At 69.7% G+C, this 55,030-nt stretch carries 55 protein-coding genes (2 of these 55 cut by a window edge); 27 read left to right on the forward strand and 28 right to left on the reverse strand.

Going from position 1 to position 55,030, the window contains the following annotated elements:
- A protein-coding gene (locus K8556_RS00610; RefSeq protein WP_223738074.1) for a hypothetical protein crosses the window boundary here: on the reverse strand, window positions 1-1,087 show its 5' portion. 689 nt of this gene lie to the left of the window's left edge; only the first 1,087 of its 1,776 coding nucleotides appear in the window; the start codon lies at window positions 1,085-1,087; the stop codon falls past the left edge of the window.
- Window positions 1,088-1,349: 262 nt separating this feature from the next.
- The gene (locus tag K8556_RS00615) at window positions 1,350-1,583 is read right to left on the reverse strand and encodes a hypothetical protein (protein WP_223738075.1); all 234 of its coding nucleotides are present in this window, start codon (window positions 1,581-1,583) and stop codon (window positions 1,350-1,352) included.
- 76 nt (window positions 1,584-1,659) lie between these two features.
- Between K8556_RS00615 and K8556_RS00620 the strand changes: the two genes are divergently transcribed.
- Window positions 1,660-2,532, forward strand: coding sequence for an alpha/beta fold hydrolase (locus K8556_RS00620; protein WP_223738076.1), 873 nt, complete (start codon window positions 1,660-1,662; stop codon window positions 2,530-2,532).
- A 52-nt stretch (window positions 2,533-2,584) separates the two neighbouring features.
- On the opposite strand, the gene K8556_RS00625 is transcribed toward K8556_RS00620, so the two are convergent.
- Together K8556_RS00625 and K8556_RS00630 are read right to left on the reverse strand one after the other, a co-directional pair.
- On the reverse strand, window positions 2,585-3,862 hold the full coding sequence (locus K8556_RS00625) for an APC family permease (RefSeq protein ID WP_223738077.1): 1,278 nt from the start codon (window positions 3,860-3,862) through the stop codon (window positions 2,585-2,587).
- Between the two features lie 134 nt (window positions 3,863-3,996).
- Window positions 3,997-5,223: a hypothetical protein gene (locus tag K8556_RS00630; protein WP_223738078.1), complete on the reverse strand. Its 1,227-nt coding sequence runs from the start codon at window positions 5,221-5,223 to the stop codon at window positions 3,997-3,999.
- A gap of 220 nt (window positions 5,224-5,443) precedes the next feature.
- Between K8556_RS00630 and K8556_RS00635 the strand changes: the two genes are divergently transcribed.
- Window positions 5,444-5,905 carry a hypothetical protein gene (locus tag K8556_RS00635; protein WP_223738079.1) on the forward strand — a complete coding sequence of 154 codons (462 nt, stop codon included), beginning with the start codon at window positions 5,444-5,446 and terminating at the stop codon, window positions 5,903-5,905.
- A gap of 91 nt (window positions 5,906-5,996) precedes the next feature.
- Here K8556_RS00635 and K8556_RS00640 read toward each other — a convergent pair whose 3' ends face one another.
- Entirely contained in the window at window positions 5,997-6,467 is a 471-nt protein-coding gene (locus tag K8556_RS00640; protein WP_223738080.1) for a glutathione binding-like protein, read from the reverse strand.
- Here K8556_RS00640 and K8556_RS00645 point away from each other — a divergent pair.
- Entirely contained in the window at window positions 6,436-7,284 is an 849-nt protein-coding gene (locus K8556_RS00645) for a LysR family transcriptional regulator (RefSeq protein WP_223738081.1), read from the forward strand. The two genes, K8556_RS00640 and K8556_RS00645, sit on opposite strands and share 32 nt — an antisense overlap.
- Window positions 7,285-7,311: 27 nt before the next feature.
- Here K8556_RS00645 and K8556_RS00650 read toward each other — a convergent pair whose 3' ends face one another.
- Window positions 7,312-8,565 (reverse strand): HAMP domain-containing sensor histidine kinase, encoded by a 1,254-nt coding sequence (locus K8556_RS00650; RefSeq protein WP_223738082.1) that lies wholly within the window; start codon window positions 8,563-8,565, stop codon window positions 7,312-7,314.
- Window positions 8,555-9,223: a response regulator transcription factor gene (locus K8556_RS00655; RefSeq protein ID WP_223738083.1), complete on the reverse strand. Its 669-nt coding sequence runs from the start codon at window positions 9,221-9,223 to the stop codon at window positions 8,555-8,557. Before K8556_RS00655 ends, K8556_RS00650 begins: the two co-directional genes overlap by 11 nt.
- A gap of 115 nt (window positions 9,224-9,338) precedes the next feature.
- Here K8556_RS00655 and K8556_RS00660 point away from each other — a divergent pair, with 115 nt between their 5' ends.
- Both K8556_RS00660 and K8556_RS00665 read left to right on the forward strand, forming a co-directional pair.
- Complete coding sequence (locus K8556_RS00660) at window positions 9,339-10,121, forward strand: alpha/beta hydrolase (protein ID WP_223738084.1); 783 nt, start codon at window positions 9,339-9,341, stop codon at window positions 10,119-10,121.
- A 43-nt stretch (window positions 10,122-10,164) separates the two neighbouring features.
- A complete protein-coding gene (locus K8556_RS00665; RefSeq protein ID WP_223738085.1) occupies window positions 10,165-10,710 on the forward strand; it encodes an AAA family ATPase in 546 nt (181 codons plus the stop codon).
- 6 nt (window positions 10,711-10,716) lie between these two features.
- Here K8556_RS00665 and K8556_RS39650 read toward each other — a convergent pair whose 3' ends face one another.
- Window positions 10,717-12,477, reverse strand: a complete 1,761-nt coding sequence (locus K8556_RS39650; protein WP_223738086.1) for an RCC1 domain-containing protein — start codon at window positions 12,475-12,477, stop codon at window positions 10,717-10,719.
- Between the two features lie 68 nt (window positions 12,478-12,545).
- Here K8556_RS39650 and K8556_RS00675 point away from each other — a divergent pair, with 68 nt between their 5' ends.
- Entirely contained in the window at window positions 12,546-13,076 is a 531-nt protein-coding gene (locus K8556_RS00675; RefSeq protein WP_223738087.1) for a hypothetical protein, read from the forward strand.
- Window positions 13,077-13,088: 12 nt separating this feature from the next.
- Here K8556_RS00675 and K8556_RS00680 read toward each other — a convergent pair whose 3' ends face one another.
- Window positions 13,089-13,790 carry a hypothetical protein gene (locus tag K8556_RS00680; protein ID WP_223738088.1) on the reverse strand — a complete coding sequence of 234 codons (702 nt, stop codon included), beginning with the start codon at window positions 13,788-13,790 and terminating at the stop codon, window positions 13,089-13,091.
- 174 nt (window positions 13,791-13,964) lie between these two features.
- Here K8556_RS00680 and K8556_RS00685 point away from each other — a divergent pair, with 174 nt between their 5' ends.
- Together K8556_RS00685 and K8556_RS00690 are read left to right on the forward strand one after the other, a co-directional pair.
- Window positions 13,965-15,056, forward strand: coding sequence for a saccharopine dehydrogenase family protein (locus tag K8556_RS00685; RefSeq protein ID WP_223738089.1), 1,092 nt, complete (start codon window positions 13,965-13,967; stop codon window positions 15,054-15,056).
- A gap of 68 nt (window positions 15,057-15,124) precedes the next feature.
- A complete protein-coding gene (locus K8556_RS00690) occupies window positions 15,125-15,718 on the forward strand; it encodes a TetR/AcrR family transcriptional regulator (RefSeq protein ID WP_223738090.1) in 594 nt (197 codons plus the stop codon).
- Here K8556_RS00690 and K8556_RS00695 read toward each other — a convergent pair.
- The 4 genes from K8556_RS00695 to K8556_RS00710 all read right to left on the reverse strand — a co-directional run bounded on the left by K8556_RS00695 (window position 15,710) and on the right by K8556_RS00710 (window position 19,106).
- The gene (locus tag K8556_RS00695) at window positions 15,710-16,486 is read right to left on the reverse strand and encodes an SDR family NAD(P)-dependent oxidoreductase (RefSeq protein ID WP_223738091.1); all 777 of its coding nucleotides are present in this window, start codon (window positions 16,484-16,486) and stop codon (window positions 15,710-15,712) included. The two genes, K8556_RS00690 and K8556_RS00695, sit on opposite strands and share 9 nt — an antisense overlap.
- The gene (locus tag K8556_RS00700) at window positions 16,486-17,157 is read right to left on the reverse strand and encodes an SDR family oxidoreductase (RefSeq protein ID WP_223738092.1); all 672 of its coding nucleotides are present in this window, start codon (window positions 17,155-17,157) and stop codon (window positions 16,486-16,488) included. The genes K8556_RS00695 and K8556_RS00700 overlap by 1 nt, the downstream gene beginning before the upstream one ends.
- Window positions 17,158-17,267: 110 nt before the next feature.
- Complete coding sequence (locus tag K8556_RS00705; RefSeq protein WP_223738093.1) at window positions 17,268-18,518, reverse strand: c-type cytochrome; 1,251 nt, start codon at window positions 18,516-18,518, stop codon at window positions 17,268-17,270.
- Between the two features lie 9 nt (window positions 18,519-18,527).
- A complete protein-coding gene (locus tag K8556_RS00710) occupies window positions 18,528-19,106 on the reverse strand; it encodes a hypothetical protein (RefSeq protein ID WP_223738094.1) in 579 nt (192 codons plus the stop codon).
- 279 nt (window positions 19,107-19,385) lie between these two features.
- Here K8556_RS00710 and K8556_RS00715 point away from each other — a divergent pair, with 279 nt between their 5' ends.
- Window positions 19,386-20,972 carry an alpha/beta-hydrolase family protein gene (locus tag K8556_RS00715; protein WP_223738095.1) on the forward strand — a complete coding sequence of 529 codons (1,587 nt, stop codon included), beginning with the start codon at window positions 19,386-19,388 and terminating at the stop codon, window positions 20,970-20,972.
- Between the two features lie 9 nt (window positions 20,973-20,981).
- Here K8556_RS00715 and K8556_RS00720 read toward each other — a convergent pair whose 3' ends face one another.
- Complete coding sequence (locus K8556_RS00720) at window positions 20,982-22,481, reverse strand: hypothetical protein (RefSeq protein ID WP_223738096.1); 1,500 nt, start codon at window positions 22,479-22,481, stop codon at window positions 20,982-20,984.
- 326 nt (window positions 22,482-22,807) lie between these two features.
- Between K8556_RS00720 and K8556_RS00725 the strand changes: the two genes are divergently transcribed.
- Both K8556_RS00725 and K8556_RS00730 read left to right on the forward strand, forming a co-directional pair.
- Window positions 22,808-24,886: a sodium-translocating pyrophosphatase gene (locus K8556_RS00725; RefSeq protein ID WP_223738097.1), complete on the forward strand. Its 2,079-nt coding sequence runs from the start codon at window positions 22,808-22,810 to the stop codon at window positions 24,884-24,886.
- 162 nt (window positions 24,887-25,048) lie between these two features.
- Window positions 25,049-25,249, forward strand: a complete 201-nt coding sequence (locus K8556_RS00730) for a hypothetical protein (RefSeq protein WP_223738098.1) — start codon at window positions 25,049-25,051, stop codon at window positions 25,247-25,249.
- Between the two features lie 55 nt (window positions 25,250-25,304).
- Here the strand turns inward: K8556_RS00730 and K8556_RS00735 are convergent, their stop codons facing one another.
- Together K8556_RS00735 and K8556_RS00740 are read right to left on the reverse strand one after the other, a co-directional pair.
- Window positions 25,305-26,834, reverse strand: coding sequence for a M28 family metallopeptidase (locus K8556_RS00735; RefSeq protein ID WP_223738099.1), 1,530 nt, complete (start codon window positions 26,832-26,834; stop codon window positions 25,305-25,307).
- Window positions 26,835-26,871: 37 nt separating this feature from the next.
- Window positions 26,872-27,888 carry an alcohol dehydrogenase gene (locus K8556_RS00740; RefSeq protein ID WP_223738100.1) on the reverse strand — a complete coding sequence of 339 codons (1,017 nt, stop codon included), beginning with the start codon at window positions 27,886-27,888 and terminating at the stop codon, window positions 26,872-26,874.
- 185 nt (window positions 27,889-28,073) lie between these two features.
- Between K8556_RS00740 and K8556_RS00745 the strand changes: the two genes are divergently transcribed.
- Complete coding sequence (locus tag K8556_RS00745; RefSeq protein ID WP_223738101.1) at window positions 28,074-28,955, forward strand: NAD(P)-dependent oxidoreductase; 882 nt, start codon at window positions 28,074-28,076, stop codon at window positions 28,953-28,955.
- 6 nt (window positions 28,956-28,961) lie between these two features.
- Here K8556_RS00745 and K8556_RS00750 read toward each other — a convergent pair whose 3' ends face one another.
- From K8556_RS00750 to K8556_RS00760, 3 genes are all read right to left on the reverse strand, one after another.
- On the reverse strand, window positions 28,962-29,834 hold the full coding sequence (locus K8556_RS00750; protein ID WP_223738102.1) for a flagellar motor protein MotB: 873 nt from the start codon (window positions 29,832-29,834) through the stop codon (window positions 28,962-28,964).
- A gap of 145 nt (window positions 29,835-29,979) precedes the next feature.
- Window positions 29,980-31,161, reverse strand: coding sequence for a right-handed parallel beta-helix repeat-containing protein (locus K8556_RS00755; protein ID WP_223738103.1), 1,182 nt, complete (start codon window positions 31,159-31,161; stop codon window positions 29,980-29,982).
- A gap of 81 nt (window positions 31,162-31,242) precedes the next feature.
- Window positions 31,243-32,286, reverse strand: coding sequence for an NAD(P)-dependent alcohol dehydrogenase (locus K8556_RS00760; protein WP_223738104.1), 1,044 nt, complete (start codon window positions 32,284-32,286; stop codon window positions 31,243-31,245).
- Window positions 32,287-32,433: 147 nt separating this feature from the next.
- Here K8556_RS00760 and K8556_RS00765 point away from each other — a divergent pair, with 147 nt between their 5' ends.
- Both K8556_RS00765 and K8556_RS00770 read left to right on the forward strand, forming a co-directional pair.
- A complete protein-coding gene (locus K8556_RS00765; protein WP_223738105.1) occupies window positions 32,434-33,339 on the forward strand; it encodes a LysR family transcriptional regulator in 906 nt (301 codons plus the stop codon).
- A gap of 185 nt (window positions 33,340-33,524) precedes the next feature.
- Window positions 33,525-33,812: a hypothetical protein gene (locus K8556_RS00770; protein ID WP_223738106.1), complete on the forward strand. Its 288-nt coding sequence runs from the start codon at window positions 33,525-33,527 to the stop codon at window positions 33,810-33,812.
- A 51-nt stretch (window positions 33,813-33,863) separates the two neighbouring features.
- Here K8556_RS00770 and K8556_RS00775 read toward each other — a convergent pair whose 3' ends face one another.
- The 5 genes from K8556_RS00775 to K8556_RS00795 form a co-directional block, all read right to left on the reverse strand.
- On the reverse strand, window positions 33,864-34,553 hold the full coding sequence (locus K8556_RS00775) for a tyrosine-protein phosphatase (protein WP_223738107.1): 690 nt from the start codon (window positions 34,551-34,553) through the stop codon (window positions 33,864-33,866).
- A 77-nt stretch (window positions 34,554-34,630) separates the two neighbouring features.
- The gene (locus K8556_RS00780; protein ID WP_223738108.1) at window positions 34,631-36,043 is read right to left on the reverse strand and encodes a kelch repeat-containing protein; all 1,413 of its coding nucleotides are present in this window, start codon (window positions 36,041-36,043) and stop codon (window positions 34,631-34,633) included.
- Window positions 36,044-36,180: 137 nt separating this feature from the next.
- Window positions 36,181-36,801: a DUF1877 family protein gene (locus K8556_RS00785; RefSeq protein ID WP_223738109.1), complete on the reverse strand. Its 621-nt coding sequence runs from the start codon at window positions 36,799-36,801 to the stop codon at window positions 36,181-36,183.
- A 58-nt stretch (window positions 36,802-36,859) separates the two neighbouring features.
- Window positions 36,860-37,282, reverse strand: coding sequence for a DUF4326 domain-containing protein (locus tag K8556_RS00790; protein WP_223738110.1), 423 nt, complete (start codon window positions 37,280-37,282; stop codon window positions 36,860-36,862).
- 74 nt (window positions 37,283-37,356) lie between these two features.
- Window positions 37,357-37,743: a hypothetical protein gene (locus tag K8556_RS00795; protein WP_223738111.1), complete on the reverse strand. Its 387-nt coding sequence runs from the start codon at window positions 37,741-37,743 to the stop codon at window positions 37,357-37,359.
- A 219-nt stretch (window positions 37,744-37,962) separates the two neighbouring features.
- Here K8556_RS00795 and K8556_RS00800 point away from each other — a divergent pair, with 219 nt between their 5' ends.
- The 4 genes from K8556_RS00800 (at window position 37,963) to K8556_RS00815 (ending at window position 41,852) form a co-directional block, all read left to right on the forward strand.
- Complete coding sequence (locus K8556_RS00800; protein ID WP_223738112.1) at window positions 37,963-39,228, forward strand: CCA tRNA nucleotidyltransferase; 1,266 nt, start codon at window positions 37,963-37,965, stop codon at window positions 39,226-39,228.
- A 96-nt stretch (window positions 39,229-39,324) separates the two neighbouring features.
- Window positions 39,325-40,371 (forward strand): tRNA 2-thiouridine(34) synthase MnmA, encoded by a 1,047-nt coding sequence (gene mnmA / locus K8556_RS00805; protein WP_223738113.1) that lies wholly within the window; start codon window positions 39,325-39,327, stop codon window positions 40,369-40,371.
- A gap of 162 nt (window positions 40,372-40,533) precedes the next feature.
- Complete coding sequence (locus K8556_RS00810; RefSeq protein WP_223738114.1) at window positions 40,534-41,460, forward strand: SPOR domain-containing protein; 927 nt, start codon at window positions 40,534-40,536, stop codon at window positions 41,458-41,460.
- Between the two features lie 5 nt (window positions 41,461-41,465).
- On the forward strand, window positions 41,466-41,852 hold the full coding sequence (locus K8556_RS00815) for a cupin domain-containing protein (protein ID WP_223738386.1): 387 nt from the start codon (window positions 41,466-41,468) through the stop codon (window positions 41,850-41,852).
- 57 nt (window positions 41,853-41,909) lie between these two features.
- On the opposite strand, the gene K8556_RS00820 is transcribed toward K8556_RS00815, so the two are convergent.
- Window positions 41,910-42,509 carry a hypothetical protein gene (locus K8556_RS00820; RefSeq protein WP_223738115.1) on the reverse strand — a complete coding sequence of 200 codons (600 nt, stop codon included), beginning with the start codon at window positions 42,507-42,509 and terminating at the stop codon, window positions 41,910-41,912.
- Between the two features lie 93 nt (window positions 42,510-42,602).
- Between K8556_RS00820 and K8556_RS00825 the strand changes: the two genes are divergently transcribed.
- From K8556_RS00825 to K8556_RS00865, 9 genes are all read left to right on the forward strand, one after another.
- On the forward strand, window positions 42,603-42,785 hold the full coding sequence (locus tag K8556_RS00825; protein WP_014397342.1) for a ribbon-helix-helix domain-containing protein: 183 nt from the start codon (window positions 42,603-42,605) through the stop codon (window positions 42,783-42,785).
- 44 nt (window positions 42,786-42,829) lie between these two features.
- A complete protein-coding gene (locus tag K8556_RS00830; protein WP_223738387.1) occupies window positions 42,830-43,789 on the forward strand; it encodes a UDP-glucuronic acid decarboxylase family protein in 960 nt (319 codons plus the stop codon).
- Between the two features lie 71 nt (window positions 43,790-43,860).
- Window positions 43,861-44,805, forward strand: a complete 945-nt coding sequence (locus K8556_RS00835; protein ID WP_223738116.1) for an NAD-dependent epimerase/dehydratase family protein — start codon at window positions 43,861-43,863, stop codon at window positions 44,803-44,805.
- A gap of 163 nt (window positions 44,806-44,968) precedes the next feature.
- Window positions 44,969-46,780, forward strand: a complete 1,812-nt coding sequence (lepA, locus tag K8556_RS00840; RefSeq protein ID WP_223738117.1) for a translation elongation factor 4 — start codon at window positions 44,969-44,971, stop codon at window positions 46,778-46,780.
- A gap of 5 nt (window positions 46,781-46,785) precedes the next feature.
- A complete protein-coding gene (lepB, locus tag K8556_RS00845) occupies window positions 46,786-48,033 on the forward strand; it encodes a signal peptidase I (protein ID WP_223738118.1) in 1,248 nt (415 codons plus the stop codon).
- Between the two features lie 76 nt (window positions 48,034-48,109).
- Complete coding sequence (locus K8556_RS00850; protein ID WP_223738119.1) at window positions 48,110-49,003, forward strand: aspartate carbamoyltransferase catalytic subunit; 894 nt, start codon at window positions 48,110-48,112, stop codon at window positions 49,001-49,003.
- Complete coding sequence (locus tag K8556_RS00855) at window positions 49,000-50,304, forward strand: dihydroorotase (RefSeq protein ID WP_223738120.1); 1,305 nt, start codon at window positions 49,000-49,002, stop codon at window positions 50,302-50,304. Before K8556_RS00850 ends, K8556_RS00855 begins: the two co-directional genes overlap by 4 nt.
- Entirely contained in the window at window positions 50,304-51,431 is a 1,128-nt protein-coding gene (gene carA, locus K8556_RS00860) for a glutamine-hydrolyzing carbamoyl-phosphate synthase small subunit (protein ID WP_223738121.1), read from the forward strand. The genes K8556_RS00855 and carA overlap by 1 nt, the downstream gene beginning before the upstream one ends.
- Before the next feature lie 20 nt (window positions 51,432-51,451).
- On the forward strand, window positions 51,452-52,117 hold the full coding sequence (locus K8556_RS00865) for a hypothetical protein (protein WP_223738122.1): 666 nt from the start codon (window positions 51,452-51,454) through the stop codon (window positions 52,115-52,117).
- Window positions 52,118-52,156: 39 nt separating this feature from the next.
- Here K8556_RS00865 and pyk read toward each other — a convergent pair whose 3' ends face one another.
- From pyk to K8556_RS00880, 3 genes are all read right to left on the reverse strand, one after another.
- Window positions 52,157-53,557 carry a pyruvate kinase gene (gene pyk / locus K8556_RS00870; protein WP_223738123.1) on the reverse strand — a complete coding sequence of 467 codons (1,401 nt, stop codon included), beginning with the start codon at window positions 53,555-53,557 and terminating at the stop codon, window positions 52,157-52,159.
- Between the two features lie 202 nt (window positions 53,558-53,759).
- Window positions 53,760-54,554, reverse strand: coding sequence for a bifunctional nuclease family protein (locus tag K8556_RS00875; protein WP_223738124.1), 795 nt, complete (start codon window positions 54,552-54,554; stop codon window positions 53,760-53,762).
- 128 nt (window positions 54,555-54,682) lie between these two features.
- Window positions 54,683-55,030 carry the 3' portion of a hypothetical protein gene (locus K8556_RS00880; RefSeq protein WP_223738125.1) on the reverse strand. It continues 9 nt past the right edge of the window, so 348 of the gene's 357 nt are visible here — the last part of the coding sequence; the start codon falls outside the window, past its right edge — the gene reads right to left on this strand; its stop codon occupies window positions 54,683-54,685.

Consider the following 55,030-nt stretch of genomic DNA (forward strand, 5'->3'; position numbering starts at 1 on the left):
GGTTGACGAGCGGCCTTGTGGTGATTCCGTTGGATTTGACGCGACCGGCGAGTTGTTGACGTATATCCCGCAGTGCCTTGTCGATTGTTTGTCGCGCCGACTGGGTTGTTCCAGGCGCGAGCTGAAGAGCTCGCAGTGCCTGATATGAAAGATATGTCTTCCCGTTGATGGATACGGGCTTGAGGGTAAGGAGTTGGTCGGCGAGTTGCCAGTAGGCCTTTTTTGTGTAGTTCGCGGGATCTTCCAGTGCGGCCCGGAATGACTTGACGTCGTTCGCGTTGACGGTGACGTACCCGTTTCGCATCATCAGGGCTTTCCCTTCCGCAGCGGGAAGGTCTGGGTACAGCGATTCGCGTGCCAGGTTGTACTTGTTGGTTTTGAGCCCCAGCATTTCCGCCAGGCCCTTCAGGTAGGTCGCATGGGGGTCGCCGCGAGCCCCTGAGCTGGGGACGCTGGTTTTCACCGAGTTCAGTCCGCCGAACGGATCTTTGAGATCGAAGACGGGATGATTCGTCCGGATGATGTTGAGGTCCAACGGAGGGAATAAGTCCTTATTCTTGGCGGAAAGTTCTCCCAGGGAACCGCGCCATCCGTTTGGGTTTTTTGGATTCGCTGCGACGAGGGCAGGAGCATGTCGCTCGAATGCCGGGACGTGGAGTAGGCTGTTGTAATAACCAGCCATGACTGCCTGAGGAACGGTTGGTACGGAGTGGTGACTCAACTGCTTTTGGAGTTGCTCTCCAGTGAGGGCGTTTCGAGCTTTGTTGAGTTGATGGGCGGGCACCTCTTTGACGATGACTACATCGCCATACGGCACCAACTCGTAGTGTACCTTCGATGGGTGAGCAGTGGATGGCTCGACCGTTTCTTGCGAAACGTAACCATGGAGTGTCCTCCCCTGGAGTTTCGCGGTGACGGCCAGCCATCCATCTTGTTGTCCGGTGATCTGGACGAGCGTGCCTCGCGGAAGGTCCGCGATAATCCCTTGATATGGATGCGCGCGATCCTTGTGCGGCTTTGAGCGGAGCGCCACACTCCAGCGGCGGATGATTCCATTCCTGAATCCAGCCACGAAGACCTCCCGCATTCTCTGCGTCTACCTCGCCGCCAGGGGGACCCGTCGGGTCAATCCCTCAACGATCAAGGAGGCGCGTCGTAAACGAAAGGACCGGGAGGGTGGGACAGGACAACGAGTCCCTGGGTGTGGTGTCTGGATGGCCAGGGGCGGAGATAACCCGGCGACGGGGATTGGATATTTGCGGAAGGAGTATTCCTGGTGCCCCCTTTGGGGGCACACGCTTGGACGAGCTGGGCCGATGTGTAAGACGTTCGACGCCGGCCGCTTCTGATCAGTAGCCGGTGCCGCCGCAGTGGTTGTTCATTCCGTCCTCGGTGCCGTACGGGATGCCGTCCTCGCAGATCTGACGGCTGGGCGCGTAGACGTCCTGCCAGATCATGCCTCCAGGGGAGGTGACCAGGGTGAAGGCGGAGCCGGCGAAGTTCGACGTCCAGAAGCCCATGACGTCGGGGCTGCCCTGCACGGCATCGAGCAGCTCGGAGATGTTCTTGCGCGTGTAACGCATGCGGGACTCCTTGAGAGGCGGCGAGGTTGGGAACCCTGATACTAGCGGAAGCCGCCAAGTCGGAGAGACTGGGCGCATGGAACACTTCGTCCAGGTCGCTGACGGCGTCTCCCTCTGGGTCGAGTCACGAGGCCCAGAGACGGCTCCCGCCGTTCTGCTCATCATGGGGTCCACTGCATCGGGGCTGGTCTGGCCGGATGAACTCGTGGACCTGCTCGCCCGGCGCTACCGGGTCATCCGGTATGACCATCGAGACACCGGGGCGTCCACCTGGGACTTCGACCGGATCCCCTACTCGGCGACCCGGATGGCCGAGGATGCCCTGGCCATCCTCGATGCGCTCGGCATCGCTCGCGCGCACGTCGTGGGCCTGTCGCTGGGTGGCTTGCTGGCGCAGTGGCTTCTGGTCACGCATCCCGCGCGGCTTCTCAGCGCGACGATCATCGGGGCTCCCGCGCTCGACGGTGCCCCTGCGCGCGCCGACCTCCCCTCACGCGCGCCCATCGACCCTGGGCTGTTCGAGTTCTGGAGCCACATGTTCGACCCGCGCGGCCTCGATGAGCAGGTGGAGTGGCGCGTCGAAAACTGGCGCAGACTCAACGGTCGCGTGATCCCCTTTGATGCCGACGAGTTCCGCGCACTCGAGCGACGCATCATCGCGCATGCGGGCCGTCACGATACTTCGACGGCCCATGCCCGAGTCGACCCTTCCGGATTGGCTCGAGGAGCGGAGCTGGCGCAGGTCACCGTGCCCACGCTCGTCATCGCCGCCCCGGAGGACCCCACCCATCCCGCGTCCAATGCGCGGTTCCTCGCGGAGACCCTGCCACGCTCAACCCTGGTGACCGTCGACGGAATGGGGCACGCGCTCCCTCGTGCGATCGTGCCACCTCTTGCGGCGGCACTCCTGCAACAGTTCGACACGGTGACTCCTGCAGCCGGAGTTTGAACCGTGCAGTCCAGGGCTCGAAAGCCGAATCACCGCTGGGCGACATCCCTCGCTAGCCGAGCGCCGCCTTCCGGTCCGGCTTGCGCTGGAACCTGTGGAGCACGAAGCCCACCGCGAGCGCGATGGCCCCGGCGATGAGGTTCTTCCGCTCCGCGCTCATCGCGAAGACGACACACAATGCGGCGGCGGCGAGGGGAATCACGGGCCCGCCAGGGATGCGGAACGCGTTCGCGGGCGCCTGGAGCTTGCGGCGCAGCACGGGCACCGCCAGGGCCGTGCCGAAGTACGTGGCGAGCCGGGCCACCACGGAGAGCGTGGCGAGCACCTCGAACGAGCCGGAGAACGCCAGGGGCAGCGCGATGGCCGTCTGCGTGAGGATGGCGACCGTCGGCGTGCGGTAGCGTGGATGCAACGTGGCGAGCGCGGCGGGGCCAAAGCCATCCTGTGCCAGCGCGTACAGGTAGCGCGGCCCGGCGAGCACGGTGTTGCTGTTGGTCCCCAGGATGGACAGCACCCCGCCCACCGTCATGAGGAGCCCACCCCAGCCCCCGAGGAACCGCGCGGCGGCGTTGGCGAGCGGCGTCTGCGCGTCCGCGACCCCGGGCAGCGTGCCCAGCGCCACCCACTGCACCGCCGTGTAGATGAGCGTGACGACGCCTATCTGCACGATGAGCGCGAAGGGCACGTCGCGGCGAGGGTTCTTGAACTCACCCGCCGGAGCCGCCGTGTTCTCGAAGCCGGCATAGGCGAACAGGAGCAGCAGCACCGCGGACCCCAGGTTGCCTCCGTCCCTGGGCGCCACCGATGTCGCCAGCGGCACGGACACGAAGAAGAGGCCCACGGTGATGAACACCAGCAGTGGCACCGTCTTGGTGACGGCGAGGAACACCGCGGTGCGGGCGCCGCCCTTCACGCCCACGACGTTGATGGCGGTGAGCGCGAGCAGGGGCACGGCGATGGCCAACCCCTGGCCGATGCCCGAGTTCGCCGCGGGCCACAGGAAGCCCAGCGCGCGGGAGAAGCCGACGGACAACGAGGCCACGGACGAGACGCGCGCCAGCCACGTCATCCAGCCGACCTGGAACCCCACCCGTTCACCAAAGGCTTCACGCGTGTAGAGATAGGCGCTGCCGGGCGTGTCGAAGTAGCTGGCCGCCTCCGCGAAGCAGAGTACGAGCAGCAGCACCGCCAGCCCCGCGAGCACGACGGCGCCAGTGCTGGCCGAGCCCAGGTTCGCGGCGGCCGCCGCGGGCAGCAGGTAGACCCCGCTGCCGATGACGTCGTTGATGGAGAACCCGACGATTTCCCAGCGCGATACCGCGCGCCGCATGCCTGGCTCATGAAGAGGCGAAGGGGTTCCGGTGGTCATGGATGGACGGGGAGGGGAACCCACTGGAGCACAGATGCCGCGAATCCGCGAATTCGTGAGAAGTCGCGGTCCGTTCATTCCGCCCGGGCCTTCGCTCAGTGGCGCAGCAGCCAGGTCGCCAGCGGCTGCCAGGCCAGCGCCGGCGCGTCGGTGCCGTACAGCAGGTCTCCGTGGCCGAAGTCCTCCGCGACGCGCTCCGGTCCGAACCGCCGGACGACGAGCGTCGTGACGTCGGTGGATGACACGCGCGTCGTTGAATACAGCCCGGAGTCACCGAACGCGCCCGCCGCGCCCAGGTAGAACAGCGGGACGCGGATGTTCGCGAGCTCGGGGCGCGGGGTGGTGCCACACCAGATGGCATCCAGCTCCGCCGTCTCGCGCAGCGACTGGTGCGGCGGCGCGCTGGCGAACCAGGCGCTCACGCTCTCCTCGGACGACTCCCGCAGCCCCACGGCACCACCCTGCTCATTCAGGACTGGCGCGCTCAGGTGATACAGGGGCGTGTACGGCGCGAACCAGTACGTCATGCCCGCCAGCGTGTTCATCGTCTCGCGGTTGGTATAGGGCGGGAAGATGGGCGACGTCGCTTCCGGCGCGCTCCGGGCCAGCGAGCCCACGTCGATGAAGAAGCGGTTCTCGGAGTCGGTCACCCCCTGGGCCAGGGCCTCGCGCCCGGCTGCCGCGTTCGCGCACGCGAAGTCCCGCAGGTCCGAGTGTTCGGGCGCGAGGTCGTAGTAGGCATCCAGCACGGCGATCGCCGAGAGGTGCTGGCCCCTGGCGGCCGCATAGGCATACGTGAGCTGGCCGCCATGAGAGAAGCCAGCGAGCACGATCCGGCTCAGGCTGTGGTCGGTGATGGCGCGCTGGACACGCGCGAAGGCGAGCGCGTCCTCGATGTCCCCGAGCTCCTGGTCCACGCCCATGTCCCCCAGGTCCGAGATGTCGCCGTCGGCCTTGGGGAGCGTCCAGCGCCGGTCGACGCCCCAGGTGTCGACGCCTCGCGACGCCAGGTAGGGCGCGAGCCCCGGCGCCGACGACGCGGGTGTGCCGAGCGTGGGCACGAAGTTCGTGACGAAGTTGGCGAAGTCACCGTGGAGCAGCATCACCGCGTGTGACGTCGGGCGCGGCTGCCACGGGGTGAGTTCGCGCACGACGCGGTGGATCCGCACCACGGCGTTTGGCTTGGAGCCCACGCGAAGGTCGAATTGATAGTGATAGACGTCGGCCGTGACGTGCTCACGCTTCATCGCCACGGGCGGCGGAGCAGCGACAGCGGAGGTGCATGCGACCAGGACGGCCAGCGCGAGACCAGGACGAACCATTGCGGACCCTCGATATGACTTCGACGCGGTGAACGAAGCGCAGGGGTTGGGATGCGACGCCCTGTCTCCTCAAGAGTCCCCGTCCCCGTTTTTGATGCACGCCAGGTCCGCTCCATGGTTGGGCGACACACAGTGTCTTCGCAGGTTCTCGTGAGCGGAGATGACTCTGTGTAAATAGCCGCCCTTCACCCCCGGATGAGACATGGAGCAAGACATGCGGATGAGCGCAGTGGTCGCGTTGTGCACGTTCATGGTGGTCGGCTGTGGCGTCGGAGCGGAGGGAACGCTCGAGGATGCGCCGCCGCAGGAGGCCGTCAGCGGTGAGGCCCTGGCGCCCGGCCAGGTCGAGACGATGCGGATCCCCCCGGATGAGGACGACCCGCTCTGCGGCCCCGAGGACGAGTACTACTACGAGACCACCAGCTACTCGTCGCAGCAGAGCTACCTGTGGCAGTGCCAGGGCTACGCCTACCCGGGAGGCCCGTTCGTCCGCTGCAACACGTACAAGGTCTGCCAGGTGGAGGACGTGTACATGAACTACGGGCTCTGCGTGGGCGACGTCCTCTACGGATACCGGCGCCTCAAGTCGTCCACCGTGACGACCAACTGCTACAACATCAGCCTCAACGCCGCGACGGGCATGTCCTGCCCGAACCCGCTCTACGGCGGCTACTGCTACTGAGCTTCCGCGACGTCCGGCTCGCGCCCGCCAGCAGGGTTCAGGCGGCGCGCGAGGCCGGGGCGCATCGTCAATCGCAGTGGAGCCTCCCGGCTCACGCGGTCAGCCGTTGCAGGGCCTCCGCGAGGCGGAGGTGCCCCTGGAATGCTCCGTTGCCCTGAGGCGCCTCGCCCTTTTCAATGGCATGGGCGAAGCGCACGCCGGGGTCCTCCTCCATTCGTTCGAAGAGGCCCTCGAGCTTCGGGTAGTCGCGGCGGTCCAGGACGTCGTGGTACCGGGTCCACCGGGCGATGCCGATGAAGTAGGCGTCCGCCAGCGTGCGGTGGTCGCCCAGAAGCCACGGCGTGTCGCGCATCAGCGCTTCGAGGTTCGCGTGCGCGGAGACCACCTTTCGGGCCCCAAGCTTGCGCAGTGCCTGCTTTTCGGCCTCCGGCAGTTCGGCGTGCTCGAGCGTGTACCAGAGCGGCGAGAAGGTGCCGAAGAAGGTGCTGTTCAGGAACGCGAGCATCTGGTTCAGCCGGTCGAAGTCCTCCGTGCCCTGGGCGAACGACAGCCCGGTGCCCACGCCGCGCGCGCCCAAATCCACGGTAAGCAAGCGCGTGGCCGAGTTGGAGGACGCGTTGGGCGCCCGGCTGATTCAGCGCACGTCGCGCAGCTTCACGCTGACGGACGTGGGGCGGGACTTCCTCGACCATGCCCGCGCCGCCGTGACGGAGGCGGAGGCCGCGGAGAACGTGGTGCGCCACCGGCAGGCGGAGCCCCGTGGCGTGGTGCGAATCACCACGTCGGTCCCCACGGCGCAGTTCCGGCTCGCGGACCGGCTGCCACTGCTGGCCCTGGCGCATCCCAAGGTGCGCGTCGAGCTTCACGCGACGGACCGCTTCGTGGACCTGGTGCAGGAGGGATTCGACATCGCCGTGCGCAGTCACTTCTCGCCCTTGCCCGCCTCGGGCCTGGTGCAGCGCCGGCTCGCGGTGGAGTCCATCATCCTGGTGGCATCGCCCGGCTACCTGGCCAGCCACGGGAGGATTCGCAGGCCCGAGGATTTGAGCGAACACGACGGCCTCCTGACCCGCGCCAAGGCCACTTCATGGCGGCTGCGTGGGCGGGCGGGGGAGTCGGTCACCGTGATGCCTCGGGCACGGATGACCGCCGATGAGTCGCTGGTGCTCCTCAAGGCTGCCACGGCCGGGCTGGGCATCGTCTGTCTGCCGGAGACGTTCACCCGCGTGGACGTGGAGTCCGGCCGGCTGGTGCATGTGCTTCCGACGTGGACCGCGGGAACGGTGACGACGACGATTCTGACGCCACACCGCAGGGGCCAACTGCCCGCCGTGCGCGCCGTCATCGACTTCTTGATGGAGGGCGCCAGCGAGGCGTGAGCGTCCCCGCCCCGGGCGGCTGCGCTGCTACCCGTTCTCCGGAGTCCTGACGACTGAGCCGACCTGCTTCCTCACCGGCGTGTCGCCCTCCGCGCCCCAGCTCAGCCGCGCGCGGGTGCCTCGCGGCTCCAGGGGTTCGATGGACAGCGCCCATCCGAAACGTCGGGCCAACCGGTCCACCAGCGATAAGCCGATGCCGTGGCTCTCGCTCCCGGGCTCGGCGCGGCCAAAGCCAGCTCCCGTGTCGGTCAGGGTCCACGACTGGGGCTCGAGGGTGATCACGATGCGCCCTTCATCCGTGTAGGCGAGCGCGTTCTTGAGGAGGTTTCCCATCATCACCCTTGCGACGGACGCGGGGACGGGCGCGTGGACTTCCTCCGCGGAATCGATGACGAGCGCGATGCCGTCATCGCGCCGCAGGTGCCCGTACAACGCGAGCAGCTCTCGTGAGACGCGGTGCAGGTCGCAGCGCTCCTCGGAGCGGCGCTCACGGGCCAGCCAGAGGATTCCCTCCGTCAGCAGGCCCATCTGGCTCACGGCCCTGCGCAGGCGGTCGAAGGTCTCCGCGTCTCCCGGCGGGTCGAGTTCGAGGATCTCCACCGCGCCCTGGGCCACGGCCAGGGGCGTGCGCAGCTCGTGACTCGCGTCGCGGTTGAACCGCTGCTCACGCTCCAACTGCTCCTGGATGCGCACGTCGCGGGCGAGCAGCGCGTCGCGCAGTGCCCGGACCTCGTCCACGCCGCCGTCATCCTCGGGCGGCGGGGCCCCTTCGGCCCGGAGCCACTCCACCATCCGCTCCAGCGGCCGACCGAGCCGTCGAGCCACGAGAAGGGCGAGGAGCGCGGCGGCCAGCATCGCCAGCAGCGCGCTGGTGAGAGTCAGCCCCGCGGTCCGCTTCAGGTGCGCCGTCGTGCTCGTCAGGTGCGTCACGTCGAACGCGAAGTACCGGCGGTCTCCTCCAGCCCCGGGCCGCACCGCGACGTGGAAGTGTCCGTGCTCAGCGGCGGGCACCTCGTACTCGCCAGGCGGGGCGTTCGGACGCAGGCGCTCCGCGAGCCAGGAGGGGAGCGCGGCGTGGCCGTCATACAGCGTGATTCCAGGCACGTGACCTGACCCGGCCCGGTCCGCCTCCGCCGCCACGATGCGGCTGAAGATGACGTCCTCCAGGTCGTAGCTGAAGAGCGTGAAGAACCCTCCCATCAGCAGCAGCGCGAACGCGGCGGACAACCCCATGGCGCGCTGGAGCACGGCGCGCACCGACCTGCTGGACCTAGCGCGCATCCAGGCGGTACCCCTCGTTGCGCAGGGTGGTGATGGCCTCATCGAGCCCCAGCCCGGCGAGCGCCTTGCGCAGGGCATACACGTGGGTGCGCAGCGCGCTGGACCCGGGGGCGTCGTCCCCCCAGAGCCGCTCCGCCAGCGTGTCCGCGGGGACGGCTTCGGGAGCGGCCTCCATCAACCACCGCAGGCGCAGTGACTCCGTGCGGTTGAGGCGGACGGAGCGCCCACCCCAGCGCGTCTGCCCGCTCTCCGGCTCCAGCGTGAGCCCGCCCCACGTCAGCTTCCGCCCGCTCGGAGGGACGGGCCGGCGCGCCAGCGCTTCCAGCCGCCAGCGCAGCTCCCGGAGTGAGAACGGCTTGACGAGGTAGTCGTCCGCGCCCGCCTGGAAGCCTGCTTCCTTGTCCTCGAGCGTGTCCCTGGCGGTCAGCATCAGGATGGGCACGAGCCTGGGCGCGACCTGCCGGTAGCGCTCGCACACCTCCAGGCCGCTCATGCCGGGCAGCATCACGTCCAGCACGATGACGTCGTACGGCTGGCCCAGCGCGAGCGCGAGCCCCTCGGGCCCGGTGCCCGCGAAGTCCAACAGGAAGTCCGGCTCCAGGAACCGCGCGATGTTGGCCTGGAGGTCGCGGTTGTCCTCGATGACGAGTACGCGCATGGGAGTGTCCCGGATGCTACCCGCGGTCACGTCAAACGAATGTCAGCGAGTGGGTGACGCCCGGCTGACCGCCAGCCCCCCACGCTCCACGGCCTCTCCAACGAGGAGTCCCGTGATGACGCGTTCGCTGTTCCTGGGTCTGATGCTCCTGGCCACCTCCGTGGCCCACGCCGCGAGTCCCCCGGTCCCCATGGAGGTCCGCGCGGAGGATGGGGAGCGGATTCCCGCATGGGTCCTGGAGCCGGAAGGGGAGCGGGCCCATCCGCCCGTGGCCCTCCTGCTGCACGGCCTCACCCGGAGCAAGGACGACTGGCTGTCGGAGGCGGAGCCGACCTTCGGGGGCGCCCTGATGGAGCACCTGCGGAGCGCCGGCTTTCGGGTCTACCTCATGGACGCGAGACGGCACGGCGCGCGAGCGACCCCCGACGCGCGGCCTGGAGCCCTCGCGAAGCGAGCGCACGCGGGGGACGCCGGTCCGTATCAGGCGATGATTGTCGACACCGTGCGTGATGCCCAGGCGCTCCTCAAGACAGTGCTCGCCAACGGCAAGAAGCCGCCGAGCGTGCTCGTCGCCGGCTACAGCATGGGCGCCCAGGTGGGCCTCCTGCTGGCCTCGCGCGAGCCTCGGATCACCCACCTGGTGACGATGGTGCCGCCCCATGTCGACCCCGTGCTGGGCGACGCCGCACCGGTGAACCGGGTGGGGCAGGTTCATCAGGCCTGGCTGCTGCTGACCGCGAACCGCGATCCCTTCTCCACCGAGGAGGACACCCAGAAGCTGTTCAAGGCCTCGCCCTCCAAGCACAAGACGCGCCGGGCCTTCGACAGCGGGCACGCGCTGCCACGCGAGTACCTGGACGAGGTCCGCCGCTGGTTGGAGGCGCAGCGTCTGCCATAGGTTCATGGGGGCAGGTCAACAGAGAGCAGGGAGTCCGGCACGCATGCGCATCGCAATGAGTGGCACGCACCGCGTGGGCAAGTCGACGCTCATCGAAGACCTGGGGGAGCGGCTCTCGGGATATCGGCTCGTCGACGAGCCGTACCACCTGCTCGAAGAAGAGGGGTACGAGTTCGCGTCTCCCCCGTCCCTGGAGGACTTCGTCGCGCAGCTTCGTCGCTCCCTGGAGCTGCTCGAAGAAGAGGACACGCGAAACGTCCTGTTTGATCGCTGCCCCCTCGACTTTCTCGGGTACCTCCTGACGCACGAGGACTCCGATGCGTTCGACGCCGAGGAGTGGCTGGCCCGGATCCGCTCCACGCTCCAGACCCTGGACTTCGTCGTCTTCGTCCCCATCGAGGAGCGCGATCGCATCCGCGTCCCCGCACACGAGGATTCCCAACTGCGCAGGGCGGTGGACGAGAAGCTCGCGTGGATCCTGCTCGACGATCCATTCGAGCTGGGAGTGGAGGTCCTCTCCGTCCACGGGTCTGGCGCGGCGCGGGTTTCCCAGGTCCTCGAACGCCTAGGGTCCATGGCGGGGCGTTGAAGCGTTTCAACCCGGGCAGGGCAGCAGGACGCGAATGGGGCGCGCGCTGGAGTGCCTGCGCTTCGTGCCGAGCTGTCCTTCGGTGCCGCGTCCCCAGCACCAGGCTGAGCCTTCGGTGGTGATGGCGCAGGTGAAGGCGTCTCCGGCGGCCAGCGCGACGGCCTGACCTGGGAGGCCCGATACGCTAACGGGGGAGGAGAGCGCGCGAAGTTCGGAACCGCCGCTCTGGCCCTCCGTGTTCTCGCCCCAGCAGACGACCTCCCCCTGGGTGCGCGCGCAGGTGTGGCGGAAGCCAAACACCACCTCCTCGACAGGGGGGGCCAGCTCCTTGATCTCCACCGGCGTCCTCGCGAGCGCCGGGGAAGGCGCATCCATGAGCAGGTCTCCGAAGCACCAGAGCGAGCCATCCTTCTTCCAGGCGCAGGTCTTCTGGTAGCCCGCCGCCACGCGCACCACCTCGCTCATCCCGGGGATGGGGGTGGGCCCGGTTCGGGTGTGGACCTCGCCCAATCCCAGTGCGCCGTATTCGCTGCGTCCCCAGCACCACAAGGAACCGTCGCGCAGGGCCGCGCACGCGTGGCTCATCCCCGCGGCGACGGAGACCCCCTCTCGCGGGAGCGCGGAGACCCGGACCGGTCCCGCGTGGGGTGTGTCATCTCCCGTGCCGAGCTGCCCGCTCTCATTGGCGCCCCAGCACCACAGCGCACCATCCCGCCGGAGCGCACAGGTGAAGCCGCCGCCCCTGGCCACCTGGACGACCCCTGGCGCGGACTCCTCCCAACGGTTCGCGAAGAGCCCCTCGGAGCTGGGTGGAGGGGGCCCGAGCAGGCTCCAGCACGCCAGGGCGCCATCGGTCAGCCTGGCGCACTGGGCTCCCTCCAGTCCCGTGGCGCCCTCCAGGCGCTGGACGCGCACGGGATGTCCGCCCGGCGCTCCGTAGGATGTTTCGGAGGCGTCGAGGTTGCCTCCCGCGCAGTACACCGCTCCGGTGCGGGTGCTCACGCACGCGATGCCGTGTTCCATGCCCAGCTCGACGGCACTCCCAGCCAGCAGCGGCAGCGGTGACGGCCGACGTGTGTCCTGGCCGTCCTCCCCGGCGCCGTGACCTCCAGGCGGGTTGACGCCCCAGCACCAGGGCGTGCCGTCGCGAAGGAGCGCACAGGCCGCATTGCCTCCCGCGGCGATCCGGGCCACGCAGCGCCCCTCCCGCACGGGCTCCTTCGTGGCGGGCAGCCCCAGGCGGTGCTTCAGGTGGCCGCTCCGCATGCGAGGAACGCCAGCGCTGTCCACGAGCTCCACCCACAGCTCCACCTGTCGAGGCGTCTCCAGGAGCGTCCACAGCTCCGCGTCCCTGGAGCGCTCCGTCGGCATGCCGACGACATGCTTCAAGGAGAACCGCTCCCGGAGCGTCTCACCCGGCGCGAGGTTCACCGGCCCATGGGGATGGAGATCGGCGACATCGATCAGGCCAGCGATGGGATGGCTGTAGACGCGCCCGTTGGCGGTGCGCACATGAAGCAGGGTGAAGGCCGTCCAGCGCACGGTGCCGCAGGCCTCGACGGGGAGCTGCTGGGGCGCGGAGGTCGTGTTGTGTGCCAGGACCTCGAGCTCCACCTCGGTGGGCAGCGGCCCGCTGCTCGGGACGAGGGTCAGGCCGAGCCGCACTCCCCGCACAGGTTTCCCCCACGACACCTCCTCCGCCAGGGCGGAGCTGGCGAACAACAGGAGCAGGGTTCCCAGCAGGCAGCTCGCGCTTGATCTCGGCACTGAAAAAACCTCTCGACGGTTCGCGCGTATGAACGGACGTGGGAGCCCCAGGATCTAGAGGATCGTTCATGACACGCAGGTGGATTCCGGCGGGTATCGCCACGATGGCCGTGCTCCTCCAGGGGATGGGCCTGTCGGGCTGCTGCCCGGGGCCACGCCAGTTCAGCGCGGGGCTTCAGTCCTTCGCGAAGGCGCGGGTGGCCAACCGCATCCTCGCGGTCCTCCGCCTGGATCGGACGTTGATTGCCTTTCCTCCAGCGGAGGATCAGGGGACGCGGGACGCCAGTGGGAGCGTGTCGGTCATCGAGACATCGCTGGAGCTGGATTTCCCGTCCGAGCCGGAGCGTCAGGAAGGGCTGCGCGTGGCCGGGCTCCAGATCCGGAATGGCGAGGGGTGGGTGGTGAGCCGGCAGTCGGCCGGTCAGGAACAGGTCGTGCGGACACAGACCCTGCGCTCCCGGCTCGAGCTCAAGGACCGGGAGGGCCAGCCGCTGCCGCCGGGGGAATACACGGTGGAAGCCCTGCTCTTCAGCGAGACGGACGGAGAGCCCACCGTGGTCCAGGCCCGGTTCCGGCTCGCCCCTTGCGCCTTCCTCTGAAGTCAGGGGCCGCTAGATGGAGCCAGCCCGCAGCACCGTGCTCACGTACGAGAGCGCCAGCCCCTGCCGGTCACCGACCCGCCTCCCAAGAAGGCTCACCACCGTCGCGGAGGTGGTCCAGCGGCTGAGCAGCGTGTACTCCTGGGTGTCCCAGTACGCGTCCTCGGCATCCGTGGCGGCCTGATCGTTCAACAGGGCCGGGGATGGGGCATCGTGCGGCCGCTGCTCCTGGACCGCCTGGACGGCTTCCGCGACGAAGGCGAGGCTGGCGAGCACGCTCAACACGGCCCGCTGATGGGCGGCCTCCTTCGCCGAGTCCCGGGCTTCAGACGGTTCGCCGTACTTCGCCTGGAGCATGCTCGCGACGCCGTGGTGGGCCTCGCGAAGATCTCCAGCGGCTCCGAGGGAGAGGGTCACCGTCGCGAGCTTCTCCTGGGCGAAGAAGAAGCGGACCGTCGCGGGCATGCCCCAGTGCTCCGTCTGGAGCTCCAGCCCGCCGCCATCCACGACGACAGCCTCCGGGTAGCGTGCCCGCACCTCATCGGGGCTCATGCTCCAGTGGGTGTCCTCGAAGCCGGTCGCGGCGCCGAGGAGGTTGCGCAGGTGGGCCGCACGGATGGCTTCGCGCCGCTCCAGCCGTTGCGCGTGCCGCGAATTCTCACAGCCGAAAGCCAGCAGGCACAGCGGAAGGAGGGCGGCGATCGTCCTGCGCATGGGGAGCCTCTCTATGGAATCGCCCGCCTGACGCGGAGCCGGACGATTTATTCAATCGGGTGACGTAGGTGTGCCGCGCACCCGGGACGCCGGAGACGCGAAGCAGAAAATGAATGTCGTGCGAAAAATAGGTCAATTGACCTATATTCGGGCGGGTCATGAAAGGGAGTCGCCATGGAGTCCGAGGGTCCTGTCGTGCTGGTGGGGGGCTATGGGGTGGTGGGGGCGCAGCTCGCCGCGTTGCTGAGGTCGCGTTACCCGGACCTGCCGCTGGTCATCGCGGGACGCCGGGAGGCGCCCGCTCGGGAGCTGGCCGCGCGGCTGGGGCGGGCGGAGGGCGTCGCGCTGGATGTCCGCTCTCCGCGGGCGCTGGCGGCGCTGGGGCGGAAGCCCCGGGCCGTGCTGTCCCTGGTGAATGATCCGGAGGACACGCTGCTGCTGGCGGCGTCGCACGCAGGGGTCCCCGTGCTGGACATCACCCGGTGGACGTCCCGGTTGAAGGCCACGGTGCTGCGGCTCTCAGGGGCGACGCCGGGCGCGCCGGTGTTGCTCGGATCCGCGTGGATGGCGGGGCTGGTTCCCCGGCTCGTGGCGATGGCCGCGCGCAAGGTGGGGCGCCTGGAGCGGGTGGAGGTGGCCATCCGCTTCGCGCTCGCGGATCAGGCGGGGCCGGACTCATTGGAATACATGGACCGGCTGGGCCTGTCCTTCGAGGTCATGGAGGACGGACAGGAGCGACACGTGCTGCCGCTGACGGACGGCCGGCGGGTGAGGTTCTCCGACGGACGCGACACCCAGGTCTTCCGGCTCGACACGCCCGAACAGGCGACGCTGCCCCGCGTACTGGGCGCGCGGACGGTGACGACGCGGCTGGGCTTCGACTCGGGCTTCGCGACCTGGACGCTCGTCGCACTCCAGCGGCTGGGAATCCTGCGGCTGCTCCAGCACCCCCGCTGGACGTCGCTGCGCCGGGCGCTGCTCACCGGCAGCAACACGGGGGGCGAAGCCGCGTGGGTGGCGGACGTGGAGGGGGAGCGAGGACAGGTCCGCGTGGAGGTCGTGGATCCCCTGGGACAGGCCCACCTCACCGCCGTGGGAGCATTGCTGGGCACCGAGCGGCTGCTGGGACTGGACGGCGCGCCGCCGCCATCCCCGGGCGTGTGGTTTCCGGAGCATGAGTCCCGGCCCGAGGAGACGCTGGCCACCCTGCGCGCCTGCGGCGTCGAGGTCCGGATCGACGAGCGTCCGGCGCGTGAGGCGGCGTGATGGCCCGCCGCACGAGCAAGCAGGTCCCCGGGACGCTTCCCTCGCCAGACCCCCGGAAGGGGACCGCGGTGCATGCCAAGGGGACCGAGCGCGTGGAGCGCATCCTCGACGCGACCATGGAGGTCCTGGCGGGGGACGGCTACGCGGGCCTCAGCCTGCGCGTCGTGGCCCAGCGCGCGGGGCTGAGCCTGGGGAACCTCCAGTACTACTTCCCCACCAAGCAGGACGTGGTGCGGGCACTGCTGGCGCGCTACCTGGAGCAGGCCCTCCAGCGGGTCCGCGAGCGGATGGCGGGCGGAGGCAGCGAACCAGCGCAGCGGCTCCGGCTGGCCGTGGACGCCGTCCTGGAGGACCAGGACTCACCGCACGCATGCCAGTTCTTCGCGGAGCTGTGGGCGATGGCCGCGAGGGACGCCATGGTCGCCGACGCGCTCTCGGTCTTCTACGCCGGCTATCGTGCGGGCGTCGTGGAACTGCTGCGGGAGCTGGCTCCCGACCTCACCCCGGCGCGCAGGGAGCGCAGAGCGGCCCTGCTGGTCGCCTTCTTCGAAGGACTGTCCCTCTTCCGGGGCGCCGGGAATCTCCGCGGCGCATCGGTGCCAGGGCTGGAGCAGGAACTGCGCGTGCTGCTGGAGCAGGTGCTGCTTCCAGGCTCAGAATGACGGCAGGTCGGACGCCAGATGTGACGACAGCCCGCCGTCCATCACCAGGGCGCTCCCGTTGACGTAGCCGCCAGCGGGCCCCACGAGGAACGCCACCAGCCCCGCGACTTCCTCGGGCGTCCCGAAGCGCTTCGCGGGGATCCGCTCCTGCAAGCGCTGGCGGGAGGAGGAGGGGGCCTTCGCCAGCATCTCCGTCTCGATGTAGCCAGGGCAGACCGCGTTGCAGGTGATGCCGTACGCTCCCCACTCCGCGGCGATGGCCTTCGAGTAGCCCACGAGCGCGTGCTTCGTGGCGGCGTAGGTGGACGACTGGGCGCCACCAAAGAGGCCCATGATGGACGCGACGTTCACGATGCGCCCATGGCCTTCCGCCTTCATCCGCGGCAGCGCCCACTGACACAGGTTGCGCACGCCCTCCACGTTCACGCCGAACAGCAGATCCCACTCGGCGACGCTCACCTCGTCCGCGCGATGAAACGGCCCGCCCAGGCCCGCGTTGTTCACCAGCACCTGGGGCACGCCCACCTTCGCTTCGAGCCGGCCGAGCGCGGACTCCACCTCGTCCCGGTTCGCGACGTCGCAGGCCAGCGGCCACGCACGGCCCCCGGCCGCGCTCAGTTGGTCCTGGAGCCGCTCCAGCGCGCCCGCATCGCGGGACACCAGGACCACCTCGAACCCGTTCCGGGACAGCAGGGTGGCGATGGCCGCTCCAATCCCCCGGCTGGCCCCGGTGACGACAGCGACAGGTGCCTTCGGCTGCGGCTGCATCAGAGGACTCCCTGTGGCGGGACGAGGCGCATCTCGTCGATCCGCACGTTCGGAGGTTTGATCGCGATCTCCCAGATGCACTGGGCCACGTCCTCCACGGCGAGCATGTCGGCCGGACTGAACTCCGGCCGCGACTTCCAGAAGGCGGTGTAGACGGCACCGAGCGACAGCAGCGTGGCGCGGATGCCGAAGGCCTTTCCCTCTTCATTCAGCACGCCGGTCAGCCCCCGGACGCCATGCTTCGTCGCGGCGTAGGCCCCGTTCATGGGCAGCGTGAGGTGGTCGCTCACGGACCCGATGTGGATGATCCGCCCGCCGCCCCGGGGCTTCATCCGCCGGAAGGCCTCGCGCGCGCACAGGAACGTGCCCGTCAGGTTCACGTCGAGCGTCCGCTGCCAGTCCTCGAGCGACGTCTCGTGGAGCGGCGTGAAGACCCCGACGCCCGCGCAGTTGACCATGACCTCGACGGGCCCGCTCTCCGCCTCCGCCCGCTTGAACAGCGCCATCACGGAGTCCTCGCGCGTGACATCCACGTGCAGGCAGTCCGCTGTCTCCGTCGTCACGTCACTCGCGGCGCACACCACGCGCAGGCCCTCCGCGCGCAGCTTGTGGACGACGGCGCGGCCGATGTCGCCCGTCCCTCCGATGACGATGACGTTCCGAGTGCTCAAGCGCGTTGCCTTTCCCCGTGTGCATCCTCGCGAGGCTCATGGGCAGGCTAGTCCATGGAATGCGCGCCAAGGAGGAATACTCAGAGGCAGGGTGAGAATCCGCTTTCGGGCTATTCGGGCGCGCCCTGTTCGATCCACGTGAAGATGAGATCGATCTCCTCCTCGGGGATGGGCGGCAGGCCCAGGGGCATGCCCAGCACCCCTGGCTGGAAGTGCCCGTCCAGCTCTCCCTGACGCGCGAGCAGCGCGGCCACCAGCCGGGGCGTCCCGTCCTCCAGTCGATCCGGAAGCCCTCGGAACCGGCCGTCACGCTGGACGCCCCGGAGGATGCCGGCCCGCGTGGCCAGGTCGAGCGAGGCCCCGTCATAGCCGAACCCGCCCGTGTTCCCCGGTCCCTGATCTCCGGGCCGCCGCATGTCGGAGTGGCAGTGGTAGCAGAGGTGCCGTGAGAGCTTCCGCGCCACCTCCGGATAGTGGACCTCGCGCTCCAGCCTCTTGGGTTGGTAGCGGGGGCGTGGCTCGGCGGTCACCTGGGGCAGGGGCGCGCGCAAGAAGGCCGCCAGATCCTCGACCTGCTTCGGGGTGAACGCGAAGGTGGGCATCTCCGTGTCGGGGAGGATGCGGCGCGGATCCGTCAGCCACTCGCGCAACTGCGCCAGGGACATGCGGTCGCGCACGTGGCGCAGGTCGGGGGCCCGCCTCCGGGCCGAGGGGGTGTTGAACTCCGGCGCGCCGTAGCGCAGGGCCGCGAGCGGGAAGTCGCCCCGGGAGTGACAGCTCGCGCATGCGTGCTCCGCGTAGAGCGCACGGCCCGCCTCCACATCACCCTTCGCGGGTTCCGCCGAGTCCTGCTCGGTCACCGAGAAGTAGTCCGCGAGCAGCTCCGCGTCCTTCGGGCCCACCTTCATCCGGGGCATGGTGGCGCCGTAGAGCGGCCTCACCACGTGCGGCGCCTGGAGCCAGGAGACGAGCCACTCGCGCTTGACCCGCTGGCCCAACGAGCCGAGGTCCGGGGTCCTCACCAGGTGCGTGAGGTGTCCCTTCCACCGCTCGACCTCCGCCTGCTTGTACCAGAGGTCCAGCCGCCCCGCGGTGATGGCCTGATGGCACGTGACGCAGTTCTCGCTCAGGCGCGCGGACACCGGTTCCAGTCCGGGGACGACGTGACAGCGATTGCACTGGAAGTGCTCCACGGCCTCCCGTGGAGTCTCCGGTGCGTGCTTCGTGGGGGCGAGCACCCGCGTCGGCAGGCGCAGCGCCAGCACGTCCGCGTCACGGACGAGCACGTAGCCACCGCCGGTCACGGCCACCACGAGGGCCAGGCCCGCGAGCGAGGCGAATGGAAACGAGCGCACGGCCACGGGGCGGAATCAGTAGACGTCGGTGTCCACGAACCCCCACGACGGGTTCTCGCAGAGATGCGGGAGGACGAGGTGCTCCCGGGCCATCCCCAATCCCAGCACCAGCACCACGGACGTGAGCACCAGGGCCACGAGGGGCCGGGTTCCCGTATCGCCGAACCTCCGCTTGCCCGGCCCGTGGAAGAACGCCGCCTGCATGAGGAAGAGCACCACGGGGCTGGCCACCAGCACCACCAGGTTGGGGAGGCTCATCACGCACGCGGAGAAGTCGCGCGCGCTGAAGTTGAGCAGCGGCCCCCCCACCGAGACCGCCTCCAGCAGCAGGAGGAGCGCGACGCCAACGACCACGAAGAAGGCCTTGCGCGCCGCCGCCGGCCCCGGCTGTCCCTTCACGGCCGGGCCCCACACGTTGCGCAGGACGACGCGGTTCATGAACACCGCGCCCACGGACCAGAAAACCAGGTCCATCCCATAGGACTGACTGAAGTCCTTGGGGGCGTGGTCCATCGAGTTGATGCAGGCGAGCGCGCGCAGCGGCCACAGGACCGGGGCACCGAACAGGATGGGAGCGAGGGCGCGGGGAAGCATCCGGTCAGGCTATCAGGCACTTCGCCGCGAGTGCGAGTGGGCCCACCTGGCGGCTGAACCCATTGGCAGTCACCGGGCCGGGCGCGGCGTGCGCTCGCTGCTGGGGAGCGGTCCTGGGGCCTACCCTCCGAGGTGCGCTCTGGAGGGCTGGCGCACCCGAGGGGAGTTCGCATGGAGCACTTCCTCACCCACGCCGAGCAACCCGCCGAGGTGCGCCATGCCAGACGTGCCAGCCGGACCTGGCCTCGCTGGCTCCGCTACACCTTGCCGGGATCCTGGGTGGCGCTCCTCTTCGCCTGTCTGGCTTTCACGCCGTCCCTGCTGCCGCGCGGCGGGCCGTTCCAGGGATTCGTCAGCGGCCTCAGCGCGGCCATCGGCTATGGGCTCGGGTGCCTGGGCGCCTGGATCTGGCGGGAGTTCGCGGACCGCCCCGCGAGGACGCCCCGTCGTCGCGCATGGCAGGGCTTCTTCATCGCGGCCGCCGTGGCGCTGACGGGCGCGCTGCTGCTCGGCTGGCACTGGCAACAGCGCCTGCGGGAGCTCATGGGCATGCCCTCACCGGGCCGCGCGGGATATCTGCTCGCCCCCTTCGTCGCGGCGGTCTTCTTCTTCGTGACCATCGCCATGGCGCGTGGCCTGCGTGGCGCGTCCCGCGCGTTGGCCACCTGGCTGTCGAGACACATCGGCCCTCGCGCGGCCCGGGTGACGAGCGGACTGGCCGTGGTGGCGCTCACCGCGCTGGTGGCCAGCGGCCTGCTGTGGGACGGGCTCATCAGCGCGGCGGATCGCACCCTGGCGGTGCAGGACTCGATGACCGACGAGGGCGTGGTCCCACCGCGCACGGCGTTGCGCTCCGGAGGCCCGGGCTCACGCATCGCTTGGGAGTTCCTGGGAAGGGAAGGGCGCAACTTCATCGGACGCGGGCCTTCGGTCGAGGAGCTCTCCCGCTTCCATGGCACGGCGGTGAAGGAGCCGATCCGCGCGTACGCGGGTTTCGCCTCCGCGCCGGACGCGGAGGCCCGCGCGGCGCTCGCGGTCGACGACCTGGAGCGGGCCGGCGGCTTCGACCGCGCGTACCTGCTGGTGGTGACGACCACGGGCAGTGGCTGGGTGGTGCCGGAGGCCGTGGACGCCTTCGAGTACATGACCGGCGGCGACTCCGCGATCGTCGCCATGCAGTACTCGCATCTGTGGTCGTGGCTCTCCGTCCTGGTGGATCAGGAACGGGCCCGGGAATCCGGCCGGGCGCTCTTCGATGAGGTCTACGAGCGCTGGTCGCGGCTTCCTCCCGGCCACCGCCCGAAGCTGCTGGTGTTCGGAGAGAGCCTGGGCTCCTACGGCGGAGAGACCGCGTTCAGCGGCGAGCGGGACATGGCCAACCGCACCGACGGAGTCCTCTTCGTGGGGCCGCCGAACTTCAACACCCTGTATCGCGCGTTCACCGACCACCGGGACCCGGGCAGCCCCGAGGTGGAGCCCATCTACCATCAGGGCCGCATCGTCCGCTTCAGCCGCAGGCCGGGGACGAACATCCCGCCCGCGTCCGAGCCGTGGGGGGACTCGCGCGTGCTGTACCTGCTGCACCCCTCCGACCCCATCATCTGGTGGAGCCCCCGGCTCCTGGTGAAGCGGCCGGACTGGCTGCGCGAGCCGCGAGGCGATGACGTCCTGGACCAGATGGTGTGGATCCCCTTCGTCACGTTCTGGCAGGTGACGGCGGACCTGCCCCTGGGCATGGAGGTGCCCGCGGGCCACGGCCACGTCTACACCGCCGAGCACGTGGACGGCTGGGCCGCGCTCCTGCGGCCCGAGGGCTGGAGCGCGGACAAGACGGCACGGCTGCGGGACCTCCTGCTCGCGCGTTGAGGCCGGGGGCTACTCGGCCTTCGCCGAAGGCGCGGCCGGAGCGGAGACGCACTTCGTCTCGAAGACGTTGACGATCCGCTTGAAGTCCTGGCGCGTCGCATCCGAAACGCCTTCGTGGAGCATGTCGAGCGCGCGCCGCCCCATGGCCACGGCCTCCTTGCACCGCCCGGTCTGGAAGAACAACGCCGCCTGGGTGTTGAGGATGGCCGCGTTGCCGGGCATCAGCCGCACCGCGCGCTGGGCCGGGGCGAACCCCTTCTGGGGCTGGTCCGTGGTCACGTAGTACCAGGCCAGGCTGTTCTGGACGGAGGGGCTGTCCGGCAGCAGCTCCGCGGCGCGCTTGCGGGCCTGCTCCTGCGCGGCGGACAGGTCCGCGTTGGCCTCCAGGGCGTTGGCGAGCAGGTCCCACGCGCGCCCATCCTCCGGATGCTTCTCCACCAGCTCCCGCGCGAGCTTCAGCCGCTCGGCCTTGTCCAGCTTCTCGGCCCGCAGCCGGAGGGTCTCCACGTGGGTCGGATCTTCCTTGAGCGCCTGATCCAGCTCCAGGTCCGCCTTGCGCTGGCGTTCGGCCGGCGGCACGTCGCCCGGGGCCTGCGTGAAGAGGATGGAGCGGATGACGTGCACGTCCGCGGGCTCCAGTCTGCGTGTCTGGGTTTGCGTGGGCACCGGCGGCAGGGGCTGGGTGGAGATGGCGTAGCGCCCGAGCTGCACGTAGTTCGCGAGGGCGGCCTGATACGTGGTGTCACCCTGGAAGGCGGCCGTGAAGGCGCGCCGGGGGTCCTCGCCCCGGGCCAGTTGGTTCTGGAAGGTGTCGAAGCGCTCGCCGTGCTCGTTGATGAGGTAGTGCACCCACAGCCACGACGAGGCGTAGTGGCGCTGGAGCTCCGCGGTGCCCTGGTTCGTCTGGCCGTCCCACTGCCACAGCTCTTCCAGCGTGAGCCAGCCGTGCGCGCGCACGTACTGGAGCAGCGCCGGGCTGGCGCGGCCGAGCACCACGTTGCGGTCGCTGGGCCGGATGGTGACGGTCTGCAGGTAGGACGCCAGGCCTTCGGAGATCCACCGGGGCTGGCGGGGCAGGGCGAAGGCGCTCAGGTAGTGCGCCAACTCGTGGGCCTGGGTCTCCTTGTCGCCCGTCGAGTCCGCCAGCAGGTAGCCGCCGCCTCCCGTCATCACCATCCGAGGCCCGTCCGGCGTCTGGCCGGCGAAGCCGGCGTAGCGCGCGTCGGTGAACTCCTCCAGGTCGCGCGGATTGCCGAGCACGATGACGTCCACCGTGCCCGGCGGGTCGAAGCCCGCGCCCCAGGCCAGCAGCAGCGCCCGCCGGAACTCCTCCAGCTCCACGGCGGTCCGCGCCGCCGCCGGCTCCTCCAGGTTCGTGCGCACGCGGAAGTGCGAGCTCTTCACCTCGCGCCAGGGCCGGCCACCCTCGGCCGGGCACAGGGCCCGGCTCGCCGTACAGCCCGAAAACAACGCCAATGCCAACCCGAGGAGCCCCAAGCGAATGCCCATGGCGGCGCCTTCTGGCACATCCACCGGGCGGAAGGACAGCCACCCCCTGCATGACGCAAGGGGCGCCGCCCCCCCCACGCCGGCCCCTTCATGGGGATGAATCGTCAGTGAATCCGGGCACTTCGATTCACTCGACGGGTTCCAATGGTCCCCCTGGCGGCCTGGGGGCGCCTCCCGCGTCAAGGACCCCGGTGGGGCCGACCGCTCCGAGGAGGCTCCCCGCTTGCCCTGAAATCACGTATAGGCCCTCCGCACATTTCGCGCGGCACGCGAGCGATCCGCAGGGCGAGCAGTCGGAGGCCCCCGGGACTGCTCTGGAGGAACGGATGGAGTTGTCGAGTCTCGAATCGAATTTCTGGGCAATCGCACCGAGCGTCATCGGCGCCGTCGGTCTGCTCTTCGCTGCGTTCTTCTACTTCCGCGTCAAGGGGCTCCCCGAAGGTGACGCGACGATGAACCGCATCGCGGGCTACATCCGCGAAGGCGCGATGGCGTTCCTCGTCCGCGAATACAAGGTCCTCGCGGTCTACTGCGTGGTCGTCGCCATCGTCATCGGCCTGGCGCTGGGCCCGGTCGCGAGCGCGAGCTTCGTGGCGGGCGCGTTCCTGTCGCTGCTCGCGGGCTACATCGGCATGAAGGCCGCGACGTTCGCGAACGTGCGCACCGCGCAGGCCGCGCGCACCGGCTCCAAGCCGAACGCGCTGCTCGTCGCGCTGGACGGCGGCGCCGTGATGGGCCTCGCCGTCGCCGGCCTGGGCCTCGTCGGCATGGGCGTCGTCTACTACGTGTTCCGCTCCAGCCCGGAGCTGTCCCCCATCCTCCACTCGTTCGCCGTGGGCGCCAGCTCCATCGCGCTCTTCGCGCGCGTGGGCGGCGGCATCTACACCAAGGCCGCGGACGTGGGCTCCGACATCGCCGGCAAGGTCATCGAGAACATCCCCGAGGACGACCCGCGCAACCCCGGCGTCATCGCCGACAACGTGGGTGACAACGTGGGCGACGTGGCCGGCATGGGCGCGGACATCTACGAGTCCATGGTGGCCGCCATCGTCGCCGCCATGGCCATCGCGCTGACCGCCAACGCCACGGAGCTCTCCCGCCTGGTGGTGGACACGAACGCCACGGGCAACGCGAAGCTGGCCGGCGTCATCCTCCCGCTCGTGCTGTCCGCCATCGGCCTGGTGGTCAGCCTGCTGAGCATCTTCATCGCCCGCGCGCTCAAGCACATGAACCCCGCGCAGGTGCTGCGCAGCGCGCTCATCATGCCCCCCGTCATCCTGGTGGGCCTGTCCTTCGTGCTGATGAACGTGTTCGGCCTGTCCCAGTCCATCACGGTGGCGCTGGCGGCCGGTGCCTTCGGCGGCGCCATCATCGGCCTCGTCACGGACTACTACACGTCCTCCACGCCGGTGCAGCGCATCGCGGAGGCGTCCATCACGGGCGCCGGCACCAACCTCATCCGCGGCCTCGCGGTCGGCATGGAGAGCGTGGGCATCTCCATGGCCACCATCGCGCTGGTGGCGTACATCGCGGACCGCGCGCTCGGCCTGTACGGCATCGCGCTGTCGGCGGTGGGCATGCTGGGCGGTACGGCCGTCGTGATGACGGTGGACGCGTACGGCCCCATCTCCGACAACGCGGGCGGCATCTCCGAGATGTCCGGCCTGGGCCCCGAGGTGCGCGCCATCACCGACGAGCTGGACGCGGTGGGCAACACCACGGCGGCCATCGGCAAGGGCTTCGCCATCGGCTCCGCGACCCTCACGGTCATCGCGCTGTTCTCCGCGTTCAACCTGGAGGTCAACCACACCCGCGTCGCCAACGGCCTGGCGGAGATGAGCCTGGAGCTGACCAACCCGAACGTCATCGTGGGCCTGCTGCTGGGCTCCATCCTGCCGTTCCTGGTGGGCGCCTCCACCATGCTCGCGGTGGGCCGCGCCGCCGGCGCCATCGTGGAGGAGATTGGCCGTCAGTTCCGTGAGATCCCCGGCCTGATGGAGCTCAAGGCGGAGCCGGACCCCAAGAAGATCGTCGACATCTCCACCAAGAGCGCGCTGCGCGAGATGATCTTCCCGGGCCTCGTCGCCATCGTCGCCCCGCCGCTGGTGGGCTGGGTGCTGGGGCCCCTCGCCCTGGCGGGCCTGCTGGCCGGTGCGCTCGTCGTCGGCGCCACCATGGCCCTCTACATGGCCAACGCGGGCGGTGCGTGGGACAACGCCAAGAAGTTCATCGAGAAGGGCAAGCTGCCGGGCCACGCCAAGGGCTCGGCCGTCCACAAGGCCGCCGTCGTGGGCGACATGGTGGGCGACCCCTTCAAGGACACGTCCGGCCCGGGCGTGGCCATCCTCATCAAGGTCATGAGCGTCGTGTCGCTGCTCGTGGCCTCGCTCATCGCGCTGCGCTGAGCACCTCCTGGGGTGCGGCCACCCGGCTTCGGGGCGCCGCACCCTGGGTGTAGCAGACCAGACACCCGGCCAGGCGATGCCGGCCGCTTCAGGGGCAGTGGGCGAGCGCGTGCTTACACTTCGTGTGAGCCGCTCGCCGTTCTCCTGACGATGAGGTGTCCCATGGTCCTGGAGTTCTCCCAGCAGCAGATCCACCTGCTCCACGCCGTGCTGGCCGAGAGCGCCGATGCACTGCGGGACGAGATCGTCCGCACCGACAAGCTCGAGCTGCGTGAGGAGCTGAAGCGCAGGCTCGACCAGTTGCTGCTCATCCAGCGCCAGGTGGAAGGCCGGATGCACCAGGAGCAGCCGGCGGCGCTGTGAGTTCACCGGGCCCGGTCCCCAGGTGGGAGGCCTGGGGCCCGGAGGTCCGCTCGCTTCAGCGCGGTGCCTGTGCGGGCTTCCCTTCAAGGGGATGCCCCCGGGTGCCGGCGGTCCACTCCTCCCAGACGTTGAACGACTTCATCTGCTGGCCCAGGTCGGTGTCGCGCACGAGCGCCTCCACCTCCGCGCGGCTCTGCCGGGGCAGCTTCTCCTCCATCGTCGCGAAGCCCCACGCGAGCGCGCCCACCACGGCCGCGTTGGCGCGCAGCGTGCGCGCGTCGCACTGTTCGAACTCGTCCGAGCGTGCGTGGTAGTTGGGCCCGTACGTGGCCGGCTCCTGGTTGGCGATGAGGTTGGCCACGCCGTGCATCATGAAGTCGAAGTTGTCGGTGCCCACCACCGGCACGTCCACCTGCGTGAAGGGGCCCAGGCCCGCCACCGGCGTCAGGGCCCGGTCCACCAGCGGCACCAGCGCGGGCCGGCCGTTCGTGTAGAAGCCGGTGATGCGCCCGCAGCCGATGTCCACCGACAGCGCCAGGGTGTGCCGGTCCAGCTCCGCCGCGTGCGTGCGCGCATAGCCGGCCGAGCCGTACATGCCCTGCTCCTCGCCGTTCCACAGCGCGAAGCGCAGCGTGCGCGCGGGCTTCAGGCCCAGCCGCTGCATCTGCCGCGCGAGGTCGAGCAGCATCGCGACGTTGGCGCCGTTGTCCAGCGCGCCGCCGCCCAGGTCCCAACTGTCCAGGTGCGCCCCCAGCACGACGACCTCTTCCGGGTGCGTGGTGCCGCGGATCTCGCCAATGACGTTGCGCGCCTCGTAGGGGCCGCCCGTCCGCAGGTCCAGCACCGCGGTGAGGTTCAGCGCCCTGCCGGCGCGCAGGAGCCGCAGCGCGCGCTTCGCGCCGTCGCGCTCCATCACCATCATGGGGCGGGTGTTCCTGGGGCCCACGGAGACGCCGTGCCGGTAGAGCTGGTTGCCGGGGCGGCTGCCCATGTAGACGACGCCGGCCACGCCCGCGGCGAACGCGCGGGCCTCGATGACCGCCGCCTCGTCGTACTCGCGGAAGAGCCCGTCGACGTCCTTGAGCTCGTCCGTCTCCACCAGCAGGTACGCGCCGCGCGCCTTCGGGCCCATGCGCGCGAAGTCCGCCGCGGTGCCCCGGCCCCCGTCCCGCAGCGGCGCGGTGAGGCCTCCCCTGGGCGTGGCGGTGGAGAAGGGCATCGCGGCCACGCGCGGGGCGAAGCGCACGTCCTGGCCCTGCACGGTCGCGGTGGCGGCGCGCTCCAGCCACAGCGCCGGCATGCGGAAGGGCTCCGCGCGCGCCGTCACGCCCGCGGCGCGGAAGCGCTCCAGCGCCCAGGACACGGAGCGCTGGTTGGCCTCGGAGCCCGTGGCCCTCCCGCCCACCTCGTCCACCAGCGAGCGCAGGTCCTCCACCAGGGGCGTCGCCCCCAGCACGCTCCCCACGAGCAGCGCGGCTTCACGCTCACGCGCGGAGGGCGGGGCCTCCTCGGACCGGGAGGAAGCCGGGAAGGCGAGGGCGAGCGACAGCGCCGCGAGGCGGAGGAGCGGACGGGGAGGGGACATGGCGCGAGCATCCCCACCCCGGCCGTCGCCCGGCAAGTCAGCGCATCTTGAGCACCACCCGGAAGCGGGCCTTGTTGCTCATCATCCGCTCGTAGGCCTCCGCCGCGCGGTCCAGGGGGAAGACCTCGTTGCGCGAGCGCACGCCCGCCAGCGCGCTGAAGGCCATGGTCTCCTGCGAGTCCTGGGGCGCGCCGCTGGGCCAGCCCTGGATGCGCGTGCGCTTTCCAATCATGGACAGGCTGCTCACGGGGATGGGCTCCGAGCCCGCGCCCAGCAGCAGCAGGGTGCCGTTGCGGCCCAGGCCTCCGAGCAGCGCGCCCGCGAGGCTGCTGCTCGACGCGGTCATCATGATGACGCGCGCGCCCCCGAGCTTCTGGAGGGCCTCCGCCGGGGAGCCCTTCTCCGTGTCGAGGTATTCGTGCGCGCCCAGCTCCAGCGCCAGGGCCTTCTTGTCCGCGCCACGTGAGATGGCGACGGTGCGGTAGCCGAACTTGCTGGCGTATTGGATGGCCAGGTGGCCCAGGCCGCCAATGCCTTGCACCGCCACCAGGTCCCCCGGCCGCGCGCCCATGTTGCGCAGGGAGTTGTACGTGGTGACGCCCGCGCAGAGCAGGGGCGCGGCGTCCTCGGAGCTCATCCCCTCGGGAACGCGGGCCAGCGCCTCCTGGGGCGCGACCAGGTACTCCGCGTAGCCACCGTCGTAGCTGATGCCGCAGATCTGCTGCTTCTCGCAGGTGACGAAGTCGCCGCTGCGGCACGCGACACACTGGCCGCAGTGGCCCCCGTGCCAGCCCACGCCGACGTGCTGTCCCTCCTTCCAGGCCGTCACGCCGGGGCCCACCCGGTCGATGCGCCCCACGACCTCGTGGCCCGGCACCCGGGGGTACTGGATGGGCATCCAGCCCTCCTTGGTGATGGCGTCGCTGTGGCAGACGCCGCACGCCTCCACCGCGATCCGGACCTGTCCGGGGCCGGGCTCGGGGACCTCACGCTCGACGACTTCAAGCGCGCCGCTCGCCTTCTGTACCTGCACCGCCTTCATCTTCCTGGCCATGGCGTCTCCTCGGGGGGAGGGATGGGGATGACGCGGTGCGGGCGCACACGGAGTGAGGAAGGACGCCGGGCCGGTGGGCGGGCAGGGAGGAGAGGGCCTGGTCAGGTGGGCCGTTCAGCGAGCATCCGGATTGACGCGGAGTGTGCGTGCCTCAAGGCTGGGCGCCTCACGACAGGAGCGTCACGATGACTCACAGCCGTTCGACGAAGCTCGCGGTGATTGGCAGTGGCCTCATGGGCAGCGCGCTGGCGAGAGCCTTCGCCGCGGCGGGGCACGACGTCGCGGTGTGGAACCGGACGCCGGGCAGGGCCCGGGCCGTGGGCGGAGGCACCGTCGCGTTCGAGAACCTGGTGGAGGCCGTCACCGGGCGGGCGCTCGTGGTCGTCTCGCTGTCCAACTACGCGGCGTGGTCGGAGTGCGTTGCTTCGCCAGCGGTCGCGTCGGCGCTGGCCGGGACGACGCTGGTCCAGCTCACCAGCGGCTCACCGGCGGATGCTCGCGGAGGCCTGGAGTGGGCGAGGGCCCACGGCGTGGACTACCTGGACGCGGCGATCCTCGCCTATCCCGCGTTCGTGGCCACCGACTCCGCGACGGTCTACTACGCCGGGGCACGCGCGGTGTTCGACCGGCACCAGGAGACGCTCCAGGCCATCGCCAGGAACTCCGTCTACGTGGACGAGAAGATCGGCTCCGCCGCGACGCTCGACTGCGCGATCCTCGAGGCCTACTACGGAGGCTCCCTGGCGGTCCTCCACGCCGCGGCGATGTGTCAGGCCGAGGGGCTCGACCCGAAGGCCTTCTTCGCCCAGAAGAACTCCTTCCTGGGGTTGATCTCCGTCACCGCGGACGCCGCGCGGGACATGATCGAACGCAACGACTTCACCGGCCAGCAGTGCAGCCTCGACACCCACGTCGCGGCCATCGAGCACATCGTCCGGCTGAGCACGGACGCCCGCATCAGCGCGCGCTTCCCCCGGGAGCTGCTGGAGAACTACCGGCGGGCCGTCGGCGCGGGGCTGGGTGCGCAGGAACTGCCCGCCGTGTTCCGCACGCTGAAGCAGGACTGAGCGCGCCTACCGGCCCGCCTTCTTCCCGACGGCGGGCTTCACGGCCGTGGCCTTCGCGGGAGTACCCTTCACGGGCGTCGCATTCGCGGGGGCCGCTGCCTTCGCGATGGCGGGGTTCCTCTTCGCGGCCAGCTCCGGGATCAACAGCAGCTCGATGCGGCGGTTGCGCGCGCGGCCCTGCGGCGAGGCGTTGGCCGCCAGGGGCCGCGTGTCGCCGTAGCCGGCCGCGAGCATGCGCTTCGCGGGCACGCCGCCCTTCTCCTGGAGGAAGCGCACCACGTTGACGGCGCGCGCGACGGACAGCTCCCAGTTGGTGGGGAAGAGGGCCTGGAGCTTCTGCGTGGGCGGCGAGTCATCCGTGTGGCCCGACACCTGGATGAGCTTGTCATCCACCTTGGACAGCACACCGCCCAGCCGGGTGAGGACCTCCTGGCCGCGGGGGCTGATGCTCGCGTCGCCTGAATCGAAGAGGACCTTGTCGACCAGGTCCACCTGGAGGCGGCCTCCGTCCTGGGACAGGCGGATGGCGCCCTCGGCGATCTCCTTCTTCAGCTTGTCCTGGAGGTCCTCGTAGGTGGCCTTGAGGCGGGTGAGCTCCGCCTCCTGCTCCTGCACCGTCTGGCTGAGCTGCTCCTTCTCCGTATTGAGCTGCTCCTTCTCCGCGGACAGCTTCGCGTGCTCCGCCTCCAGCGCGGTCAGCTTCGCCTCCAACTGCTCCTTCGCCGCCGCCGCTTCGCTGGCCCGTGCCGAGGCCGCCGCCGCCTCCGCGTCCGCGCGGGTCGTGCTGCGATGCGACAGATAGAGCACCAGGCCCGCGAGCACCGTCACCAGCGCCGTCACCAGCCAGGGCACCCAGGCCCTTCCGCGTTCCGTTTCCATGTCGCGACCTCCAGGGTGGAATGGACGGAGGCCACGCTAGTGAATGGCCCCGGGTGCGCCTCAAGGCGACCCGGGTGCGTGCAGGTATCTGGAGGTGGATTGTTTCAGCCAGGGCAGCCGGAGTGGGCCGCCGCTGGCAGGGACGTCAGTATGTGGCGCAGACGATGCCCACGCAGTTGCCCGCGGTGTTGTTCCGCGCGACGTTTCCTCCGCCGTCGTAGGCCGTGGGCGCGTAGATGCCGAAGCCCGTGTTGTTCAGGGCCAGGTTGTTGATCACCGAGGGCGTGCTGGGCGGCTGGACCCGGAGTCCGTCGCCGTCGTTGGCCAGGAACTGGTTGCCGCGGACGATGCCCGTCATCGGACCGGTGGGGAACCCTTCACGGTCGGCGAGCGTCAGGCCGCTCGCGTTGTCATGGAAGGTGTTGCCGTCGATGTAGACGGACAGGGTGGAGGCCTGGAGCCCGGTGCCGTTGTGGACGACCAGCGAATCGATCATCGACAGCTTGAACGGCTGCCAGACCGGGAGGGTGGCCTGCGCGAACGCGGCGTTGTTCGCGATGAGTGTGTTCTCGAACCGCATCTCGGAGCAGAAGCGGGGGCCGTCGCCGTCGTTGGGGATGGTGCCCACCGCGTCGTTCCACGCGATCGTGCTGGACCTGAAGCGCATGACGCCTTGCCAGCAGTAGAAGACCCTCCCGTTGGACGTGAACGTGGAGTCGAGCGCGTCGATGTCGTGGAAGTCCGCGAACATCGCGATCCCATTGTGGGTGAACACGGACGACCGCACGTCGAAGCTGCCATTGGACGCGTCGAACTCGCTGCTCAGCCCGATGTTGTTCCCGCTCAGGCGGCAATCCGTGATGAGGAAGTTCGCGTAGTTGTTATTGTGGACGCCCGCGGTGTTGTCGAGGAGCGCGAGCTTGTGGAGCCGCACGCTCGGCAGGTTCGCGGAGTCGGTGGTGGTGACGCCCCTGCCGAAGCCCTGGACGGTGCCATTGCGCACCATCCGGCCCCTGGCGATCACGATGCCTTGTGAATCGTTGTTCGCCGGGCCGGTGCGGCGGATGGTGTGGCCGCCCAGGTCCAGGACGATGCCGTCTCCATCGATTTGAAGCGCGAAGGGCGCCGAGCTGGGGCAGTTGAGGTCGTGGCTGAGGAGGGTATTCGTGGTGAGGGTGTCACCACACCGGACGCCGTGGCCGGTGTTGGTGAACGTCACTTCGGCATCCGCTTCGGAAGGAATCGTGCCACGGGCCTGGACGTCCGGCGCCACCGTGAGAATGGTGGTCACTGCCACGGCCACGGCGAATCCACGCGTCTGCTTCATGCTGCCTCCCCGGGCCGGAGACGTCCGGCCACCGGCGGAGAGGCTATTCACGGCGCCTCCACGGGCTTCCCCCCAAAGGAATTACTTCAGCGTCGAGGTGTCGATGACGAACCGGTACCGGATGTCGGAGGCGAGCACCCGCTCATAGGCGTCGTTGATCTTGCTGGCGGGGATGACCTCGATGTCCGCGCCGATGTGGTGCTTGGCGCAGAAGTCCAACATCTCCTGCGTCTGCGGGATGCCGCCGATGAGCGACCCGGTGAACACGCGGCGGGTCATGATGAGCGAGAACGCGCTGACCGGGAGCGGCTCTGGGGGAGCGCCCACGTTGACCAGGGCGCCGTCCAGGGCCAGCAGGGACAGGTAGGCGTCCACGTCGATCTTCGCGCTCACCGTGTTCACGATGAGGTCGAAGGTGCCCGCGAGCTTCTTGAACGTCTCCGGATCCTTCGTGGCGTGGTAGTGGTGCGCGCCCAGCCGCAGGCCATCCTCCTTCTTGCTCAGCGACTGCGAAAGGACGGTCACCTCCGCGCCCATCGCGCGAGCGAACTTCACGCCCATGTGTCCCAGGCCGCCCAGGCCCACGATGGCCACCTTCTTGCCGGGGCCCTCGCCCCAGCGGCGCAGCGGCGAGTACGTCGTGATGCCCGCGCACAGCAGCGGCGCGGCGGCGTCGAGCGCGATGCCTTCCGGGATCTTGAGGACGAAGTCCTCGGTCACGACGATGTGGGTGGAGTAGCCGCCCTGCGTGAGCTGGCCGTCCCGCCCGGTGGCGCCGTACGTCCCGACCATCCCCTTGAGGCAGTGCTGCTCCTCGCCCCTGCGGCAGGAGGGGCAGTCGCCGCACGAGTCCACCATGCAGCCCACGCCGACGCGGTCGCCGACGGCGTGCTTCTTCACCTGGGCGCCGACGCCGGTGACGATGCCGGCGATCTCATGGCCGGGGACGAGGGGGTAGGTCGCCTCGCCCCACTCGCCGCGGACGGTGTGGATGTCGGAGTGGCAGATGCCGCAGAACTTGATCTCGATGAGCACGTCGCGCGGGCCCAGCTCCCGGCGCTGGATGGCCAGGGGACCGAGCGGTGACTTCGCGGAGGTGGCGGCGTAGGCGTTGGCGGTAGGCATGGGTCTTCTCTCCAGGGGCAGCGGGGCCGGTGAGCCCCGTTCTCGTGGGGAGAGAGATACGCGCCAGCCCCGTGGATGACTACGCCCGGAGGAGCCAATAGGCTCTTAACGCGTGCTTAACAGTGGCTTCGGCTACGGTCCTCGCGAATGAATACGGCGCCCTTCACGCAGTTGCAGGTGTTCCTCGCCGTGGCCCGGCTGCGCAGCTTCAGCGGCGCGGCGCGCGAGCTGGGCGTCTCCACGGCCGCGGTGAGCCAGGCGGTGCGGCAACTGGAGGAGCAACTGCGGGTGGTGCTGCTCACCCGCACGACGCGCAGCGTGGCGCTGACGGACGTAGGCCGGCGGCTCGTGGAGGGAGCAGGCCCGGCGGTGGGGCAGACGCTGGCCACGCTCCGCGAGGTGGCGGCGCAGCCCGGCGAGGCCGTGGGCCGGATCCGGCTGACGGTGCTGACGGCGGCGGTGCCCTACGTCATCACGCCGGTGGTCCCCGTCTTCCGCGCACGTCACCCGCGCGTGGAGGTGGAGGTCGTCGTCGAGGATCGCCTCGTGGACATCGTCGAGGAGGGCTACGACGCGGGCGTGCGGCTGAGCGAATCCATCGAGCGCGACATGGTCCAGGTGCGGCTCACGGAGGCGTTCCGCTTCGTGGTGGTGGGCGCCCCCAGCTACCTGGAGCGCCACGGCACGCCCCAGCGTCCCGAGGACCTGCTGAAGCACGAGTGCATCACCTTCCGTTCGCAGACCACCGGGACGCTCTACCCGTGGGAGCTGGAGCGCGGACGCAAGAACTGGCGGGTGCCGGTGCGCGGAGGCGTCGTCAGCAATGACATCCATCTGCCCGCGACCCTGGCGGAGCACGGCGTGGGGCTCGCGTACGCCTTCGAGCCGGCCGTGGAGGAGCCGCTGCGCACCGGGAGGCTCGTGCGGGTGCTGGAGGCCTACGCGCCCACCGTGCCCGGCTTCTTCCTCTACTACCCCAGCCGGGCCCAGCGCTCCGCGCCGCTGCGGCTCTTCGTCGAAGCGGCGCGTGAGCTGGCGTTGAAGGCCTTGTGACAAAGGCGCCCGGTATCGTGGCTTGCCACGATTGACTTCCACGGGAGTGCCCCTGGGGATGATGTGGATGTTGAGTCGGAGACAGTCCTGGCGTGGATGTCTGTCATTGTCGTCCAATGCTGGCGTCTGCTGCCGGATGTGCCTGCCCTTCGCGCGGGCACATGTCCCTCACCCCAGGAATGCCGATGAACGCGCTGAGGAAGTCCCTGATGGCCGTGTCCGCCGTCCTCGCCGTGGCCCCCGCCGCCGCGTTTGCCTATCCGCCGCAGTGCGATGACGTCTGCCGGGTGTACTGCTCCGGGCCTTGTTACGAGGGGACCTACCGCACCACCTGCGAGGAGTCCGGCTGGTGCTTCGCGCCCGCGCCTTCCGAGGAGACCGCTTCCGTCTCCACGGAGCAGTCCAAGGACACCGCGCCGGTCTGCGACGCCGCCCATCCGGACACGGAGCAGGGGCCGGCCGTCGAGAGCTGAGCCGTCGTGAGCACCTCCGCGGGGCCTGTTGTCGTGTCCAGGCCTCGCGGTTCAGCGATGCGCGCCGCCGGGGCGGAGTGCCGCCGCCAACGCGTCGAGCGCACGCTCCTGCAAGGCGGAGAGCCGCACCCCGGTCCGCGCCTGACGCACCCGAGCGAGCGCGGCCCTCGCATCCGGAGCGTCCCCCCGTGCCACGAGGAGCGCGGCGGCGATCATCCCCGTGCGTCCATGTCCCTGCGCGCAGTGGACGTAGACAGGCCCGGGCAGGGCGGCCAGCTCGCGAAGGACCGGGGCCACGTGCTCCACGGGCAACGTCAAGGCGTCCAGGATGGGCAGGGACACGTAGCGGCCGGCGGCGCGGATGTCCTCGGGTTCGATGAACTCGGAGGTCAGGTCCAGCACGGCCGTGACACCCGGGGGCAGCTCGCCAGGGAGCAGCCGGCGCCCCACCAGGACCCCCGGCACCACTTCGTCGAAGGCGCGCTCCCGCGAGAAGCGCCGCGCCAGGTGCCAGGTGCCCCACGTGAGCACCAGGTAGGGCAGCAGCGCGAACACGGCCCACGGCCGCATGCGTCCATCCGGTTGCTTCCCGAAGGCTTTCGCGCCCCCGCCGGCATAGGCGATCGCCACGACGGCGAAGCTCAGCGCGGGCCACAGCAGCAGCCAGCCGGGGCCCTGGAGCCGCTGCGCCAGGAAGGTGAGGAGTGCCGCCGCGGTGGTGAAGACGAACGTGTACTTCATGCGCGGCGCAGCGTAGCCGCATCCGCGCTGGGAAACCCGGGGCCTCCCAGCGGCGGAGGCCGGCCCGGGAGTGACTGCTATTGGCTCACGACGCAGCCCGGCTGCGCGATGACACACCAGGAGGTGGCCTCGTTGACGCAGATGCTGTCCCAGGACGTGGTGCAGCAGTACGGGTCGCGGTTGCACACCGAATACGTGCAGGAGTTGCAGTCCTTGTTCAGCGACGAGCCCGTCGTGCAGACGTTGTGGGTGCAGGAGGCGGCGGTGCAGACGTTGTTGCTGGCGCAGACCTGCCCGGCGCCACAGGTGCCGCAGGTGAGGGTGCCGCCGCAGCCGTCGGAGATGGTTCCGCAGGTCTTGCCCTGGACCGCGCAGGTCGTCGGGGTGCAGGAGGGGGAGGCGTCGAAGACCTCGATGCTCGCCAGCGCCTGCATGTTGCCCTGGGCGTTGTAGGTCGTCCCTCCGAGGAACAGGACGCGCCCGTTCGGCAGCGCCACCGTGGGGTGCTCCACGCGGGACTGCGTCAGCGTTCCCACCGTGCTCCAGGTGCTGGTGGCGGGGGAGAACAGCTCCACCTGCAGCGTGTTGTAGGAGCCGCCGGCCATCAGGATGGTGCCATCCGGCCGCGTCACCGACGGGGCGGAGAAGTGCTGGACGGCCGTGGCGCCGGTGTTCGTCCAGGTGTTGGTGGCCGGGTCATACAGCTCCGCCGCCGTGACATAGCCCGTCACCAGCGCCTTGCCGTTGGCGAGCAGTTGCAGCGTGTGGCCATTGCGGCCCGTGTTCATCGACGCGACGGTGGTCCACGTCCCCGTGGTGGGGCTCCAGACTTCCGCGTGGTTGCTGGAGGACGTGGTGCTATTGCCTCCGCCCGCCACGAGCACGCGGCCGTCCGCGAGCAGCACCGCGGCCTGACCCATCATCCCGGCGTTGAGCGAGCCCGTGGCCGCCCAGGTGTTCGTCGACGGCGTGTAGACATAGGTCGTGGTGACGTAGCTCACGCCGCCCGCCACCAGCACGCGCCCGTCCGGGAGCAGCGTGGCGCTGTGGCCGTAGCTGATGCGGGGCAGGGGAGCGGCGGCGCTCCAGGTGTTCGTGGCGGGGTCGTAGCGCTCGGCGGACGAGAGCACGCTCGAGTTGATGCCGCCCACGACCAGGACGCTTCCGTCCTGCAACCGCGTGGCGGTGTGACCGCGGCGCGCGGTGAGCATCGACGGGCCGCTGGAGGAGGTGGCCGTCGCCGGGTCATACAGCTCCGTGGTGGCGTACGAGCCAGAAGGCGTCCCTCCGCCCGCGACCAGCACCTTGCCGTTGGCGAGCAGCGTGGCGGTGTGCTGGTAGCGCGCGGACAGCAGCGAGCCACCGGACACGACGAGCGCGGACGACTGGGAGGACGCGAGCTCCTCCCCGGGTAACTCGCTCTCGGGACTGCACGCGAGACACAACAGCAAGGGAACGACGGCCAGGGACATCCATGAAGACGTGCGCATAGGGGCTCCCAGGAAAGGGGCCTGCGACCATGGCACGCGGTGTCTGGGTTCCTTTCATGAAACATGAAAACAATCCGGGTGTCTCAGGACACCCGGACCTGTCTCAAGGGGCGGGAAAATCAGGTCCTGAGCTGGAATCAGTCGACGCGGACGAGGACGCCGTCTCCGTGTTTCGCGGCCGTGACGTAGAAGGCGCGGAACGCTTCGAAGCGCTCGACGAGCCACTGCCAGGCCTCGTCGATGGCCTCCGCGCGCGGGCACTTGTAGACGGCTGCCTCGCTCAATCCTTTGAAGGTGAAATGTTCGCGAAGGGCGTCGAAACGCACGCCCTCCAGCATCCGGGCGATTTGCTCCACCGTCTCCGGCCGCGTGTAGCGAAGGGGCACGCCCTGACCCGCCACCACGTGCGGGGCGATCTCCGCCTCGCCGTGGATCGCGATGCCGGCCAGGGAGTCATCCTCCGCTCCGGGCGCGTGCCGGCGCCGGTCGGAGAGGACGAAGTGCAGGTGATCCCACCTTCGGCCAAGGTCCACCTGTTGCGTCGCCAGGTCGGGGCGGGTGCGCAGCACGTCTCGCACGGCCTCCAGGAGCAGGAGCTCATCGGAGTCCGGGCCGCCCGGTGCCAGGGTCTCCTCGCTCGGAGCCCGGAGCAACCGGGAGACGGACATCAGCCAGCCGCCCACGCCGATGTTCCGCCGCGCCAGCTCCAGCAGCGGATAACCGCCGGGAAGGGCCTGGTAGCTCGCATCAAGTCCCATGGCTCCCGTCCTAGCAGCTCCTCCGCCATCCGTTCAGCGGGAGTGCGCGCGCTACTGATCAGGCCCCCGAGTCCAGCCACGCGGCCAGCACGTCCGCGTGGCACGGGCCCGGCTTGCACCAGCAGCCCAGCCGCTTGCCTCGCAACGTCCGCACGTCGCGCAGGAAGTCCGGGTCGTGCTTCGTGCGCAGCTCCAGGTACCAGCGGAAGGACTCGAACGCGTCTGGACCGGGCGCCATGCGCCGCTGGGCCTCGTCGCGGACTCGCTCGGCTTCGGCCGCGGGCAGCTTCGCCAGCCACGGCTCGAAGTAGGTGCGGATCATCGCCTTCCAGGTCTTCACGCCCCCGGGCTTGAACGGGTTGCCGAAGCGGCCGGGCACGGGGTTGAGCGGCCCGGGCTTCGCCCAGGCTCGGAAGGCGCGGCCCACGTACACCTCACAGGCGTCGTGGACGTGCACCGCGATGGTTCGGGATTCGGACATGGCGGGTGCATCGTTAACAGACGCACCCGCCATGTGCCGTGCGTGACGGTCGGCCCGTCAGCAGGCAGGAGACATCAGGGGTCGATGCCCCGCTGCTCGGCCGGGGTCGGCGTGGAGAGGGACTTGTAGACCGAGGCCGCGGCGTTGAGCCCCGAGCCGAACGCCTCCACCGCGCCCTGCTTGAACTGGCCCTTGCGGATGCTCTCGAACGCGTCACGGCCGAAGTTGAGGGCCTCGCGCTGGTGCGCGTTGACCTCGCTGCGCGCGCCCGTCTCCACCTTGTTGACGTTGTCGATGACGCTGCTCTTGGACCGCTCGGAGATGCCGATGCCGTTCTTGTCGAGGAGCTGATTCACGCCGCCGACCGCGTGGCTGTAGTCGCTCGTCTTGCCGTGCGTCGACTGATCGATCTGGTGGCGGGAGGGGTCGCGGAAGACGTGGCTGGGGGTGACCTTGAACATGGCTTTTCTCGCTCGGGGCAGGGGGCCGTGGCCCCCGCCCGCGGTAGGTGATGCGTTTGAAATGATTGTCGGACCATGTGGGCTGGGGTTTCCTGAAGACTTTCATTTGCCCACGTATACGTCATTTGTCGTATGCCGGCCTTCGCGGGGGCCATCGCAGTGGCGGGGCCCGCCGGAAGACGGCAACGTACGCGCCCGCCTCCTCCCACCCCCGCGGACATGATCGCCAACCTCCACGACGCCGACATTCCGAAGCCCGTGCTCGAAGTCATCACCCGCCTGCGCGAGCTGGGCCACCCCACCTACCTGGTGGGCGGCTGCGTGCGGGACATGGTCCGCAAGGTCCACCCGAAGGACTTCGACGTCGCCACCAGCGCGCTGCCGGAAGAGGTCCAGCGCGCCTTCCGCAAGGTCATCCCCACCGGCATCCAGCACGGCACCGTCACCGTCGTCACCGGCGGCAACCACGTGGAGGTGACGACGTTCCGTTCGGAAGGCGACTACCTGGACGGCCGGCGCCCCAGCTCCGTGTCCTTCGAGCGGGACATCGTGAAGGACCTGTCGCGGCGCGACTTCACCATCAACGCCATGGCGTACAACCCGCTGGACCGCGAGCTGGTGGATCCGTTCGGCGGCCAGGTGGACCTGCCCGCGAAGCTGATCCGCTGCGTGGGCTCCGCGCTGGAGCGCTTCTCCGAGGACGGCCTGCGCCCCCTGCGCGCCGTGCGCTTCGCCGCCGTGCTGGGCTTCACGCTGGACCCGGACACCCGTGACGCCATCCCCGCGACCCTGGCCGTGTTCCGCAAGGTCGCGCTGGAGCGCGTGCGCGAGGAGCTGCTCAAGCTGCTCGTGTCCCCCCGCGCGGAGATGGGGCTGCACCTGCTGGCGGACACGGGGCTGATGGCGATCTTCCTCCCGGAGGTGGCCCACGCGGACCCGGAGACCACCCGGCTGGCCCGCGCCGCGGTGCAGGCCGCGCCGCTGGACGCGGACCTGCGCATGGCCACGCTGCTGGCGGACATCGACACCGCGACGCAGGCCCGTGAGCTGTGTCTGCGTTTGAAGTTCCCCAACAAGTCCGCCGACCTCATCGGCCTGCTCGTCGAGCACGCGAAGCTGGAGACGCGCGTGGACGACGCGGACCCCGCGCTGCGCCGGCTGCTCGCCCGCGTGGGCCTTGCGAACCTGCCCGCGCTCCTCGCCGTGGCGAAGGCCCGCGTCCAGGTCCGCGCCCCGGAGCGGCTGTCCGCGGTGGAGGCGCTGGCCGTGAGGCTGGAGGCGCTGGCCGCCGCGAAGCCCCCGCTGTCCGCGAAGGAGCTGGCGCTCACCGGGGGCGACATCATGAAGACGCTGGGCGTCGGCCCCTCGCCGAAGGTGGGCGAGGCGACCCGGTACCTGCTGGAGACCGTGCTGGACGACCCCTCGCTCAACACCGCGGACGCGCTGCGCGCCCGGCTCACGGCCTGGGCGGCGCGCGACTCCTGACGAAGGGGGCCTCCTCCCGGCCGGAGGGCAGGGAAGGGGGCCTCAAGCACCATCCGGCCGTGCGTCCCGGCCCGGGGGCGTGTAGGAAGGAGCCCCATGCGAGTCGTCGTTGCCATGAGCGGTGGGGTGGATTCCTCGGCCGCCGCCGCCCTGCTCAAGGAGCAGGGCCACGAGGTCATCGGCATCACCCTGCGCGTCTGGTCCTACGAGGGCGCCGCGAAGTGCGGCAGTTGCTGCAGCCCGGACGACATCGACGATGCCCGCGCGGTGGCCCAGACGCTGGGCATCCCGTTCTACGTGGCCAACGCCGAGGAGATCTTCCAGGACCGGGTCGTCAACCCGTTCGTCCAGTCGTACCTGGGCGGCAAGACGCCCATCCCGTGCGTGAGCTGCAACCGCGACGTGAAGTTCAACTTCCTCCTCAAGCGCGCGCGCGCCCTGGGCGCCCGGCTCGCCACCGGCCACTACGCCCAGGTGGAGGAGGTGGACGGCCGCTTCCACCTGCGCCGCGCCGTGGACGCCGCCAAGGACCAGAGCTACTTCCTCTTCACCCTGGGCCAGGAGGAGCTGAAGGACGTCCTCTTCCCCGTGGGCCACCTCACCAAGGCGGAGGTGCGCGCCGTCGCCGAGCGCCACCACCTGCCCACCACCCACAAGCCGGAGAGCATGGAGATCTGCTTCGTGCCCGACGGTGACTACGCCGGGTTCGTGGAGAAGGTCGCCGGCCCCCAGCCGTCCGGTGAGGTCGTGGACCCGGACGGCAAGGTGCTGGGCACGCACAACGGCATCCACCGCTTCACCGTGGGGCAGCGCAAGGGGCTCAACCTGGGCGGGGGCGAGGTGCGCTACGTGCAGCGCCTGGAGCCGGAGACGAACCGCGTCGTCGTGGGCCCCGCGGAGGGCACCGGCCGCGCGCAGTTCGGCCTGCTCCAGCCGCACTGGGTGGACGGGCCGCCTCCTCCGGAGCAGTCCGTGGAGGTCCGCATCCGCCACCGCCACGCGGGCGCGCCGGGGCGGATCCACATCTCGCAGCACGGGCTGGTGTCCGTGAAGCTCGACGAGCCCGCGCGCGCCGTCACGCCGGGCCAGGCCGCGGTCGTCTACGACAGGGATCGCGTGCTCGGCGGCGGGTGGATCGTCTGATCCGACCCGGCGTGTCCCGCGCCGGACTTCCGGCCTCGCGCGCCGCTGCTTCCAGTGCCTCCGCGAATTTGACCCGCCTGGGGGTGGGGCGTAGCTTGCGCGCACGCTGTCGCTACAGGCCGTTACACGGGCCGTGAGCGCGCGATCGAGGTCTGCCCCGCCATGCGTGACGCCCACCGGATGAAGGAGAAGTTCGACGTCTCGCTGGACAACCGGCAGATCGTCAGCCTGTTGATCGCCGGCATCGTCGTGATGGGCGCCGTGTTCGTGCTGGGCGTGGTGGTGGGCAAGAAGCTCGCGGGCGACTCGCAGACCGCCGCCGCGCCGGACCTGCTCTCCGCGCTGGACGCCAACGCGCAGGTCCTCAACGAAGCGCGCCAGGATCCGCCGCTCACCTTCCCGGACGAGCTCACCCGCAAGACGGGCTCGGAGCCCCTGCCGCCGCTGCCCAAGCCCGCCGCGAAGCCGGAGGCCCCCAAGGCCGTCGCCGCCAAGCCGGAGCCGAAGCCCGCGGAGGCCCCCAAGGCCGCCGCCACGAAGCCCGCCCTGGCCCCCACGCCGGACCCCGACACGGGCGAGCTGCCCGCGATGGACGCCGCCGAGGAGGACGCCATCGCCAACGGGAAGCCGCTCGCGAAGCCGGAGCCGAAGCCCGTGGAGGCCCCCAAGGTCGCCGCCGCGAAGCCGGAGCCGGTGAAGCCGGAGCCCAAGGTGGAGGCGGTGAAGGGAAAGGTGGAGGAGACGCCGGTCGCCACCCGCACCGCCGCGCGTGACGGGGGCATGAAGGAGGCCATCGCCCGGGCCCAGGCGCTGCCCGCGGAGCCGCCGCGTCCGTCGGAGGCCGTGAAGGGTGGGGCGTTCACGCTTCAGCTCTCCGCCTTCCAGAGCCGCCAGGACGCCGACCGTTTCGCCGCGCGGTTGCGCGACAAGGGCTATGCCCCCTATATCCTGGCGGCGGAGGTGCCTGGAAAGGGCACCTGGTACCGCGTCCGGATGGGCAGCTTCGCCAGCAAGGAAGCCGCGGGCCGGTACCTGACGGACTTCAAGCGCGAGACCCAGCTCGACGCGTACGTGGCCGGCACGAACTAGCGCTGCTGGGCAAGGAAGAGACGAAGCAAATGACGACGACGAAGCGGGTGGAGAAGCCCTGGGGGCATGAGCTCATCTGGGCCCACACGGAGCGCTACGTGGGCAAGCTCCTGCACGTGAAGGCCGGCCACAAGCTGAGCCTCCAGTTCCACAACGTGAAGGACGAGACCATCCACGTCCAGAGCGGCAAGCTCCTCTTCGTCGTGGACGAGGGCCAGGGCCTCATCGAGAAGGAGATGAACCCCGGTGAGAGCTACCACATCAAGCCGCTGACGAAGCACCGCATGGTCGCCATCACGGACTGCGACATCCTCGAGGTCAGCACCCCCGAGCTGAATGACGTGGTGCGCCTGGAGGACTCCTACGGGCGCACCGGCACCAGCGCCCCGTAGTCCCCCGCGGTGAAGCCCGCTGGCGCGCCGCCACGGTGCGCCGGCCGGGTCCCTCCGTCACTCCTTGGACTTCGCCGCCGGGTTCGGATTGCGGGTCCACTGGTCCACGGTGCCGTCGCCGTCCAGGTCCTCGCCAATGCGGTCCACCTGGCCGTTCTCCCAGTACTCCCAGTAGTCCACCCGGCCGTCGTGGTTGGCGTCGCGCTCCTTCCGCACGAGCGTGTCGTTCTCGTAGTACAGCCACGAGTCCGCCCTGCCGTCGCCGTTCAGGTCGCGCTCGCCCTTCGTGCGCTTGCCCTCGGCGTAGTGGTACGTGGCGTCCACCTTGCCGTCGTAGTCCAGGTCCATCACCTCGCGGACCTTCGCGCCCTGCGGATCCAGGTACTGGGTGACGTCCACGCTGCCGTCCCAGTTCAGGTCCAGCTCCTTGCGCACCAGCACGTCCTTGAGCCGGTACTCCCAGACGTCCGTCCGGCCGTCGCCGTTGGCGTCCAGCTCCGTGACCGTCTCCCCCGGCCCCTGCTTCCCCCGGACGGCCTCCGCCTCGGGGCGCTTGCGCATTGCGTCAGGGGTCTCCGCGGCCTTCTGGGAGGCGCAACCGGTGAGCGCGCCCGTCGCCAGGAATCCCAGGAAAATCAAGCGGTTGGTGGATGACAAGGTGCCTCCCGGTCCGGTGGGGCGCCATGTTCGCGCCGCTTCACTTCCGTGCTTTCGCAGGCCACGTCATTCCATATATTTTCACGTATCGCCATGGCCCGAAAGAAAGTCAGCACCACCATCTACATCACTCCGGAGCAGAACGAACTGCTCAAGGCGCTGAACCAGAAGACCAAGGTGCCCGTGGCCGAGTACATCCGGCAGGGCATCGACCTGGTCCTGGAGAAGTACAAGGCGCAACTGCCGGGCCAGGCGACCTTCGACGAACTGTCCTGACCTTCGACGAACTCTCCTGACGAACGAGGCGTGACGTGACGAGCATGCGTGGCAAGCGGGCGGTGGTGCTGGGTGGGGCCGGATTCGTGGGCTCGCACCTGTGTGAGCGGCTGCTGGACGACGGCGCGGAGTCCGTCCTCGCGGTGGACAACCTCATCACCGGGAACGAAGCGAACGTGCGCACGCTCAAGCCGCGCGCGGGCTTCCAGTTCGTGAAGCAGGACATCACCGAGGGCCTGGAGGTGGACGGGCCGGTGGACTTCGTCCTCAACCTGGCCTCGCCCGCGTCGCCCATCGACTACGCGAACCTCCCCATTGAAACGCTGCGCGTGGGCTCCATCGGCACGGAGAACGCGCTGAAGCTGGCGGAGAAGAAGAAGGCCGTGTTCCTGATGGCCTCCACGTCGGAAGTGTATGGCGACCCGCTGGTGCACCCCCAGAAGGAGGATTACTGGGGCAACGTGAATCCCATCGGGCCGCGCTCGGTGTACGACGAGGCCAAGCGCTACTCGGAGGCCATCAGCGCCGCGTACGAGCGCAGCCGGGGCGTGAACGTCCGCATCGTGCGCATCTTCAACACCTACGGCCCGCGCATGCGCCTCAACGACGGCCGCGTGGTGCCCGCCTTCGTGGGCCAGGCGCTCAAGGGCGAGGACTTCAGCGTCTTCGGGGACGGCAGCCAGACGCGCTCGTTCTGCTACGTGAAGGACCTGGTGGACGGCCTGGTGCGGCTGGTGCTGTCGGACGTCCGGGGCCCGGTGAACATTGGCAACCCGCGCGAGATGACCATCAAGCAGTTCGCGGAGGCCGTGCGCGAGGCGGCCGGTGGGGGTAGGCAGATCGTCTACCACCCGCTGCCCAAGGATGATCCGAAGCAGCGTCAGCCGGACATCACCCGCGCGCGCACGCTGCTGGGCTGGGAGCCCAAGGTGAAGCTGGAGGATGGTTTGCGGGACACCATCGCGTACTTCCGTGAGGTTGCCGCTCGCCCCTCTGGGACTTAGGTTGGCCGCGCGCGAGTGAACGCGAGGTAGACGGCCCGGCCTTCGTGGCGGCCGGGCCTGGGGAGAACGGCGTGAAAGTCCTGGTAACGGGCGGCGCGGGCTTCATCGGCTCGCACGTGTGCGATGAGTTCCTGCGCAATGGCCACGAGGTCATCGCGCTGGACAACCTGTCGAGCGGCAGGAGGGAGAACCTGGATCCGCGCGTGCGGCTGGCCGTGCACGACATCCGGAGTCCGGAGGCCGCCGAGCTCATCCGCGCGGAGAAGCCCCAGGTGCTCTGCCACCTGGCCGCCCAGATGGACGTGCGCCGCAGCGTGGAGGACCCCGGCTTCGACGCGGACGTGAACATCCGCGGCATGACGAACCTGCTGGAGGCCGCGCGCCAGTCCGGCGTGAAGAAGGTCATCTTCAGCTCCACCGGCGGCGCCATCTACGGCGAGCAGGACTACTTCCCCGCCCGGGAGGACCACCCCCAGCGGCCGGTGTCGCCCTACGGCGTCTCCAAGGCGGCGGGCGAGCTGTACCTGGGCTACTACCGCGCGCAGTACGGCCTGCCGTACGTCGCCCTGCGGTACGCCAACGTGTACGGCCCCCGGCAGAACCCGCACGGCGAGGCGGGCGTGGTGGCCATCTTCAGCCAGCGCGTCATCGCGGGGCAGGGCTGCACCATCTTCGGCGAGGGCAAGCAGACGCGTGACTTCGTCTTCGGCCCGGACGTGGCCCGCGCCAACTACCTGGCCTTCCAGAGCGACTACGTGGGCGCCGCGAACATCGGCACCGGCGTGGAGACGGACATCAACCGGCTCTACGAGCTCATCGCGGAGGCCGGCGGCAGCTCGCTGAAGGCCGCGCACGCGCCGGGCAAGCCGGGCGAGCAGCTTCGCTCCTGCATCGACGCGTCGCACGCGAAGAAGGTCCTGGGCTGGGAGCCGTCCGTGCAACTGGCGGAGGGCCTGCGCCACACGCTCCAGTTCTTCCGCGAGCAGGCCGCGGGGCCTGTCCGCGCCCGGGGCTGAGGGCCGGCCATCGCGCCGGCGTGCTCCCCCCGGCCCGGATGCCGGGGGGAATACGAGGCGTCAGGCGGGTGGAGTGCCCGGCGGGCAGGAGTGCGCCGGTCGTGGATTTTCAGGCGGTTCGGTGTTACCTACGCCCGCTTCGCGACCGACGAGCGCCCTGACCATGCCGGCTGAAAACGCGCACATCCGCAACTTCTGCATCATCGCCCACATCGACCATGGAAAGTCGACGCTGGCCGACCGCCTCCTGGAGAAGACAGGCACGCTGACCAAGCGTGAGGCGCAGGCCCAGTTCCTCGACAACATGGACATCGAGCGAGAGCGGGGCATCACCATCAAGGCCCAGTCCGTGCGGATGACGTACACCGCGAAGGACGGCCAGAACTACGTCCTCAACCTCATCGACACGCCGGGACACGTGGACTTCGCCTACGAGGTGAGCCGCAGCCTCGCCGCGTGCGAGGGCGCGCTGCTCGTCGTGGACGCGACGCAGGGCGTGGAGGCGCAGACGCTCGCCAACGTCTACATGGCGTTGGACCACAACCTGGAGATCATCCCGGTCATCAACAAGATCGACCTGCCCAGCGCGGACGTGGACCGCACGCGCGGGGAGATTGAAGACGTCATCGGCATCGACGCGTCCGTGGCGGTGCCCGCCTCCGCGAAGGAGGGACTGGGCATCCACGACATCCTGGAGTCGGTGGTGAAGCGCGTGCCGCCGCCGCAGGGCTCGCCGGCCGCGCCGCTCAAGGCGCTCATCTTCGACTCCTGGTACGACAACTACCGGGGCGTGGTGACGCTGGTGCGCGTGCTGGAAGGCACGCTGAAGCTGAAGCAGAAGATCAAGATGTTCAGCAACAACAAGGTCTTCGAGGTGCAGGAGCTGGGCGTGTTCAGCCCGTTCTCGCGCCCCGTGCAGCAGCTCATGGCGGGCGAGGTGGGCGTGCTCGTCGCCAACGTGAAGGAGCTGCAGGACGCGAAGGTCGGCGACACCGTGACGGAGGAGGCGCGGCCCACGGAGACCGCCTTCCCGGGCTTCAAGGAAGTCAAGCCGATGGTGTTCTCCGGCATCTTCCCGGTGGACTCCGCGGACTACGAGAACCTGCGCGACGCGCTGGCGAAGCTCACGCTCAACGACTCCGCCTTCACCTACGAGCCGGAGTCGTCCACGGCGCTGGGGTTCGGCTTCCGCTGCGGCTACCTGGGCCTGCTCCACATGGAGATCGTCCAGGAGCGCCTGGAGCGCGAGTACAACCTCAACCTCATCACCACGGCGCCGTCGGTGGTCTACCGCATCACCACCAGCAAGGGTGAGACGTTGCTGGTGGACAACCCGGCGAAGCTGCCGCCCACGCAGAACATCGAGAAGTTCGAGGAGCCCATCCTCACCTGCCACATCCACGTGCCCAACGAGCACCTGGGCGCCATCCTGAAGCTGTGCCAGGACCGGCGCGGCGTGCAGAAGGACATGAAGTACCTGGGCTCCAGCGGCACCCGCGTGCAGGTGACGTACGAGATGCCCATGGCCGAAGTGGTGTTCGACTTCTTCGACCGGCTGAAGAGCGTGTCGCGCGGCTACGCGAGCCTGGACTACGAGCTGTCCTCCTACCAGGAGTCGGACCTGGCCAAGCTGGACATCCTCATCAACGGGGAGCCGGTGGACGCGCTCTCCGTCATCGTGCACCGCGAGCGCGCGTACCTGCGCGGCCGCGAGGTCTGCGAGAAGCTCAAGGAAGTGATTCCCAAGCAGATGTACGAGGTGGCCATCCAGGCCGCCATCGGCGCTAAGATCATCTCCCGTGAGACGATCTCCGCCATGCGCAAGAACGTCCTTGCCAAGTGCTACGGCGGCGACATCAGCCGCAAGCGCAAGCTCCTGGAGAAGCAGAAGGAGGGCAAGAAGCGCATGAAGCAGGTGGGCACGGTGGAGATTCCGCAGGAAGCGTTCCTCGCGGTCCTCAAGACGGAGCAGTAAGCCCCATGAGCACGGCCAGTCCTTCCATGAAGCTGGGAGCGGCCATGGCCGCGCGCCGTACCCCGGAGCAGCTCAAGGCCCGCCGCCAGTTGATGTGGCGCGAGCTGCTCACCAGCCTCTGGGCCCCGCTGTGTGGCGTGGGCCTGGCGTTCATCCCCTACGTCACGCTGATTGAGATGGCGCCCGGCACCGCGTCCTGGGCCCAGCCCCTGATGAAGGGCTTCGGCCTGCTGATGGTGCTGGCCTTCCTGGGGCTGCTGGTGTGGCGCAACGCCTCCCGGAAGGAGTCGCGGTTGCGCACGCTGCGCCACGAGGCGCGCGAGCTGCTCTCCGAGGACGAGCGCATCCTCGCGCGCCTGGGGACGAAGGTGCAGCCGGCCGTGGCGGAGCGCATCACCGAGCAGGCCCTGCGCGTGGAGGCGGCTTCGGTGGCGGGCAACGCGGAGGCGCTGCGCACGGAGACGCAGGCGCTGGAGAAGCTCACCCAGGAGCACCTGGGCGCGTACCGCAAGCAGTCCGTGTGGGACTTCCTGGGCGGCTTCGGCAAGGCGCTGCTCATCGCCCTGGTCATCCGCACGGTGCTGGTGGAGCCGTACCGCATCCCCTCCGGCTCCATGCTGCCCACGCTGCAGATTGGCGACCAGGTCTTCGTGAACAAGTTCATCTACGGGGTGCGCATCCCGTTCATGAACGTGGTGCCGTTCCGCATCGTGCGGGAGCCGAAGCGCGGGGACGTCATCGTCTTCAACAACCCGGTGGACGAGTCCAAGGACTTCATCAAGCGCGTCATCGGCATCCCCGGCGACACGGTGGAGATCGTCGACGGGGTGGTGCGCATCAACGGCGAGCCGCAGCCGCGCACGCTGGTGTCGCCGGACTTCGTGGTGCACAACCAGGACGACACCACGGGCCGCTGGTTCGACCAGGAAGAGGTGCTCTACCGCGAGGACCTGAGCGGCGTGGTGCACTCGTCGCTCCAGCACCCCATGCGCCTGCCGGGCCGCGAGCACGAGGGCCCCTACACGGTGCCCGCGGACAGCGTCTTCGTGATGGGCGACAACCGGGACAACAGCGCGGACAGCCGCTACAACCTGGGCGGCCCGGGCGGCGCCGAGGTCGCCTACGTGCCGTACGGCCACATCAAGGGCAAGGCCATGGTGGTCTGGCTGTCGCTCGGTTGGGGCGGCCTGCTGGGCAACCTGTTCGGCGGCACGGGCCTGCGGGTGGACCGCTTCTTCGAACCGGTGCGCTGACGGACGCTGGGCGGGCGGCCACCACGCGCCGTGCTTGACGCAACGTGCGGCGCGCGGTACGCGGCGCTCCCGGCCCATGAGACATCTTCTCGGAATCGCAGGCTGGCGGCGGGACGAGCTGGAAGCACTGCTCGACCGCGCCCAGGCACACCTGCCCGGCGGACCGGATGCCTCGCACGTGTTGCGGGGCCGCGTCGTGGCGAACCTCTTCTTCGAGGACTCCACCCGGACGCGCTCCTCCTTCGAGGTGGCCGCGCGGAAGCTGGGCGCGGACGTCCTCAACTGGAGCCACGCGGGCTCCTCCGTGTCCAAGGGGGAGACCCTCCTGGACACCGCGCGCAACATCGAAGCCCTGGGGCCGGCGGTCATCGTCATCCGCCACCGCTCCTCCGGCGCGCCGGGGCTCGTGGCCCGGCACGTGAAGTGCGCGGTGGTCAACGCGGGCGACGGCGCGCATGAGCACCCGTCCCAGGCCCTGCTGGACGCCTTCACCCTGCGCCAGCGCTGGGGCCGCCTGGACGGGCGCACGGTGCTGATCGTCGGCGACGTGCTGCACAGCCGCGTGGCGCGCTCCAATCTCCTGTGCCTGAAGGCGCTGGGGGCCCGGGTCGTGCTCTGCGGACCGCCCACCCTCCTGCCGCCAGGGCTGGAGGAGATGGGCGGAGAGGTGACGCACCGGCTGGACACCGTGCTGCCCCAGGCGGACGCGGTGATGTGCCTGAGGCTGCAGACGGAGCGCATGGCGGAAGCCTTCCTGCCGTCCCAGCGGGAGTACTCGCGGCTGTTCGGTGTCACGCCCGCCCGCGCGGAGCGGATGAAGCCGGACGCCCTCGTGCTGCACCCGGGCCCCATCAACCGCGGCGTGGAGCTGTCGCCGGTGGTGGCGGACGGGCCTCGCAGCGTCATCCTGGAGCAGGTGGCCAACGGCGTCGCGGTGCGCCGGGCCATCCTGGAGGCGTGCGCATCATGACCACCACGGTGCTCTTCCAGCGGGCGCGCGTCATCGACCCGCGCAATGGCGTGGACGGCGTCCGGGACGTGCTGGTGACGGACGGCCGGGTGGCCCAGGTGTCGGAAGCCCCGCTGCCCGCGCCGAAGGACGCGCGGGTGGTGGACGCCAAGGACCAGTGGCTGGTGCCGGGCTTCATCGACCTGCACGTGCACCTGCGCGAGCCGGGAGAAGAGGGCAAGGAGACGGTCCTCACCGGCTGCCGCGCGGCGGTGGCGGGCGGCTTCACCGGCGTCGTGGCCATGCCCAACACCAAGGTGGTGAACGACAGCGCGCTCGTCACGGAGCTGGTGCTGTCGCGCGCCCGGGACGCGGACCTGTGCCACGTGTACCCGGCCGGCGCCATCACCAAGGGGCTCAAGGGCGAGGAGCTGTCGGAGGCAGGCGAGCTGATCGGCGCCGGCTGCGTGGCCCTCACCGACGACGGCCGCCCGGTGATGAACGCGGGGCTGATGCGCCGGGTGCTCCAGTACGCCACCCAGTTCGACGTGCCGGTGATGGTGCACGAGGAGGACCTGACGCTGTCCGCCGGCGGCGCCATGCACGAGGGCGCCACGTCCACTCGGCTGGGCCTGCGCGGCATCCCGTCCTCCGCGGAGGTGGCCATGGTGGCGCGCGACCTGGTGCTCCTGGAGGAGACGAAGGGCCGGCTGCACGTGGCGCACGTGTCCTGCGAGGGCAGCGTGCGGCTCATCCGCGAGGCCAAGAAGCGCGGCCTGCGCGTCACCTGCGAGGTGGCGCCGCACCACTTCACGTTGGATGACCGGGCGGTGGGGGACTACGACACCCACGCGAAGATGGCGCCGCCGCTGCGCAGCGACGTGGACGTGAGGGCGCTGCGCGAGGCGCTGGTGGACGGCACGGTGGACGCCATCGCCACGGACCACGCGCCGCACGGCGTGTCCGACAAGCTGGTGGAGTTCGAGAAGGGCATCAACGGCATCGTCGGGCTGGAGACGTCCCTGGGGCTCACGCTGGCGCTGGTGCACGAGGGCGTGCTCACCCCTCGCCGGGCGGTGGAGCTGCTGTCGGACGGGCCGGCGAGGGTATTCGGCCTGCCGGGCGGTCACCTGGCGCCTGGTGCCCCGGCGGACATCACGCTGGTGGCCCCTTCGGAGGAGTGGACGGTGGATGCCCACCGGTTCTATTCCCGCAGTCGCAACACGCCCTTTCACGGGCGCACGCTGAAGGGCCGCGTGACGCAGACGTGGGTGGGTGGCCGGTGTGTGTTCGAGGACGGTCAGCTCAAGGAGTCGCGGTGATGACGAAGCGGGCGGTGCTCGCGCTGGCGGATGGCACCACCTTCGAGGGTCGCGCCTTTGGCGCTTCCGGCGAGACGGTGGGTGAGGTGGTTTTCAACACGTCCATGTACGGCTACCAGGAGATCCTCACGGATCCCTCGTACGTGGGGCAGATCGTCACCATGGCGTACCCGGAGATGGGCAACATCGGGGCGAACGCGGCGGACGAGGAGGCCGGACAGCCGCACGCGGTGGGCATGGTGGTGCGCTCGCTGACGAAGACGCCCTCCAACTGGCGCTCGCAGGAGACGCTGGACGCGTACCTCGCGCGCCACGGCCGCGTGGGCATCGAAGGCGTGGACACCCGCCGGCTGGTGCGCCACCTGCGCACGCACGGCGCGCAGACGGGCATCATCTCCACGGAGAACGTGTCCGCCGCGGCCCTGTCCGAGCGCGCGCGCGCCGCCACCGGCATGGAGGGCCTGGACCTGGCCACGGGCGTGTCCACCCAGGAGCCCTACGTCTTCACCACGCCGTCCCCGGACGTGTTCCTGGGCACGGGGGACAAGCGCCCGGAGCCGGAGCTGAAGTACGACGTCGTCGCGTACGACTACGGCCTCAAGCGCTCCATGCTCCAGTACCTGGTGGACGTGGGCTGCCGCGTGACGGTGGTGCCGTCCCACTTCACGGCGGAGCAGGTGCTGGCGAAGAAGCCGCACGGCGTCTTCCTGGCCAACGGCCCGGGCGACCCGGCCGCGGTGAAGGGCGCGGACCGCACGGTGGCGGCGCTGTTGGGCAAGGTGCCGGTGTTCGGCATCTGCCTGGGGCACCAGATCATGGCGCTGGCCCTGGGCGGCCGGACGTACAAGATGAAGTTCGGCCACCGCGGCGGCAACCAGCCGGTGAAGGACCTCACCACGGGCAAGGTGGAGATCACCGCGCAGAACCACGGCTTCGCGGTGGACGACGCCAGCCTCAAGGGCAAGGCCGTCGTCACGCACATCAACCTGAATGACGGCACGGTGGAGGGCCTGGCCGTTCCGGACGCGCGGGCCTTCAGCGTGCAGTACCACCCCGAGGCTTCGCCCGGCCCTCACGACGCGCGCTACCTGTTCAGCCGCTTCGCGACGCTGATGGCGGGTTCGTAGGAAGAAAGCTCGCAACGGCCATGGACACCGCGCTGACCCCGTTGTCGTACCAGCCGTACCTGGACCAGCTCATCGCCTTTGGCAGTCAGGAGGCCCGCAAGCCGGACCTCCTGGAGGCCAAGGCGGAGTACTTCCGCCTCACCGGTGAAGTCTTCGAGGACGACAAACTCTTCGAGCTGCGGATGGCGTCGTTCCTGGACTACTACCTCTACGACCGCGTCTCGCCGCTCACGGGCAAGACGCCGGCCGCGGAGCTGTACGAGCAGCGTCTGCAGTCCGCGGCGCCGGAGGAGGCCAACGCCTTCCGCAGCTTCACGGAGACGGTCCACGGCCTCTTCGAGGTGCGCAAGCTGGGCAAGGGCATGGTGCGCCTGCGCGAGCTCTTCTCCGGCAAGGACTTCGACGTGACGGAGCGCCGCCACATCGCGGGCCTGGAGACGGGGGACGTGCTGGAGGCGCGCCTCGTCCCCTTCGGGGGCCACCTGCTGTTCTCCTCCGCCTTCTGCTACCACCCGGCCATGGCGCTGAAGGCCATCAAGGCCGAGGTGAAGCGCCGCAAGAAGAAGGAGCCGGAGCGCCCCGCCAAGGACCTGGTGTGGGAGTGCGCCCGCCGGGCCCTCAACGTGGAGCGCTACCGCCAGCTCTCCGTGGAGAAGCTCTACGACTTCGAGCAGAAGGTCCTCTAGCGAGGGCCCCCTGCCCGAAGGCCCCCACCGCATGCGGCCTCAGATGCGGTGGATGCTCATCATGTTGGTGTTGCCCGGCACGTTGAGCGGCACGCCGGCCACCAGGATGAAGGGCGCGCCGGGTTCGCAGAAGCGCAGCTCCTGACAGAGCCGGCGCACCTGCTTGAGCATGGCCTCCGTGGTGCTGACGCGCTTCACCAGGTGGCCCGTCACGCCCCAGTACAGCGCCATCCGGTTCACCGTGTCCGCGTTGGGCGTCAGGCCGAGGATGCGCGCGCCCGGGCGGAACTCGGAGATGAGCCGCGCGGAGTGGCCGCTCTCCGTGTACGCGATGATGGTCCCGATGTTGAGCTGCCGGGACGCGGCCACCGCCGCCGCGGCGACGCCGGTGCCCAGGTCCTCGGAGCGCTCGAAGGGGGAGTGGGGCAGGGTGATGAGGCCCGTGCGCTCCGTCTCCTCCACGATGCGCGCCATGGTTGCCACCGCGTCCACGGGGTAGCGCCCCGCGGCCGTCTCTCCGGAGAGCATCACCGCGTCCGCGCCGTCCAGGATGGCGTTGGCCACGTCCGACACCTCCGCGCGCGTGGGCCGGGCGTTGAGCACCATGCTCTCCAGCATCTCCGTGGCGACGATGACGATGCCGCCCAGGCGGTTGACCTCGAGCACGGCGCGCTTCTGGATGGCGGGAAGCTGCTCCAGCGGCATCTCCACGCCCAGGTCGCCGCGGGCCACCATCACCCCGTCCGACTCCCTGGCGATGGCGTCCAGGTCGTCCACCGCCTGGGGCTTTTCAATCTTGGAGATGAGCGGCGTCTTGCGCTTCGCCACCAGCGCCCGCGCCTGGCGCACGTCCCGGGCGGAGCGCACGAAGGAAAGCGCCACGTAGTCCACGCCCACCTCCTGGCCGAACGCCAGGTCCACCTTGTCCTTCTCCGTCAGCGTGGGCACCGACATGGCCGTGCCGGGCAGGTTGAGCCCCTTGTGATCCTTGAGCAGCCCGCCCACCTCCACGCGGCAGGACACGTCCTGGCCGCTCACCTTCAGCACGCGCAGGCGCACCCGGCCGTCGTCCAGCAGCACCTCGTGGCCCTTCTCCACGTCCCGGGGCAGCGTGCGCACCGGGGTGGGGATGACGCGCCCCTGGCCCACCACCGCGCGCGTCGTCACCGTCACCGTGTCGCCGGCCGTCACCATCAACTGGCCGCCCTCGAAGCGCCCCAGGCGCACCTTGGGGCCCTGGACGTCCTGGAGGATGGCCACCGGCACGCCCAGCTTCTTCGACACCGCGCGGATGCGCTGGACGCGCTGCCGGTGCTCGTCGTGCGTCCCGTGCGAGAAGTTGAGCCGGGCCACGTTCATGCCCGCCTTCACCAGCGCCTCGATGACTTCCTTCGAGTCCGACGCCGGACCCAGCGTGCAGATGATCTTCGCCTTGCGCATAAGGCGGCCCATCCTAGCGCCAGGAGGTGGGCGCCTTGACAGGCTTGCGCCCGAAGGACTAACTCTTCGCCTCACGCGCTGGGCGGAAAGTTACCGCAAGCCGGCGCACGCCATTCGTGGCTCTCAGACGCATGAGACGAAGAAAGCCCGGCTACCCTGGGAGGGGGGGCCGGGCTTTCATCGTTCCAGGTTCCAGGGCGGCCTAGAGCTCAATCTCCTGGCCCTTGCCCATGGGCTCCATCAGCGGCTTCGTGGCGTGGTCCATGCCGATGTCCTCCGAGGGAGGCTTCGGGTGGCCGGCGCTGGGGCCCATGGGAGGCGGCGGGGGCAGGGGCCCCATGTCCTCCTCACCCAGTCCGCCGCTGCCGCCCACGCCCAGGTCCTGCTGCTTCTGGAGGGCCTCAATCTCCGAGCGGGTGATGCCCGCCATGGCCAGCACCTTGCGCGTCACGCGGATGCGGGCCTGGCTGTGCATGGCCATGGCGATGGAGTCAGAAGGCCGCGCGTCCAGGGCCATTTCCTTCTTGCCCTGCTGGAGGAAGACGCGGCCGGAGTAGACGTTGTCACGCAGGTCGTCGATGCGGACCTCCGTCACCCGGCCGCCCAGCTTGGACACCACGTCGTCCAGCAGGTCCTGCGACAGCGGCTGGGGCGGCGGACGCTCCGCGAGGCGGAAGGCGATGGAGACCGCCGCGCCCTCGTCCACGAAGAGGGGGAGCACCGTCTCCCCGTCCTTGGTGGTCAGCACGACGGCGTGCGTCTGCGCCTCCATCAAGGGCACCACGTCCTTCACCTCCAGCTCCACGAGCTCCGAACAGGCCCTGGGGTCGCTGCCCTTCTCGGTGATGCAGGGCTTCTCTTTCTTCCCTTCCGCCGTGTCGGAGGCGGCGATGGCGCCGGGGATCCCGAACGCGGGAAGGAACAACGCTCCTCCCAGCGCCAGCACCACGGCCGTGAACGGAGCGACGAAGAAGTTGGCGCGGTTGGACGTTTTCACATCCCTAAGCTACGCACCTCTCCCTTCACCGGGAGGGCACCGCCCCTCCGCCGTCGCGAGCGGCCCCCGGGCCCTGGCCCACCCGGTTGGAGGGCGGGCGGGCAGCCGGGAAGAGGGGCGCGAGGCGACTAGCGGTCGTCCTCGGACTCCTCGTCGTCGTAGTCCTCGTCGTCCTCGGACTCCTCGTCGTCCTCGTCCTCGTCGAGGTCCTCGTCCTCGTCGGCCTCCTCCTCGTCTTCATCCTCGTCGTCGAGCTCGTCCTCCAGCTCCTCGGCTTCGAGCGTCATCGTCACCGCGAACTTCTTGCTCAGGGTGGCGATCTGCGCGCGCATCTCCGTGAGCGCGGCGACGAAGTCCTCGGTGAGGTTGGCGGGCGCCTTCGCGTCGCAGTGGGGACAGACAATCTTCTCCGTCCCCTCGATGAGGTCCTGGGCTTCCAACTCGAAGCTGGCCTCGCACTTCTGGCAGGTGAAGTC

This window comes from Corallococcus sp. AS-1-12, assembly GCF_020036995.1.
In the GTDB taxonomy this organism is placed as follows: Bacteria; Myxococcota; Myxococcia; order Myxococcales; family Myxococcaceae; genus Corallococcus.

Excerpts from the sequence above, each read along its gene's own strand:
- K8556_RS00790 (WP_223738110.1), bottom strand. The coding sequence starts at position 37,282 with ATGTCCGAATCCCGAACCATCGCGGTGCACGTCCACGACGCCTGTGAG.
- K8556_RS00620 (WP_223738076.1), top strand. The coding sequence starts at position 1,660 with ATGGAACACTTCGTCCAGGTCGCTGACGGCGTCTCCCTCTGGGTCGAG.
- K8556_RS00735 (WP_223738099.1), bottom strand. The coding sequence starts at position 26,834 with ATGTCCCCTCCCCGTCCGCTCCTCCGCCTCGCGGCGCTGTCGCTCGCC.
- K8556_RS00625 (WP_223738077.1), bottom strand. The coding sequence starts at position 3,862 with ATGCGGCGCGCGGTATCGCGCTGGGAAATCGTCGGGTTCTCCATCAAC.
- K8556_RS00695 (WP_223738091.1), bottom strand. The coding sequence starts at position 16,486 with ATGCAGCCGCAGCCGAAGGCACCTGTCGCTGTCGTCACCGGGGCCAGC.
- pyk (WP_223738123.1), bottom strand. The coding sequence starts at position 53,557 with ATGCGCAAGGCGAAGATCATCTGCACGCTGGGTCCGGCGTCGGACTCG.
- K8556_RS00755 (WP_223738103.1), bottom strand. The coding sequence starts at position 31,161 with ATGAAGCAGACGCGTGGATTCGCCGTGGCCGTGGCAGTGACCACCATT.
- K8556_RS00615 (WP_223738075.1), bottom strand. The coding sequence starts at position 1,583 with ATGCGTTACACGCGCAAGAACATCTCCGAGCTGCTCGATGCCGTGCAG.
- lepB (WP_223738118.1), top strand. The coding sequence starts at position 46,786 with ATGAGCACGGCCAGTCCTTCCATGAAGCTGGGAGCGGCCATGGCCGCG.
- K8556_RS00750 (WP_223738102.1), bottom strand. The coding sequence starts at position 29,834 with ATGGAAACGGAACGCGGAAGGGCCTGGGTGCCCTGGCTGGTGACGGCG.
- K8556_RS00635 (WP_223738079.1), top strand. The coding sequence starts at position 5,444 with ATGAGCGCAGTGGTCGCGTTGTGCACGTTCATGGTGGTCGGCTGTGGC.
- K8556_RS00680 (WP_223738088.1), bottom strand. The coding sequence starts at position 13,790 with ATGCGCAGGACGATCGCCGCCCTCCTTCCGCTGTGCCTGCTGGCTTTC.
- K8556_RS00665 (WP_223738085.1), top strand. The coding sequence starts at position 10,165 with ATGCGCATCGCAATGAGTGGCACGCACCGCGTGGGCAAGTCGACGCTC.
- mnmA (WP_223738113.1), top strand. The coding sequence starts at position 39,325 with ATGCGAGTCGTCGTTGCCATGAGCGGTGGGGTGGATTCCTCGGCCGCC.
- K8556_RS00800 (WP_223738112.1), top strand. The coding sequence starts at position 37,963 with ATGATCGCCAACCTCCACGACGCCGACATTCCGAAGCCCGTGCTCGAA.
- K8556_RS00655 (WP_223738083.1), bottom strand. The coding sequence starts at position 9,223 with ATGCGCGTACTCGTCATCGAGGACAACCGCGACCTCCAGGCCAACATC.
- K8556_RS00710 (WP_223738094.1), bottom strand. The coding sequence starts at position 19,106 with ATGCTTCCCCGCGCCCTCGCTCCCATCCTGTTCGGTGCCCCGGTCCTG.
- K8556_RS00780 (WP_223738108.1), bottom strand. The coding sequence starts at position 36,043 with ATGCGCACGTCTTCATGGATGTCCCTGGCCGTCGTTCCCTTGCTGTTG.
- K8556_RS00855 (WP_223738120.1), top strand. The coding sequence starts at position 49,000 with ATGACCACCACGGTGCTCTTCCAGCGGGCGCGCGTCATCGACCCGCGC.
- K8556_RS00765 (WP_223738105.1), top strand. The coding sequence starts at position 32,434 with ATGAATACGGCGCCCTTCACGCAGTTGCAGGTGTTCCTCGCCGTGGCC.
- K8556_RS00770 (WP_223738106.1), top strand. The coding sequence starts at position 33,525 with ATGAACGCGCTGAGGAAGTCCCTGATGGCCGTGTCCGCCGTCCTCGCC.
- K8556_RS00730 (WP_223738098.1), top strand. The coding sequence starts at position 25,049 with ATGGTCCTGGAGTTCTCCCAGCAGCAGATCCACCTGCTCCACGCCGTG.
- K8556_RS00850 (WP_223738119.1), top strand. The coding sequence starts at position 48,110 with ATGAGACATCTTCTCGGAATCGCAGGCTGGCGGCGGGACGAGCTGGAA.
- K8556_RS00830 (WP_223738387.1), top strand. The coding sequence starts at position 42,830 with ATGCGTGGCAAGCGGGCGGTGGTGCTGGGTGGGGCCGGATTCGTGGGC.
- K8556_RS00810 (WP_223738114.1), top strand. The coding sequence starts at position 40,534 with ATGCGTGACGCCCACCGGATGAAGGAGAAGTTCGACGTCTCGCTGGAC.
- K8556_RS00865 (WP_223738122.1), top strand. The coding sequence starts at position 51,452 with ATGGACACCGCGCTGACCCCGTTGTCGTACCAGCCGTACCTGGACCAG.
- K8556_RS00795 (WP_223738111.1), bottom strand. The coding sequence starts at position 37,743 with ATGTTCAAGGTCACCCCCAGCCACGTCTTCCGCGACCCCTCCCGCCAC.
- K8556_RS00825 (WP_014397342.1), top strand. The coding sequence starts at position 42,603 with ATGGCCCGAAAGAAAGTCAGCACCACCATCTACATCACTCCGGAGCAG.
- lepA (WP_223738117.1), top strand. The coding sequence starts at position 44,969 with ATGCCGGCTGAAAACGCGCACATCCGCAACTTCTGCATCATCGCCCAC.
- K8556_RS00785 (WP_223738109.1), bottom strand. The coding sequence starts at position 36,801 with ATGGGACTTGATGCGAGCTACCAGGCCCTTCCCGGCGGTTATCCGCTG.
- K8556_RS00760 (WP_223738104.1), bottom strand. The coding sequence starts at position 32,286 with ATGCCTACCGCCAACGCCTACGCCGCCACCTCCGCGAAGTCACCGCTC.
- K8556_RS00630 (WP_223738078.1), bottom strand. The coding sequence starts at position 5,223 with ATGGTTCGTCCTGGTCTCGCGCTGGCCGTCCTGGTCGCATGCACCTCC.
- K8556_RS00740 (WP_223738100.1), bottom strand. The coding sequence starts at position 27,888 with ATGGCCAGGAAGATGAAGGCGGTGCAGGTACAGAAGGCGAGCGGCGCG.
- K8556_RS00660 (WP_223738084.1), top strand. The coding sequence starts at position 9,339 with ATGACGCGTTCGCTGTTCCTGGGTCTGATGCTCCTGGCCACCTCCGTG.
- K8556_RS00675 (WP_223738087.1), top strand. The coding sequence starts at position 12,546 with ATGACACGCAGGTGGATTCCGGCGGGTATCGCCACGATGGCCGTGCTC.
- K8556_RS00745 (WP_223738101.1), top strand. The coding sequence starts at position 28,074 with ATGACTCACAGCCGTTCGACGAAGCTCGCGGTGATTGGCAGTGGCCTC.
- carA (WP_223738121.1), top strand. The coding sequence starts at position 50,304 with ATGACGAAGCGGGCGGTGCTCGCGCTGGCGGATGGCACCACCTTCGAG.
- K8556_RS00720 (WP_223738096.1), bottom strand. The coding sequence starts at position 22,481 with ATGGGCATTCGCTTGGGGCTCCTCGGGTTGGCATTGGCGTTGTTTTCG.
- K8556_RS00725 (WP_223738097.1), top strand. The coding sequence starts at position 22,808 with ATGGAGTTGTCGAGTCTCGAATCGAATTTCTGGGCAATCGCACCGAGC.
- K8556_RS00775 (WP_223738107.1), bottom strand. The coding sequence starts at position 34,553 with ATGAAGTACACGTTCGTCTTCACCACCGCGGCGGCACTCCTCACCTTC.
- K8556_RS00685 (WP_223738089.1), top strand. The coding sequence starts at position 13,965 with ATGGAGTCCGAGGGTCCTGTCGTGCTGGTGGGGGGCTATGGGGTGGTG.
- K8556_RS00650 (WP_223738082.1), bottom strand. The coding sequence starts at position 8,565 with ATGCGCGCTAGGTCCAGCAGGTCGGTGCGCGCCGTGCTCCAGCGCGCC.